Source organism: Streptomyces sp. NPDC101181, from assembly GCF_044767975.1.
GTDB lineage: Bacteria > Actinomycetota > Actinomycetes > Streptomycetales > Streptomycetaceae > Streptomyces.
Window position 1 is genome coordinate 1 of the sequence record NZ_JBIWOX010000024.1, and the last position, 57135, is coordinate 57135.

At 72.2% G+C, this 57135-nt stretch carries 45 protein-coding genes and 1 pseudogene (1 of these 46 only partly in view); 15 read left to right on the forward strand and 31 right to left on the reverse strand.

The features are described from left to right. Positions 1–588: 588 nt before the first annotated feature. Complete coding sequence (locus ACIRRU_RS27300) at positions 589–1596, reverse strand: stage II sporulation protein M (protein WP_403684840.1); 1008 nt, start codon at positions 1594–1596, stop codon at positions 589–591. 121 nt (positions 1597–1717) lie between these two features. Here ACIRRU_RS27300 and ACIRRU_RS27305 point away from each other — a divergent pair, with 121 nt between their 5' ends. Then, positions 1718–2707 (forward strand): RDD family protein, encoded by a 990-nt coding sequence (locus ACIRRU_RS27305; RefSeq protein WP_403684843.1) that lies wholly within the window; start codon positions 1718–1720, stop codon positions 2705–2707. A 36-nt stretch (positions 2708–2743) separates the two neighbouring features. Here ACIRRU_RS27305 and ACIRRU_RS27310 read toward each other — a convergent pair whose 3' ends face one another. The 8 genes from ACIRRU_RS27310 to ACIRRU_RS27345 form a co-directional block, all read right to left on the reverse strand. Next, positions 2744–3352 carry a hypothetical protein gene (locus tag ACIRRU_RS27310; RefSeq protein WP_403684846.1) on the reverse strand — a complete coding sequence of 203 codons (609 nt, stop codon included), beginning with the start codon at positions 3350–3352 and terminating at the stop codon, positions 2744–2746. 188 nt (positions 3353–3540) lie between these two features. Next, complete coding sequence (gene ahcY / locus ACIRRU_RS27315; RefSeq protein ID WP_403684849.1) at positions 3541–4998, reverse strand: adenosylhomocysteinase; 1458 nt, start codon at positions 4996–4998, stop codon at positions 3541–3543. Positions 4999–5274: 276 nt separating this feature from the next. After that, a complete protein-coding gene (locus ACIRRU_RS27320) occupies positions 5275–6399 on the reverse strand; it encodes a cation diffusion facilitator family transporter (RefSeq protein ID WP_403684853.1) in 1125 nt (374 codons plus the stop codon). A 95-nt stretch (positions 6400–6494) separates the two neighbouring features. Beyond that, entirely contained in the window at positions 6495–7676 is a 1182-nt protein-coding gene (manA, locus tag ACIRRU_RS27325) for a mannose-6-phosphate isomerase, class I (protein ID WP_403684856.1), read from the reverse strand. Between the two features lie 121 nt (positions 7677–7797). Further along, positions 7798–8934, reverse strand: a complete 1137-nt coding sequence (locus ACIRRU_RS27330) for an SIS domain-containing protein (protein WP_403684859.1) — start codon at positions 8932–8934, stop codon at positions 7798–7800. A 226-nt stretch (positions 8935–9160) separates the two neighbouring features. Then, a complete protein-coding gene (locus ACIRRU_RS27335; protein WP_403684862.1) occupies positions 9161–9343 on the reverse strand; it encodes a Trm112 family protein in 183 nt (60 codons plus the stop codon). A gap of 209 nt (positions 9344–9552) precedes the next feature. Further along, positions 9553–10920 carry a phosphomannomutase/phosphoglucomutase gene (locus ACIRRU_RS27340; protein WP_403684865.1) on the reverse strand — a complete coding sequence of 456 codons (1368 nt, stop codon included), beginning with the start codon at positions 10918–10920 and terminating at the stop codon, positions 9553–9555. Between the two features lie 69 nt (positions 10921–10989). Further along, positions 10990–11415 carry a DUF3499 domain-containing protein gene (locus ACIRRU_RS27345; RefSeq protein ID WP_363201350.1) on the reverse strand — a complete coding sequence of 142 codons (426 nt, stop codon included), beginning with the start codon at positions 11413–11415 and terminating at the stop codon, positions 10990–10992. Positions 11416–11774: 359 nt separating this feature from the next. Here ACIRRU_RS27345 and ACIRRU_RS27350 point away from each other — a divergent pair, with 359 nt between their 5' ends. Next, positions 11775–12203, forward strand: coding sequence for a metallopeptidase family protein (locus ACIRRU_RS27350; RefSeq protein ID WP_363201316.1), 429 nt, complete (start codon positions 11775–11777; stop codon positions 12201–12203). Between the two features lie 143 nt (positions 12204–12346). On the opposite strand, the gene ACIRRU_RS27355 is transcribed toward ACIRRU_RS27350, so the two are convergent. From ACIRRU_RS27355 to ACIRRU_RS27365, 3 genes are all read right to left on the reverse strand, one after another. Continuing rightward, entirely contained in the window at positions 12347–13885 is a 1539-nt protein-coding gene (locus tag ACIRRU_RS27355; RefSeq protein ID WP_403684868.1) for a DUF5719 family protein, read from the reverse strand. Then, complete coding sequence (locus ACIRRU_RS27360) at positions 13882–17754, reverse strand: glycosyltransferase (protein WP_403684871.1); 3873 nt, start codon at positions 17752–17754, stop codon at positions 13882–13884. The genes ACIRRU_RS27355 and ACIRRU_RS27360 overlap by 4 nt, the downstream gene beginning before the upstream one ends. 855 nt (positions 17755–18609) lie before the next feature. After that, the gene (locus ACIRRU_RS27365; RefSeq protein ID WP_030742398.1) at positions 18610–18873 is read right to left on the reverse strand and encodes a WhiB family transcriptional regulator; all 264 of its coding nucleotides are present in this window, start codon (positions 18871–18873) and stop codon (positions 18610–18612) included. Positions 18874–19599: 726 nt separating this feature from the next. On the opposite strand from ACIRRU_RS27365, the gene ACIRRU_RS27370 reads away from it, so the two are divergent. Genes ACIRRU_RS27370 through ACIRRU_RS27380 form a run of 3 tightly spaced genes read left to right on the forward strand, consistent with a single transcriptional unit; the run spans position 19600 to position 22410 of the window. Beyond that, a complete protein-coding gene (locus ACIRRU_RS27370) occupies positions 19600–20100 on the forward strand; it encodes a cupin domain-containing protein (protein ID WP_363201313.1) in 501 nt (166 codons plus the stop codon). 13 nt (positions 20101–20113) lie between these two features. After that, positions 20114–21070, forward strand: a complete 957-nt coding sequence (gene cofD, locus ACIRRU_RS27375) for a 2-phospho-L-lactate transferase (RefSeq protein ID WP_403684876.1) — start codon at positions 20114–20116, stop codon at positions 21068–21070. Further along, a complete protein-coding gene (locus tag ACIRRU_RS27380; protein WP_403684879.1) occupies positions 21067–22410 on the forward strand; it encodes a coenzyme F420-0:L-glutamate ligase in 1344 nt (447 codons plus the stop codon). The genes cofD and ACIRRU_RS27380 overlap by 4 nt, the downstream gene beginning before the upstream one ends. 159 nt (positions 22411–22569) lie before the next feature. Here the strand turns inward: ACIRRU_RS27380 and ACIRRU_RS27385 are convergent, their stop codons facing one another. The 3 genes from ACIRRU_RS27385 to ACIRRU_RS27395 form a co-directional block, all read right to left on the reverse strand. Continuing rightward, positions 22570–23589 (reverse strand): DNA-3-methyladenine glycosylase 2 family protein, encoded by a 1020-nt coding sequence (locus ACIRRU_RS27385; protein ID WP_403684882.1) that lies wholly within the window; start codon positions 23587–23589, stop codon positions 22570–22572. A gap of 196 nt (positions 23590–23785) precedes the next feature. Further along, positions 23786–24877 carry a sugar phosphate nucleotidyltransferase gene (locus ACIRRU_RS27390; protein WP_403684885.1) on the reverse strand — a complete coding sequence of 364 codons (1092 nt, stop codon included), beginning with the start codon at positions 24875–24877 and terminating at the stop codon, positions 23786–23788. Between the two features lie 79 nt (positions 24878–24956). Continuing rightward, positions 24957–26525, reverse strand: coding sequence for an N-acetylmuramoyl-L-alanine amidase (locus ACIRRU_RS27395; protein WP_403684887.1), 1569 nt, complete (start codon positions 26523–26525; stop codon positions 24957–24959). Positions 26526–26662: 137 nt separating this feature from the next. On the opposite strand from ACIRRU_RS27395, the gene ACIRRU_RS27400 reads away from it, so the two are divergent. From ACIRRU_RS27400 to ACIRRU_RS27415, 4 genes are all read left to right on the forward strand, one after another. Then, entirely contained in the window at positions 26663–27415 is a 753-nt protein-coding gene (locus ACIRRU_RS27400) for a TIGR03089 family protein (RefSeq protein ID WP_403684890.1), read from the forward strand. A gap of 332 nt (positions 27416–27747) precedes the next feature. Further along, positions 27748–29271 carry an LCP family protein gene (locus ACIRRU_RS27405; protein ID WP_403684893.1) on the forward strand — a complete coding sequence of 508 codons (1524 nt, stop codon included), beginning with the start codon at positions 27748–27750 and terminating at the stop codon, positions 29269–29271. A gap of 224 nt (positions 29272–29495) precedes the next feature. Next, positions 29496–31268 carry an LCP family protein gene (locus tag ACIRRU_RS27410; protein ID WP_403684896.1) on the forward strand — a complete coding sequence of 591 codons (1773 nt, stop codon included), beginning with the start codon at positions 29496–29498 and terminating at the stop codon, positions 31266–31268. A 37-nt stretch (positions 31269–31305) separates the two neighbouring features. Further along, positions 31306–32970 (forward strand): LCP family protein, encoded by a 1665-nt coding sequence (locus tag ACIRRU_RS27415; protein ID WP_403684899.1) that lies wholly within the window; start codon positions 31306–31308, stop codon positions 32968–32970. Positions 32971–33080: 110 nt separating this feature from the next. On the opposite strand, the gene ACIRRU_RS27420 is transcribed toward ACIRRU_RS27415, so the two are convergent. Continuing rightward, on the reverse strand, positions 33081–34112 hold the full coding sequence (locus ACIRRU_RS27420; RefSeq protein WP_403684903.1) for a glycosyltransferase family 2 protein: 1032 nt from the start codon (positions 34110–34112) through the stop codon (positions 33081–33083). Positions 34113–34425: 313 nt separating this feature from the next. Between ACIRRU_RS27420 and ACIRRU_RS27425 the strand changes: the two genes are divergently transcribed. Continuing rightward, positions 34426–35814: an LCP family protein gene (locus ACIRRU_RS27425; protein ID WP_403684906.1), complete on the forward strand. Its 1389-nt coding sequence runs from the start codon at positions 34426–34428 to the stop codon at positions 35812–35814. Between the two features lie 233 nt (positions 35815–36047). On the opposite strand, the gene ACIRRU_RS27430 is transcribed toward ACIRRU_RS27425, so the two are convergent. Beyond that, entirely contained in the window at positions 36048–36617 is a 570-nt protein-coding gene (locus tag ACIRRU_RS27430) for an acyl-CoA thioesterase (protein ID WP_363201300.1), read from the reverse strand. A 117-nt stretch (positions 36618–36734) separates the two neighbouring features. On the opposite strand from ACIRRU_RS27430, the gene ACIRRU_RS27435 reads away from it, so the two are divergent. Continuing rightward, positions 36735–38054 carry an LCP family protein gene (locus tag ACIRRU_RS27435; RefSeq protein WP_403684909.1) on the forward strand — a complete coding sequence of 440 codons (1320 nt, stop codon included), beginning with the start codon at positions 36735–36737 and terminating at the stop codon, positions 38052–38054. 148 nt (positions 38055–38202) lie between these two features. Here the strand turns inward: ACIRRU_RS27435 and ACIRRU_RS27440 are convergent, their stop codons facing one another. Beyond that, the gene (locus tag ACIRRU_RS27440; RefSeq protein WP_403684912.1) at positions 38203–39246 is read right to left on the reverse strand and encodes a DUF5954 family protein; all 1044 of its coding nucleotides are present in this window, start codon (positions 39244–39246) and stop codon (positions 38203–38205) included. Between the two features lie 117 nt (positions 39247–39363). Next, positions 39364–39834, reverse strand: coding sequence for a hypothetical protein (locus ACIRRU_RS27445; protein WP_403684915.1), 471 nt, complete (start codon positions 39832–39834; stop codon positions 39364–39366). 203 nt (positions 39835–40037) lie between these two features. Between ACIRRU_RS27445 and ACIRRU_RS27450 the strand changes: the two genes are divergently transcribed. Next, on the forward strand, positions 40038–40610 hold the full coding sequence (locus ACIRRU_RS27450) for a dihydrofolate reductase family protein (RefSeq protein ID WP_363201296.1): 573 nt from the start codon (positions 40038–40040) through the stop codon (positions 40608–40610). Between the two features lie 99 nt (positions 40611–40709). Here the strand turns inward: ACIRRU_RS27450 and ACIRRU_RS27455 are convergent, their stop codons facing one another. Then, complete coding sequence (locus tag ACIRRU_RS27455; protein ID WP_403685003.1) at positions 40710–41882, reverse strand: acyl-CoA dehydrogenase family protein; 1173 nt, start codon at positions 41880–41882, stop codon at positions 40710–40712. Positions 41883–42089: 207 nt separating this feature from the next. On the opposite strand from ACIRRU_RS27455, the gene ACIRRU_RS27460 reads away from it, so the two are divergent. Continuing rightward, positions 42090–43433: a UDP-glucose dehydrogenase family protein gene (locus ACIRRU_RS27460; protein WP_403684918.1), complete on the forward strand. Its 1344-nt coding sequence runs from the start codon at positions 42090–42092 to the stop codon at positions 43431–43433. Positions 43434–43613: 180 nt separating this feature from the next. Here the strand turns inward: ACIRRU_RS27460 and ACIRRU_RS27465 are convergent, their stop codons facing one another. The 3 genes from ACIRRU_RS27465 to ACIRRU_RS27475 are packed head-to-tail and all read right to left on the reverse strand — an operon-like array spanning position 43614 to position 46507. Continuing rightward, positions 43614–44807 carry a dipeptidase gene (locus tag ACIRRU_RS27465; protein WP_403684921.1) on the reverse strand — a complete coding sequence of 398 codons (1194 nt, stop codon included), beginning with the start codon at positions 44805–44807 and terminating at the stop codon, positions 43614–43616. Between the two features lie 12 nt (positions 44808–44819). Then, the gene (purE, locus tag ACIRRU_RS27470; RefSeq protein WP_363201293.1) at positions 44820–45359 is read right to left on the reverse strand and encodes a 5-(carboxyamino)imidazole ribonucleotide mutase; all 540 of its coding nucleotides are present in this window, start codon (positions 45357–45359) and stop codon (positions 44820–44822) included. Then, on the reverse strand, positions 45356–46507 hold the full coding sequence (locus tag ACIRRU_RS27475) for a 5-(carboxyamino)imidazole ribonucleotide synthase (protein WP_363201292.1): 1152 nt from the start codon (positions 46505–46507) through the stop codon (positions 45356–45358). The genes purE and ACIRRU_RS27475 overlap by 4 nt, the downstream gene beginning before the upstream one ends. 201 nt (positions 46508–46708) lie before the next feature. Here ACIRRU_RS27475 and ACIRRU_RS27480 point away from each other — a divergent pair. Beyond that, positions 46709–47203, forward strand: a pseudogene (locus ACIRRU_RS27480) (GtrA family protein); the annotation flags it as partial. Between the two features lie 226 nt (positions 47204–47429). On the opposite strand, the gene ACIRRU_RS27485 reads toward ACIRRU_RS27480, so the two are convergent. Both ACIRRU_RS27485 and ACIRRU_RS27490 read right to left on the reverse strand, forming a co-directional pair. Next, the gene (locus tag ACIRRU_RS27485; protein WP_403684925.1) at positions 47430–48695 is read right to left on the reverse strand and encodes an ATP-binding protein; all 1266 of its coding nucleotides are present in this window, start codon (positions 48693–48695) and stop codon (positions 47430–47432) included. A gap of 52 nt (positions 48696–48747) precedes the next feature. After that, positions 48748–49425 carry a response regulator transcription factor gene (locus ACIRRU_RS27490; RefSeq protein ID WP_403684928.1) on the reverse strand — a complete coding sequence of 226 codons (678 nt, stop codon included), beginning with the start codon at positions 49423–49425 and terminating at the stop codon, positions 48748–48750. Positions 49426–49937: 512 nt separating this feature from the next. Here ACIRRU_RS27490 and ACIRRU_RS27495 point away from each other — a divergent pair. Further along, positions 49938–51437, forward strand: a complete 1500-nt coding sequence (locus ACIRRU_RS27495) for a peptide MFS transporter (RefSeq protein ID WP_403684931.1) — start codon at positions 49938–49940, stop codon at positions 51435–51437. A gap of 143 nt (positions 51438–51580) precedes the next feature. Here ACIRRU_RS27495 and ACIRRU_RS27500 read toward each other — a convergent pair whose 3' ends face one another. The 6 genes from ACIRRU_RS27500 to ACIRRU_RS27525 form a co-directional block, all read right to left on the reverse strand. Continuing rightward, on the reverse strand, positions 51581–52957 hold the full coding sequence (locus ACIRRU_RS27500; protein ID WP_403684934.1) for a hypothetical protein: 1377 nt from the start codon (positions 52955–52957) through the stop codon (positions 51581–51583). 14 nt (positions 52958–52971) lie between these two features. After that, entirely contained in the window at positions 52972–54087 is a 1116-nt protein-coding gene (locus tag ACIRRU_RS27505; RefSeq protein WP_403684937.1) for a hypothetical protein, read from the reverse strand. Beyond that, complete coding sequence (locus ACIRRU_RS27510; protein WP_403684939.1) at positions 54087–55130, reverse strand: hypothetical protein; 1044 nt, start codon at positions 55128–55130, stop codon at positions 54087–54089. Before ACIRRU_RS27510 ends, ACIRRU_RS27505 begins: the two co-directional genes overlap by 1 nt. Positions 55131–55228: 98 nt before the next feature. Next, positions 55229–55954, reverse strand: a complete 726-nt coding sequence (locus ACIRRU_RS27515; RefSeq protein ID WP_403684942.1) for a peptidase — start codon at positions 55952–55954, stop codon at positions 55229–55231. Between the two features lie 249 nt (positions 55955–56203). Then, positions 56204–56695: an ATP-binding protein gene (locus ACIRRU_RS27520; protein ID WP_403684945.1), complete on the reverse strand. Its 492-nt coding sequence runs from the start codon at positions 56693–56695 to the stop codon at positions 56204–56206. A 219-nt stretch (positions 56696–56914) separates the two neighbouring features. After that, positions 56915–57135, reverse strand: partial view of an STAS domain-containing protein gene (locus ACIRRU_RS27525; protein ID WP_363201287.1) — the 3' portion only. 148 nt of this gene lie beyond the right edge of the window; the window shows 221 of its 369 coding nt (coding positions 149–369); the start codon falls outside the window, past its right edge; its stop codon occupies positions 56915–56917.

The following is a 57135-nucleotide window of genomic DNA, read 5'->3' on the forward strand; positions in this document are numbered from 1 at the left end:
CCACCAACCTGCACCAGGTGCAGGCCGGGGTATCAACATATCTGGCGTTGACTTTTGGCACGCTGTTGAGTTCTCAAGGAACGGACGCTTCCTTCGGCCCCGTATCACCGGGCCCTCCGGGCGCTTCCCTTTAGTCTTACCGTTCTTGCGTTTCCGACTCTACCAGACACTTTCCAGTGTCCGATTCCCGGCCGAAGCGGGCCATACAGTTTCGCTTTCCAGGTTCGTCGCTTTCGCGCTTTCCCTTTCCAGCGACTCCAACGTTATCAGACTTCATTCGGTCCGTTTCCGGTCCGCATTTGATTTCCGGTGACCCGTGGAATGGTCTTGCCTTTCGGCTGATCCGAACTTTATCAGAAGCTTTTGGGGGTAAATGAACGACCCAGAGGCTTGAGATGAAGCGAATCGAGTGGCCCGGCGGGATGAACGAGCATCCTCTGCACGAGCGAGATGGACCTTATGTGGTCGCTTCGAACCTGTCCAGTCCGAGGCAACCGTTTGAATCTACCTCCCCACGTCCCCCGTGTCAACGGTCTTGTGGGCGAAGAGGAGACTAGCAGCTCGACAAGGGCGATCGCACATCGGCGGTCAGGATGCGGCGGGCAGCTCGGCGCTTCGTTCGACCGCAGTCAGGTCGCCCATGTCGCCGGCTCGTGCCGCGCGACCGCCCAGGACGTAGACGTACGCGAGAAATGCCAGCTCAGCGGCGATACCTATGGTGATCCTGGCCCAGGTGGGGAGGCCGGAGGGGGTCACGAAGCCTTCGATGAGGCCCGATACGAACAGGATCAGGGCCAGGCCGATCGCCATGCCCAGGGCCGCGCGGCCCTGCTGGGCCAGGGCTGCTCTCCGGGACAGGGGGCCGGGATCGATGACCGTCCAGCCGAGGCGGAGCCCCGTACCGGCGGCGACGAAGACCGCGGTGAGTTCGAGCAGGCCGTGCGGCAGCACCAGGCCGAGGAAGACGTCCAGGCGGCCTGCGGAGGACATGAGGCCCAGGCCGACGCCGAGGTTCAGCATGTTGAGGAAGAGGATCCAGAGCACCGGAAGGCAGAGGAACGCGCCGAGGACCAGGCAAAGCGCCGCGGCCTGTGCGTTGTTCGTCCATACCTGGGCCGCGAACGATGCCGCCGGGTGGCTGGAGTAGTAGGTCTCGTACTGCCCGCCCGGCCGGGTCATCGCCCGGAGGTCTTCCGGGGCGGCTATCGCGGACTGGACCTCGGGGTGTGTGCCGACCCACCAGCCGAGAAGTGCGGCCACTGCGGTGGACAGGATCGCGGTGGGGACCCACCAGTGACGCGACCGGTAGACCGCGGCGGGGAACCCCGCGGTGAGGAATCGGGTCACATCGCGCCAGGACGCCGTGCGGCTGCCGGTCACCGCCGACCGGGCACGGGCCACGAGCTGGGTGAGGCGTGCGGTGAGTACGGGGTCGGGGGTGCTCGACTGGATCAGCGACAGGTGGGTCGCCGTGCGCTGGTAGAGGGCGACCAGCTCGTCCGCCTCCGCGCCGGTGAGGCGGCGGCCTCGGCGCAGAAGGTGTTCGAGGCGGTCCCACTCCGAGCGGTGGGCGGTGACGAAGACGTCGAGGTCCATGGGCGGTTGTTGCTCCAGGGCAGGGATGCGTACGGGTCCGTACTGCTGCGGCGCACTGTCGGTCAGCTTGGCAGACTGGGGTCCGGCTGGGCAGGAGAAGGTCGGCGGAGGGTGGGGCCCGATGAGCGAGCTGGTGACCGGTGACGCGGTCGTTCTGGGGCTGAGACCCGCGAGGCTGCCAAGTCGTGCACTGGCCGCAGCGATCGACCTGTCGGTGGTTTTCGCCGTCTTCCTTCTTTTTTCTGTTCTTCTGGGCATTGCCTCGGCCTCGCTCGACGAGGCGGCCGTCGCCGCCATCGCGGTCGCCTCGTTTCTGCTGGTCCTGATCGGCGGACCGGTAGCCGTGGAGACGCTGAGCCACGGTCGGTCGCTGGGGAAGCTGGCCTGCGGGCTGCGCGTGGTGCGGGACGACGGCGGACCGATCCGGTTCCGGCACGCGCTGGTGCGGGGGGCCATGGGACTCGTCGAGATCCTCATGACCTTCGGCGCTGTGGCCTCCATCGCCTCGCTGGTGTCGGCGCGGGGGTGTCGGCTCGGTGATGTGTTCGCCGGGACGCTGGTCGTGCGGGAGCGGGTCGCGGCGTCGGGGCGGTCCTCTGCCGTCCCGCCTCCGCCGCCCTGGCTGGTGGGCCGGTTCGGGGAGCTGGATCTGTCGGCCGTACCGGACGAACTCTGGCTCGCGATACGGCAGTACCTGACGCGGATGCAGCAACTGGACCCTGGTGTGGGCCGTTCGATCGCGGAGCGCCTGGCCGGTGAGCTGGTGTCGCGGACCGGAACGACCGTGCCGCAGGGTGTTCCCGCGGCCGCGTTTCTGGCCGCGGTGGTCCACGAGCGCCAGACGCGGGACGCGCGGCGTGTGTTCGCTCCGGGAGGGGCGCCGGGGCCCGGTCTGTCCGCGCCTGCTGCTGCGGCTGTTGCGGATGTCGGTTCACCCGTGGCTGCCCGGCGCCTGGGGAGCGCGGAGGCGACGGAGGTGACAGGGGCTGTCGGGGGCGCCGGAGTCACTTGGGCGGACGGGGGCGCCAGCGGTGCCGGCGGTCAGGGTGTGGCTCATCGGCCGGAGGGGTCCGGGGGCGCGCCTTCCTCCGGGTTCGCTCCGCCCGGCTAGGTCATGACCCGGGGCATGTGGGCGGGCGAGGGTGAGCTACTGCGACGGGGGTGTCTCCAGGTGTTCCAGCTCGATGCCGGGAGCCGCGAGGACCACGTCGCCGGCGATGTGAACCGTGTGCCGCTCCCCCGTGTCCAGGGCGGTGACCTGGTATTCGTCCACCGTCAGGGGGCCGTTGTCAGTGGCGTGCGCTTCACTGTTCACCAGTGCCCAGGACTGGTCCACGGTCCGGGGTGCGAGGACCGGGTCCGTGAAGGTGACCACGCGGACGCGGGTCGTAGGGGAATCGGAGGTGAGGCGAAGGAGCCGGGTCATGGCGATGAGGAACGCGGGGGACGCGCCGGCGAAGGCGTGGGCACGGACGTTGCCTTCGGTGGCGTGAGCGCCGGTCGGGTCGGTCCTGACCCAGGTGACGCCCTCCAGGGCCGCGCCTCGGATCTGCCAGCTGGCGGCGTGGAGTTCGAGACGGATGGGGCGGCCCAGCTCGTCCAGGGCCAGATCCAGGGAGCCCTGGTGGTCGCCCGTGGGAGAAGTGGTCTGGGAGACGTAACGCCAGCCGGAGGGGCCGGGGGCGCAGTGGAAGTGTTCGTCACCGAGGGGGGTGTGATCATGAAGGTCGTGGAGCGAATACCTGCCGCGGGGCATGGGATCCTTCGGGTTCCTCGGGCTGTGCGGGGGCGGTAACGGGAGCAGGCCCCCGGCACGGGGGTGCGGGGGCCTGCACTCGGAGCTGCTGTGGAGAGCCATGATCCGTCACGCCGCTCGGTGTTCACCCCGTTCGGGGTGCGGAAGGCCGGTCTTCCGCACCCCGGGGGTGGAGCGGTCGGGGTGGGTCAGTAGCGGTAGTGGTCGGGCTTGTACGGGCCCTCGACCTCGACGCCGATGTAGGACGCCTGCTCCGGGCGGAGCGTGGTCAGCTTGACGCCCAGCGCGTCGAGGTGGAGACGGGCGACCTTCTCGTCGAGGTGCTTGGGCAGCACGTACACGTCGGTCGGGTATTCCTGCGGCTTCGTGAACAGCTCGATCTGCGCCAGGGTCTGGTCCGCGAAGCTGTTGGACATCACGAAGGAGGGGTGGCCGGTGGCGTTGCCGAGGTTGAGCAGGCGGCCCTCGGAGAGAACGATGAGGACCTTGCCGTCGGAGAACGTCCAGGTGTGGACCTGGGGCTTGACCTCGTCCTTGACGATTCCGTCGATCTTCGCGAGACCCGCCATGTCGATCTCGTTGTCGAAGTGGCCGATGTTGCCGACGATCGCCTGGTGCTTCATCCGGGCCATGTCCTTGGCCATGATGATGTCCTTGTTGCCCGTCGTGGTGACGAAGATGTCCGCCGTCTCGACGACCTCGTCGAGCGTGGTCACCTGGTAGCCGTCCATGGCCGCCTGGAGGGCGCAGATCGGGTCGATCTCCGTGATGATCACGCGCGCGCCCTGGCCGCGCAGGGACTCGGCGCAGCCCTTGCCGACGTCGCCGTAGCCGAAGACCACAGCGGTCTTGCCGCCGATGAGGACGTCGGTGGCGCGGTTGATGCCGTCGATGAGGGAGTGGCGGCAGCCGTACTTGTTGTCGAACTTCGACTTCGTCACCGCGTCGTTCACGTTGATCGCGGGGAACAGGAGGGTGCCGTCGCGGTGCATCTCGTAGAGGCGGTGGACACCGGTGGTGGTCTCCTCGGTGACACCGCGGATCTCGGAGGCGAGCTGGGTCCACTTCTGCGGGGACTCGCCGAGGGTGCGGTTGAGGAGGGTGAGGATGTGCGCGTACTCCTCACTGTCCGCGGTCGACGGGTCCGGGGCGGCGCCCGCCTTCTCGAACTCGACGCCCTTGTGGACGAGGAGGGTAGCGTCACCACCGTCGTCGAGGATCATGTTCGGGCCGCCGGTGGGGGTGTTCGGCCAGGTCAGCGCCTGCTCCGTGCACCACCAGTACTCCTCCAGCGTCTCGCCCTTCCAGGCGAAGACCGGGATGCCGGCGGGGGCTTCCGGGGTGCCGTTCGGGCCGACCGCGATGGCCGCGGCGGCGTGGTCCTGGGTGGAGAAGATGTTGCAGGAGGCCCAGCGGACCTCCGCGCCGAGGGCGACCAGCGTCTCGATCAGCACGGCCGTCTGCACCGTCATGTGCAGCGAGCCGGTGATCCGGGCGCCCGCCAGCGGCTGGGCGGCGGCGTACTCTTCGCGGATCGACATGAGACCGGGCATCTCGTGCTCGGCGAGGGTGATCTCCTTGCGCCCGAAAGCGGCGAGGGAGAGGTCGGCGACCTTGAAGTCCTGGCTGTTGGCGACCGTCGTCATAACGGGCTGCTCCTCGTGATGGGTCGAGGGTGGGCTTGTCTGGGCTGACTCTGCGGCGGCGGGGCACACGAATGCCCGAGCGTTCGCAGTGCAGTCCGTCGGAGGCCCTCTGTCCCTCGCCCGGCCAGCTGCTGCCGACCGGTCGACCGCCATCAGCAGCGACGTCTGTTATCCGTATCCGAATCTACACCGAACGGCCCAGTGACCCCCAGCCCGTCCGGGGGGAGGGGCATGTGTGAGGGGTCACCGGGCCGATCGGGGCTGATGTCGGGTGGGTCAGTGGCCGGAATCCCGCGGATCCGGCGAGGGCGGGGTTCCGTCCTGCCCCGGGCCGGGGTTCGTGTCCGGGTTGGTGGCCGTGGACTCGTCGGGGTGCGTGGGGGTGGTCGTGCCGGGGCGCGGGGCCGGGGTCTCGCCGAGGTGTGCTTCGGTGGCTGTGCCGGGGGGCGGAGTGGCGGGCTTGCTCGGGTTGCTGCCCTCCGCCGCCGCCTCCGCGTCGAAGATGTCGGGCTCCAGGTAGATGACCCGGGCGATCGGGACGGCCTCGCGGATGCGGTTCTCGGCGGCGTTGATGGCGGTGGCCACCTCGGCCGCGGTGTCGTCGTGCTGGACCGCGACCTTGGCGGCGACCAGCAGTTCCTCGGGGCCGAGGTGGAGGGTGCGCATGTGGATGATGCGGGTGACGGTGTCGCCGTCGACCACGGCCGCCTTGATCTTCTCGACGTCCTCGATGCCCGCGGACTCGCCGAGCAGGAGGGACTTCGTCTCGGCGGCCAGGACGATCGCGATGACGATCAGCAGGATGCCGATGCACAGGGTGCCGACGCCGTCCCAGACGCCGTTGCCGGTGGCGAGGGCGAGACCGACGCCGCCGAGCGCCAGGATCAGGCCGACGAGGGCTCCGAGGTCCTCCAGGAGGACGACCGGCAGCTCGGGGGCCTTGGACCGGCGGATGAACTCGGTCCAGGAGCGGTCACCGCGCGTCTGGTTGGACTCGATGATCGCCGTACGGAAGGAGAAGATCTCGGCGATGATCGCGAAGACCAGCACCCCGACCGGCCAGTACCAGGCCTCGATCTCGTGGGGGTGCTTGATCTTCTCGTAGCCCTCGTACACCGCGAACATGCCGCCGACCGAGAAGAGGACGATGGAGACGAGGAAGGCGTAGATGTAGCGCTCGCGCCCGTAGCCGAAGGGGTGTTGGGGGGTCGCCTCGCGCTTCGCCTTCTTGCCGCCGAGCAGCAGAAGCCCCTGGTTGCCCGAGTCGGCGAGCGAGTGGACGCTCTCCGCGAGCATCGACGAGGAGCCACTGAAGAGGAACGCCACGAATTTGGCGACGGCGATCGAGAGGTTGGCGGCGAGTGCCGCCACGATCGCCTTGGTTCCGCCTGACGCGCTCATAGGTGCGTGGTGTCCCTTCGTCGGTGTACGACATCCGCCGTCACGGTGAGGCGGCACATTGTTGCAGCCGACGGGGCAGGGTGCCGGACTCTTGGTCAGGTGCCCACGGTGGCTCGGAAGAGTGTGCCCGCTCCCGACGCTTCTACCGGTTCGCCGGCCGGTACGAAGACCGACTCCCCCGGGTTCAGCGACAGTTCGCCGACCTGGACGGCTCCCCCGGTGCAGAGCAGGATCTGCGGGGTGGGAGCGGTCAGCTCGGTGGGGTCGGCACCGGCCGCGAGGGTGTAGCGGGACAGGGCGAACTCGTCGACGGGGGTCTCGTACAGTTCCTCGCCCGACGGGGCCGCCTCGGGGCGCAGCACACCGGGGTCGGTGGCCTCGAAGCGGACGATGCGCAGGAGTTCGGGTACGTCGATGTGCTTGGGCGTCAGGCCGCAGCGGAGCACGTTGTCCGAGTTGGCCATGATCTCGACGCCGAGGCCGTCGAGGTAGGCGTGCGGGACGCCCGCGCCGAGGAACAGGGCCTCCCCGGGCTGGAGTTGCACGTAATTCAGCAGCATCGCGGCAAGGACGCCGGGGTTACCGGGGAAGTGGTGGGCGATACGGGCGTACGGGGCGTACGCGCCGCCGAGGCGTTCCGCGGCGGCCGCCGCCCGCTCGACGGTCCCGGCCATCTCCGCGGGGTCCGCGCCGAGAATCGCCGTGAGCACCTCGCGGAGGGCGGCTTCCTCGGGCTGTGCGCGGAGGAGGTCCACGTACGGCTTGAGGGAGTCGACCCCCAGAGCGTCCATCGCGTCCGCCGCCTCGGCGGGCCTGCGGAAGCCGCACAGTCCGTCGAAGGGGGTGAGCGCGCAGATCAGTTCGGGCTTGTGGTTGGCGTCCTTGTACGTGCGGTGGGGGGCGTCGATCGGGATGCCCCGGGCCTCTTCGTCGGCGTAACCGTCACGGGCCTGGTCCAGGTTCGGATGGACCTGGAGGGAGAGGGGGGCGCCGGCGGCGAGGAGCTTGAGGAGGAAGGGGAGGCGGGGGCCGAACCGGGCGACCGTGGCCGCGCCGAGTTCGCCCTCCGGGTCGGCCGCGATGACCTCGGTGAGGGGCAGTTCCTTGTCACCGGGCGCGTTCGCGGTGGTGCGGCTGATCCGTGAGGGTGCTCCGGGGTGGGCTCCCATCCACATCTCGGCCTGCGGTTCGCCGGTGGGTTCTCTGCCCAGCAGGGTGGGGATGGCCGTGGTGGAACCCCAGGCGTAGGGGCGCACGGTGTTGGACAGCCGGTCCATGAAGTCGTCCTCTGGGTGGAGATGGGGAAGCAGGCGTGACAGGGGCGTGGGGTGGTTCGGGGTGCCGGTGCGGGTGGGCCGTGCGGCTCGGTGATCGTCGACGGACGAACGGGCCGGTGGGTCAGGGCCGGGGCGCCGAGGCCAGCGACAGGTAGACGGCCGCGAAGTCGGTGATCGCCAGCAGTTCCGCCAGGGTCTCCAGCTCGCTGCCCTCGTCCGGTTCCAGTTCGCTGACGGGGGTGTCGTGGCCGAGCGCCAGCTCCCGGGCCGCCGGGTAGGCGCTGAGGCCTCCGGTCGGGCGGTCCCGGAGCAGGACGACCCGGGCTCTGAGCGTCTCGCCCTCCTCGACCCGGTCGCGGAAGAAGTCGTCGGGGTCCGCGCCCGCCGCGAAGTCCCCGGTCAGCAGCGTGCCGTGCGAGGGCAGGGCCTCGGGGAGCTCGGCGGTGAGAGCGGGGCGGCCCGCCAGCTCGGACAGTACGGCGGCGAAGCGACGGCCCACCGGACCCGCCGCTTCGCCCTCCGTCCACAGCAGGGGCAGGGTGTCGGCGAGTTCGGCGGCGAGCGTCTTGGCCGGGTTGCTGTAGGTGGCGATGGCCGGACCGCAGCGTTCCGCGGTGCGGTCGAGGCGGTCGGCGACCTTCTGGAGTTCCTCGGCGGGCGCGGTCACCAGACCCACCCGGTCCAGGAGGGCCAGCAGCGGGGTGAGCAGCGCCCACAGCGTGCCGGGGCCCGCGGCCGAGGTCTCCGCGTCGTACTCGCCGTGCGGGGCCGCCGCCATCGGGACCACCAGGCCGTGGACCCCGTCGACGGCCTCGCGCAGCGGTGAGCGGTTGGGGGCCACGGCGACGACGGTGCAGCCGCGGCGGTAGGCCTGCTCGGCGAGCAGCGCGAGGCCCGGTTCGGAACCGTCGGCCGTCGCGATGAGCAGCAGGTCCACGGAACCGGCCCAGCCGGGCAGGGCCCAGCGCAGGGCGCCGGGGGCGGGGGCGACGCCCGTGGGGTGGATCCGTACGACGGGGGCGGCCGCGCCGGCCAGCGCGCCGATGAGGTCGGCGACGCCGGAGGCGGCGGTTCCGGGGCCCGCGACGAGGACGGCCCGGGGCCGTCCTTCCGGGGCCAGGCCTCCGATGCCCGCCTCGGCGGCGTGCCGGGCGGCGGTGCGTACGCGGGCGCCCGCCTCGGCCGCGCCGCGGAGCAGGTCGCGGCGGTCGGCGCGCGCGAGGGCGTCCGGGGCGTCGAGCAGGGACTCGTCGAGCATGGCGGTGGGCCTCCGATCACCGGGTGGGTGCGGTACGCGGGTGCGGGGGTGGCCAGGGGGTGCGATCCGGTGCGGTCCGGTCAGGTGCCCGGGGCGGGGGTGCGGTGCGGTGCCCGCGTTCCGGAGGTGGGGTTCGGGCTCTGTCGTGAGCCGGTGCCGGTGCCCTGCCGGGGCGTAGCCGTACCGCGCCGTGCGTCGCTTTCGGCCGTACTCGCTTCGCTCGCGGTCAGGCGGGGCGGCGCGCCTCGTCCACGAGCAGCACCGGGATGCCGTCCCGGACCGGGTAGGCCAGGCCGCAGTCCGCACTCGTGCAGACCAGCTCGGGGCTGTCGGCCGACGAACGGTCGTCGAGCGGGGAGTGACAGGCCGGGCAGGCCAGGATCTCCAGGAGGCCGGCTTCGAGCGGCATGGGGTGAGTCCCTTCGAACATGCGAGTCCCGACCCACGTGGATCAGGCGTCGTCAGCCTACCGCCGGGGTGACGGGGGCGCGGCCCGGCTGCGGGGCGGAGACCGGGGATGGAGCGGGGCGGGGCGCGTCGGGGAGCGCCCGGCTGGTGGGGCGGGTTCGTCCTCGGCGCCGGACGGACTGCGATGTCCGGGCACCGCCGCAGCCCTCGCTATCCCCGGATCAGGTTCAGCACCTCGTCGCGTACCGCCTTCATCGTCTTCTCGTCCCTCGCCTCGACGTTCAGACGCAGCAGCGGTTCCGTGTTCGACGCGCGGAGGTTGAACCACCAGTCGGCCGTCGTGACCGTCAGGCCGTCCAAGGCGTCGAAGGTGACGTCCTCGCGGGTTCCGTAGGTCTGCTTGACCTTGGCCACGCTGGCGGCCTGGTCGGCGACGGTCGAGTTGATCTCTCCGGAGCCCGCGTAGCGGTCGTACTCGGCGACCAGCTTGGACAGCGGGGCGTCCTGCCCGCCCAGTGCGGCCAGGACGTGCAGGGCGGCGAGCATGCCCGTATCGGCGTTCCAGAAGTCGCGGAAGTAGTAGTGCGCCGAGTGCTCGCCTCCGAAGATCGCGCCGTGCCGGGCCATCTCCGTCTTGATGAAGGAGTGGCCGACCCGGGTACGGACCGGGGTGCCGCCGTTCTCGCGCACCACCTCGGGGACGGACCATGAGGTGATCAGGTTGTGGATGACGGTGCCCTCGCCGCCGTTGCGGGCCAGTTCGCGGGCGGCGACCAGGGCCGTGATCGCGGACGGGGAGACGCCCTCGCCCCGTTCGTCGACCACGAAGCAGCGGTCCGCGTCGCCGTCGAAGGCGAGGCCGAGGTCGGCGCCCTCGGCGCGTACACGGGCCTGGAGGTCGACGATGTTCTTCGGTTCGAGCGGGTTGGCCTCGTGGTTGGGGAAGGTGCCGTCCAGGTCGAAGTAGAGGGGGACGACATCCAGCGGGAGGCCCGCGAGGACCGTGGGGACCGTGTGGCCCCCCATGCCGTTGCCCGCGTCCACCACGACCTTGAGGGGGCGGATCGCCGTCAGGTCGACCAGTCCGAGGAGGTGCGCGGCGTAGTCGGTGAGGGTGTCGCGTTCCGTGATCGTGCCGGGGGGCGTGGAGGCGGGAGGCAGCGGGGCGCCGTCCGACCACTGTTCGACCAGCGCGCGGATCTCCGCCAGGCCGGTGTCCTGCCCGACGGGGGCCGCACCGGCCCGGCACATCTTGATGCCGTTGTACTGGGCCGGGTTGTGCGAGGCCGTGAACATCGCCCCGGGGAGATCCAGCGCGCCCGAGGCGTAGTACAGCTGGTCCGTCGAGCAGAGCCCGATGAGCGTGACGTCCGCTCCCCGGGCCGTCGCGCCGCGCGCGAACGCGTCGGCCATGGCGGGTGACGTCGGGCGCATGTCGTGGCCGATCACGATCGCCTCGGCAGCCGTGACCTGGACGAACGCCGCTCCGAAGAGTTCGGCCAGCGACTCGTCCCACTGGTCGGGCACCAGCCCGCGCACGTCGTACGCCTTCACGAGCTGCGACAGATCAGCAACCACGGCCGGTCCTCCTGGGGTCTTCGCGGACCGCCTAAACTACCCGGCCGTAGGAGCCCTCCGGATCCGGCCTCAGGAGTCGGGGGAGCGCAGCACCCGCAGGTGGCCGCGGCGGGCCACCTCCACCGGGTCCGCGGAGCGGCCGCGGCCTCCGCCGTCCGGACCCCGGTCGTGCGGCCTGGCCGCCTCCCTGACCGCGTTGGCCAGTGCTTCGAGGTCGTCGCCGCTGGGGTGCGCGGGTGCGGAGCCGTCGGAGAGCCGCACCACTTCCCAGCCCCGTGGCGCGGTCAGCCGCTCACTGTGCTCGGCGCAGAGGTCGTAGCAGTGGGGCTCGGCGTAGGTGGCGAGCGGGCCGAGGACCGCAGTCGAGTCGGCATAGACGTACGTCAGTGTCGCGACGGCAGGGCGGCCGCACGCGGTGCGCGAACAGCGACGTACAGGGCTCACGATGTTGGACGGTACCGCACTCTTGAGCGGGCTGCGACGACTCTCCCTCAGCTCACCCCACCGTGTCGTCCTGTGACCTGGGGCACAGCCGCGTCCCGGGCGGCTCACCTGACCTGCGCCGCTGCGGGGCCGCGGTGATCGCGGGGCCGCGCGGAGGCTGTGGAAGGGGGTTGACGGCCGCTTCACGCATGTCGTCAACGATCGGATTACGGGCCTGAAAAGGGCTCAACCTTGGCCGGAAAGTTCAAGTACGGACATCGGTACGCGCTGTGCACGTCGGAGGCCGCCTCCGGCGTCGGCGTTGCCGGGACTGGCAGGTCCTGGCTCGTGCCTGCCCGGCGCCGAGCGGTCCGTCGGCCGCGGCGTCTCCACGATCAACCGGGGCCCCGGAGCGTTACGCTGCGTCGGTGATGGACAGTCCCGTACCTCCCCACCCGTTCGAGCCGCGGCCCCGGCGCCGTGACCGGCACGGCCGCGGTATGCGCGGGCCGGTCGCGCCGCCGCAGGTGCCGTTGTCGGCCAGCAGGGGGGAGACCTTCCGCGACCTGGTCCAGGACTCCGTGGAGCGGCTGGAGCGGCGCTGGCCCCAGCTGGCCGAGGTGGACTTCGTCGTCCTCGACGTGCCCGGTACGCCGGAGGAGACCGTTCCGCTCGGCGGCGCCGTACCGGCGGGCAAGGGGCGGCCCGCTCAGATCGTCGTCTACCGGCGGCCCGTGGAGATCCGGACCAAGAGCCGCGAGGAGCGGGCCCTGCTCGTGCACGAGGTCGTCGTCGAGCAGGTCGCCGAGCTGCTGGGGCTGGCACCCGAGTCGGTCGACCCCCGGTACGGGCAGGACTAGGGCCGGTCGCCGGACTGCCGCCCGCTGCCGCTACGGGCGACGGGCAGAGCTGGTCCGCGCTCGGACGGGCGAGCCCCTGCGCGCGGGGCCCGCCCACGTACCGCCCGGCACCGCCCACGGGCCGGCGCCCGTGCGGGACCTCCTCAGTCGTCCAGGACCGACAGGTCCTGCCGGGCCGACGGGACCGCCACCGCGCCCCGGTCGTCGGGGAGGGTCTGCACGGTGAACATCTGGACGCCGCCGCCCGTCCGGACCAGCGAGCGCGACGCGTGGACCGGGCCGCCCGACGTCGTCTCGACCGTCAGCGCGTAGGTGCCCTTGAGCCCCTGAGGGGCCTTCGGGGTGACGGCGAGGGTCGTGCCCGCCTTGACGGTGTACGTCTCGACGGACGGTTCGCCGCCTCCGCTGCCCGCCGACGCGGTGACCTTCACCTTGGCCTCGGCGCCCGGAGCGGTCAGGGAGAGCGTCGAGCCCTTGGTCTGGTTGTCCGTCACGCTCGCCCGAGCGCCGACCGGCCCGGTGGCGGGGATGTAGGCGACTTCCTGCTTGTCACCGGTGCCCCGGACCACGCGCAGCGCCGCCACGATCGGTGTCGCCCGGTCCTTCTCCACGGGGACGAGGCGCAGGGAGCCCGGTTCGCCGCGGGTGACGTCCTTGAGGTCGGCGGCCGCGGTCATGCCGGACTTGATGTGGAGGGTGGCGTTCCCGGCCGGGGAGAACGCCGTGTTCTTGCCCAGGAGCTGGACCTTGACGTCCGCGTCGTCCTCACCGGGTGCGAAAGCGATCAGCTGTACGGCGGTGGCGTCGGCGGGGATGCCGGGCATCACGAGCGTGCCGGACGGGTCCTGGGAGGCGGTGATCCAGTCGCTGCCCGCGGTGTCGTCGGCGCTCAGGACGACCGCGCCGACACGTCCGGAGCGGGTGGTGACATGCGCGGTCAGCCGGTCGACGGCCTCGTCGGTGAGGGTGGACATCAGGAGCGCGACGCTGGAGCGGCCGGGCACGGTGATGCCGTCGCCCACCTCGGACTTCACCACGCCCTCGGGGCCGAACAGCTCGATGTCGGCGACGGCGGCGGTGTCGTCGGGGTTGGTGAGGTGCACGTACTCCTGACGGGACTTCGCGGTGCTCGTGCCCGGGAACCAGAAGTCCGTGTCGGGGGCGGTGCAGCTGACCCCGAGCAGGCCCCGGGCCCCGCCCGCGCTGACCTCGGTGGTCTGCTGGGCGGACCAGCCGGGGGCCAGCCGCCCGGTCGCCGTACCGACGAGGGCGGGGGCGGCGGAGCCGTCCGCCTCGGCCACGACCGGCGTTCCGGGCTCCTTCACCGCGAGGAGCGGCTTCTCGGCCTTCTGCCTCGCCTTCGCCGCCGCTTCCTCGGCCTTCTTCGCCTTCTTGGGGTCGGTCATGTCCTCGTCGTCGGGGACCGGGAGCGCGGGCTTCAGTTCGGCGGCGGCCTCGCCGTCGCCGCCCTCGCCCGCCGGGGTGAACGCGGTGTAGCGCGTCTTCGCGAGGTCGGAGCCGCTGGGCGCCGGGCACACCAGGCTGGAGCGCTCGACCGGGAGCAGCGCGGCGGCCTTCGCCTCCGGGGCCGCCGGGCCATCGGGCGCGGTGACCGTGGCGAAGCCGGTGATGGCGGCCAGGGCGACGGCACCGGCGATCAGGGACAGGTGGGTGGACTTCACTCGGACTCGCCTCGCGATGCGTTGCCGGACGATGCGTTACCGGACTGCCACGGGGCGCGGCCCGGGACCGGGGGGTCGGCGTGGTCGCCGTTCTCGGCGGGTTGCCGGGCGGGGTCGGCGTACGGCTGCTGCTGGTGCGGCAGCTCGCCGGTGTACTGGCCGTATTCGTCGTACGCCCCGTACTGGCCGGGGTACGTGCCGCCGCCCTGGTCGGAATAGGTGCCGCTCTGGTCGGTGTACTGCTGGGTGTACGGGTCCTGCGCGCCGTAGCCGTAGGGGTAGCCGCTCTGGTCGCCGTAGCCCTGGTAGCCCGCGTTCTGGGGCTGCTGGGGCTCGTACTGCTGTTGATGCTGGGGCTGCTCGGCGTACGGGTCGGGCTGGTACGTCGCGTAGTAGTCGGCGTCCTGGGCCTGTTGCTGCCCGTCCCACTCCCCGTACCCCTGCTGGTGCGGGATCGCCGGGGTCTGCGCGGTGGCGCCCGCGGCGTACGGGTCGGGTGTGCCGTCATCCGTCCGGAAGCCGTCCGCGGTCTCGGCGGCCTCCGCACCCGCGCCGGTCTCCGGAACGGCACCGGGCTCCGGGGCGGCCGCCGCCTCGGCCTGGGCCGCGGCGCGCAGCCTGCGGGCGCGGCGGCCCTCGCCGTCGGCCGGCTCGGCGGCGGTGGCCAGGTCCTCGTCCGGCAGGTCGTCGTCGATCTCACGGCGGCGGCCCGGCAGGGCCATCACCACCAGGACGACGGCGAGCGCGGCCTGCGCCCAGATCCAGGCGGTGTGCGTGACCGGGGCCTCGTGGGTGAGGTCCAGGCGGCCGCCCTTCGCGGCGAGTTCGAAGCCCTGGGCCCAGCCGTCGACGGTCTTGCGGGTCAGCGGCTCGCCGTCCAGCGTGGCCTGCCAGCCCGGGTCGGCGGCGTCGGCGATCCGCAGGACGCGCCCCGCCTCGCCGGAGGGGATCGTCGTATGGGCCTCGACCGGTCCGGAGCCGACAGGGACGCTCTCGCCCTCGCCGGAGGCCGGGGTGATCATGACGCGGGCGACCTGGCGGTCCACCCGCCACAGGGCGCTGCCGTCCAGCTGGCTGAGGCGGCTGAGGCCGGGGGTCGCGTCGAGGACCCGGCTCATCTGGCGCGGCGCCCCGTCCCGTACGAGGACGTAACGGATGGCGAAGCCGCTGAGCTGGCCGCCCTGGTCGGCGCCGGAGCCCGCGACGAGGTTCGCGACGACCTTGTCGAGGCTGCTGTTCGAGCCGCCCGCCTCGGTGAGTTCGCCGTCCCCGAGCCGGGCGCCCGAGCCGCGGACCAGGCTGTAGGCGACGGAGTCGGGTGAGGCGCCGCCGAGGACGAGGGTGCGCGGCTGGTCGCGGGTGCCGCTCTCCTCGGCCACGAACGCGGGCACCTGGACGGGGTCCCGCCGCTCCAGCGGGCCGTCGGCGCCGCCGATCATCCAGCCGGCCGCGGCCACGACCGGGGCGAGCCCGGCGGCCAGGGCGATCAGCGCGGCGAGGGGCTGCCGCCAGCCGAAGCTCTGCTCGGCGACCCGGATGCGGGCGCCGTCCGCGCCCACCAGGGCGGCGGCGATCAGCGCGGTGCCGTAGACGAGGGTCGCGGGCCCGGCCCAGGCCGATCCGTTGGCGAGGGCCGCGACGGCGAAGCCGACGAGCGCGACCGCCCAGGCGGCGCGGACGGCGAGCTGCCGTTCGTCGCGCAGCAGCGCGGCGAGGGCGGCCAGCACGATGCCGAGGAACAGCACGCTTCCGGCCGTGCCCGGTCCGCCGGGGCTGATGCCGAGCAGGTCCAGGGCCGAGGCCGACCCCGTACCGATGTCCAGGCCCGCTTCGTCCAGGAAGGCGGACGGGCTGGTCAGCAGGGTGAGCGACCAGGGGGCCAGGACCAGCACCGGGGTGCCGACGGCGGCGACGAAGCGGAGGCCGTACGCCGTGATGTCGCCGCGCCGCAGCACCAGCACGCCGAGGCCGAGGACCACGGCGACGGGCCAGACGACGGGGGTGAACGCCATGGTGACGGTGAGCAGCAGGGTGTACGCCCAGGTGGCGCGCCAGCTGCCGCGCTCCCCCGCCGCGCTGTCCGCGCGCAGCCCGTGGGCGGCGACGCCCGCGCGGGCGATCAGCGGGAGCAGGACGAGGAGGACGGCGGTGCCCAGGCGGCCGGTGGCCAGGGCGCCGGTCGCGGCGGGCAGGAAGGCGTACGCGACGCTCGCCCAGGCCCGCAGCAGCCGGGAGGGCAGCAGCGGCCGGGAGGCGAAGTAGGCGGTGGCCCCGGCCAGCGGGATCGAACAGACCAGCAGCACGCTCACGGCGAGGCCGGTCGAGCCGAGGAACAGGGCCGACAGGGCGGCCAGCAGGGCGAGGTAGGGCGGGGAGGTCTGGGTGCCGCCGGTCCCGACGGTGTGCCAGGCGTCCGCGTACCGGCTCCACAGCTCGCCGGCCTCGGCGGGGACGGGCAGCAGCGCGCCTCCGGCCAGGGCGCCACCGCCGAGCAGGTTGCGGCAGGCCACGAGGGAGGCGATCAGGAGGAGGGCGAAGAGGATCGGTCCCGGCTTGCGGCCGATGCGCTTGAGCCGCGCGAACTGGTCGACTTCGAGGAAGTCGGCGTCGTCACCGCCGGGGCCGGACTCGACGGCCCCGTGCCGCGAACCGCCCGCGTCGGCCTCGGTGCGCCGGCTGACGCTGCCCGCGACCTGGTCGACGGTGGCCCGGACGGTGGCGCCGGGCGGCGGGAACAGGGCGCGCAGTTCGGCCGCGTCGACCGCGCCCTTCCCCCGGTCGCGGCGGGCGGCGAGGATGCGGCCGGGGCGCAGCAGCGTGCCCAGCAGGCCGGTGACCTCGTCGAGCGCCTGGCCCGGCACCTTGCCGACGAGGTAGGCGAGGGCCCGCAGCAGGGTGCCGACGACGAGCCGGAGCAGCACCCAGGGCAGGGCCTTGCCACGGGCGTTGACGAGCATCGTGTAGACCGCGCCCGCCTTGTCGACGCGGTGCGGGCTGGCGACGGAGCGGCCCGCGCAGTCGATGGGGCGGCGCTCGCGGGCGGAGGCCTCGGCGTGCCGCAGGACGGCGTCCGGGGCGACGAGGACCCGGTGCCCGGCGAGGTGGGCGCGCCAGCACAGGTCGACGTCGTCGCGCATCAGGGGGAGCCTGCGGTCGAAGCCGCCCAGCTCCTCGTAGACGTCGCGCCGGATGAGCATCCCGGCGGAGGAGACGGACAGGACGGTACGGACCTGGTCGTGCTGGCCCTGGTCCTGCTCCCGGCGGTCCAGGCCGGTCCAGCGGCGGCCGCTGTTGGCGATGGAGACGCCGACTTCGAGGAGCTGCCTGCGGTCGTACCAGCCGCGCAGCTTGGGCCCGACGATCGTGGCGTGCCGGTCGCCGTCGACGACGCGCAGCATCGCGGCGAGCGCGTCGGGCTCGGGGGCGCAGTCGTCGTGCAGCAGCCAGAGCCACTGGACCGGTTCGCCGTGCGGCAGCTCGGGCAGGTCGTAGTTCTCGTCGACCCAGGTCCGGGTGACCGGGTCCCAGCCGCTGGGGCGCTTGAGGTAGGGGAGGTCGTCGGGGGTCAGGATCCCGGCCGTGCGGGCCGCCTCGTCGACGGCGGTGCCGAAGCTGGTCCGGCGGGCGAGGTGCAGGACGCGTTCGCCGCCGAGCGCCTCGGTGACCAGCCGGGCGGAGTCGTCGGCGCTGCCGGTGTCGGCGGCGATGACGTTCTGTACGGGGCGTTCCTGCCCGAGCAGCCCGGCCAGCACGTCGGGCAGCCAGCGCGCGCCGTCGTGGGAGACGAGCACGGCGGTGACGACGTGCCGGGGGAACTCTGGGGCGGCGGCGGCCGCGTTCGGCGCCGCCGAGTGGCTGTGCACGGACATCGGGGTACGGGCCCTCCGGCCGGGTCCGGGGGCGTCCCCGGGGGCTGCATCGGTGTACACGCGCGCCCCGGCGGGGCGTTGGCGCGTCTCGGACGGGGCCCCACACTAACGGTACGGATACCTGGCGGGGTCCCCCGAGCGGGTGAACGGCCGACTCCGCTACGGGCGGGAGCCGGAACGGGACCGGAGGCGAAACCGCAGGCCGACCGGGCGCGGACCCGGCTGCGGGGGCGCGGGCGAGGCGCGGGTGGGGTGACGGCGGGAGCCGGGGCGGGAGGGAAGCGGGGCGGGACGGGAGCGGGGGCGGACATGCCGACGGCCCGCCGACCGGGCCCCGGTGCGGGGACGGGCGGCGGGCCGTCGCGGTAGCGGAAGCCGGGCGGTACCGGGAACCACAGGATCCTGACGGTGCCGTGGGTCACGGGGCGCGGCTGTCTCAGCCGTATCGGGTGCCACGGATGCGTACGAGAACCACGGCGTCGTCGAAGTGGGTGGGGTATCGGGCGCCACCGGATCGGGCCGTGCCGGTCTCGGGAGCCATGGCGCCGGGTGGTGACGGTCTTGGACCCCACGGGGTCGTGGGCGGTGACCGGGCCCGCGCCGCGAAGCAGTGACCAGGCCTCGACATCGTCACGGCGCCGGAGCCCCACGGGTGCCGATGTCGTGCGGACCGGCGGCGGACTGCCGACCGCGACCTGCCCGCGCCCGGCGGGCGACGGGAGGGGCTGCCCCGGAACGGGGTGGCCGGTGGAGGGCCCGGTGAAAGCGATCACCTGGGCGCTCCGGGAGGGGCGGGGGATTACGGGAGTTCGGGCGTGCGGGGAAAGTCGGTGATGTGCGCGGCCGTCCCGGCCGCTAGATGGCGGCTTTCTTCAGCCGCCGTCGCTCGCGCTCGGAGAGGCCGCCCCAGATACCGAAGCGCTCGTCATTGGCGAGGGCGTACTCCAGGCATTCCGAGCGCACCTCGCAGGCCAGGCAGACCTTTTTGGCCTCGCGGGTGGATCCCCCCTTTTCGGGAAAGAAGGACTCCGGATCGGTCTGGGCGCAAAGTGCGCGCTCCTGCCAGCCGAGTTCCTCTTCCGCGTCCTCGACCAGCAGTTGCTGGAACAGCTCGGTCATGTGCGCCCCTCGTCTGTCTCTTGCGTCCCGTGATGCAGCCTTTTGCGACTGAACGACACGAGTGAAATTACAAGTGTGTAGCTCCAGGCCAGTCAAGCGAAGATCTGGTATTGACCCTGGGATTCACTCTGCGGAACCAAACGTATACAGAAAGTGTTCAAATCCCCAAAAAACTGACATATGCCACCGTCTCCACGATCCTCGCATCTCTCATGATCAAGACGAGCGGGGGGTGTGCGCCGGGTGCGATTCGATCACTGAAGCGACCAAGATCACATTCAGGTCACGGAGCGTCAGTCACGTTTGAAAGCCGGATGGTGCGCCATGTGTCCCCAGTTCCGAGCGCATAAACCTTTCTCTGTGCTCGACAACCAGAAGGGGTGAAAGAAGGCACCCAAATCGGGCATTGGGTTGACAGCGGGCAGGTCGGGCCGGTCTTCTTGTCACCATGTCAGCGACCGCAGCCTCGCGCCCGACCCATGTCCGTGGGTTCCGCAGCGCTGTGCAGGCTCGCTGTTGCTGTTCCAGCTGTCACAGCTGTTGATGCCGTAACGGCCGTCGATGCCGTAGCGCTCCAGCTCTGATCCAGCGGCTCCCGGGCTCCTCCGACCGGCTCCTCGACGCATCTGCGTCGGCTCCGGTCGAGCCCCCGCCCCTCGCTCGCCCCGCTTCACCGCGAGCACCCGCACCCGCTCCTCTCCCCCATGCCGAGGAACCACCGCATCCATGAACAGCGACAGCGACCTCCAGATCGCCGGCGACATCCTCGAGGTCCAGCACCTCCTGCGGCCCGCCCGCGAGCACCCCGCCACCGTCTCCGAGTTCGTCGGCCTCGCCCGCGCCGTCGCGGCCGACCGCGCGCGGTGGGCCGGACTCGTCCGGTACGACTCCGCCTCCCGCTGGTACCACCGCCTGCACACCGGCCCCGGTTACGAGGTGTGGCTGCTGAGCTGGGTCCCCGGGCAGGGCAGCGGGCGCCACGACCACGGCCTCTCCGCAGGCGTACTGACCGTCCTGGAAGGCGAGTTGACCGAGCGCACCGAGCGCGGCACCCGGACGCTCGGTGCGGGGGCGCAGCGCGCCTTCGCCCCGGGTTACGTCCATGAAGTGGTCAACGACTCGCTCGAACCGGCCGTGAGCCTGCACGTCTACTACCCGGGTCTGACCGAGATGCCGATGCACGCCTCGCAAAGCGCCCCGACGGGCGTGGATGTCGTACCCGCCTGACAAACTGCTGTACATGCGCATTGTTGTTCTGGCCGGTGGTATCGGCGGTGCCCGCTTTCTGCGCGGCCTCAAGCAGGCCGCGCCCGACGCGGACATCACGGTGATCGGCAACACGGGTGACGACATCCATCTGTTCGGGCTGAAGGTCTGCCCCGACCTCGACACCGTGATGTACACGCTCGGCGGTGGCATCGACGAGGAGCAGGGCTGGGGGCGGGCCGAGGAGACCTTCCGGGTGAAGGAGGAGCTCGCGGCGTACGGGGTGGGCCCCGGGTGGTTCGGGCTCGGCGACCGTGACGTCGCGACCCACATCGTCCGTACGCAGATGCTCGGCGCGGGCTATCCCCTCAGTGCCGTCACCGAGGCCCTCTGCGCCCGGTGGCAGCCCGGCGTGCGGCTGCTGCCGATGTCCGACGACCGGATCGAGACGCATGTCGCCGTCGAGACGGACGGCGAGAGCAAGGCGATCCACTTCCAGGAGTACTGGGTGAAGCTGCGCGCCTCCGTCCCGGCGCGGGCCGTCGTGCCGGTCGGGGCGGAGCAGGCCAAGCCCGCGCCGGGCGTGCTGGAGGCCATCGGCGCGGCCGACGTCATCGTCTTCCCGCCGTCCAACCCGGTGGTGTCGATCGGCACGATTCTCGCGGTGCCGGGGATCCGTGAGGCCATCGCCGAGGCCGGGGTGCCGGTCGTGGGCCTCTCCCCCATCGTCGGGGACGCCCCCGTGCGCGGTATGGCGGACAAGGTGCTCGCCGCGGTGGGCGTCGAGTCGACGGCCACGGCCGTGGCCCAGCACTACGGTTCGGGGCTGCTGGACGGGTGGCTGGTGGACACGGTGGACGCCGGGGCGGTGGAGGAGATCGAGGCGGCCGGGATCCGCTGCCGGGCGGTGCCGCTGATGATGACGGACGACGACGCGACCGCCGAGATGGCCCGGCAGGCGCTGGCGCTGGCCGAGGAGGTGCGGGCGTGAGCGGTGGCGGCGAGGGGCCGGGGGCCGGTAGCCGGTCGTCCACGCCCGCCTTCCGGGTCTGGGCCCTGGGCGGGGTTCCCGAGGTCCGGGCCGGGGACGATCTCGCCAAGCTGATCGCCGGGGCCGGACCGGACCTGGCCGACGGGGACGTCCTCCTCGTCACCTCCAAGATCGTGTCCAAGGCGGAGGGCCGGATCGTCGAGGCCGCGGACCGCGAGGCCGCCATCGACGCCGAGACCGTGCGGGTCGTCGCCCGGCGCGGGACGCTGCGGATCGTGGAGAACCGCCAGGGGCTGGTCATGGCCGCCGCGGGCGTCGACGCCTCCAACACCCCGGCCGGGACCGTGCTCCTGCTGCCCGAGGACCCCGACGCCTCCGCCCGGGGCATCCGGGACGGGCTGCGGGACATCCTCGGCGTGCGGGTCGGCGTCGTCGTCACGGACACCTCCGGCCGGCCCTGGCGCAACGGGCTCACCGACGTCGCGATCGGTGCGGCGGGCGTGCGGGTCCTGGACGACCTGCGCGGTGGGACGGACGCGTACGGCAATCCGCTCAGCGCCACCGTCGTGGCCACCGCGGACGAGCTGGCCGCGGCCGGGGACCTGGTCAAGGGCAAGGCGGCGGGGCTGCCGGTCGCCGTGGTCCGGGGGCTGGCGCACGTGGTGTCCGAGGCGGACGGGGAGCCGGGTGCGCGGGCGCTGGTGCGGAGCGCGGCCGATGACATGTTCCGGCTCGGTACGTCCGAGGCCGTGCGGGAAGCGGTGACCCTGCGGCGTACGGTGCGCGAGTTCAGCGACGAGCCGGTGGACCCGGGGGCGGTGCGCCGGGCGGTGGCCGCCGCGGTGACCGCTCCGGCCCCGCACCACACGACGCCCTGGCGGTTCGTGCTGCTGGAGTCCGCCGCGTCGCGGACCCGGCTGCTCGACGCCATGCGGGACGCCTGGGTGGCGGACCTGCGGCGGGACGGGAAGAGCGAGGAGTCCATCGCGAAGCGGGTCCGGCGCGGTGACGTGCTGCGCAACGCGCCGTATCTCGCCGTGCCGTGCATGGTGATGGACGGCTCCCACACCTACGGGGACGAGCGGCGGGACACGGCGGAGCGCGAGATGTTCGTGGTGGCCGCCGGAGCCGGGGTGCAGAACTTCCTGGTGGCGCTGGCGGGTGAGCGGCTGGGCTCGGCGTGGGTGTCCTCGACGATGTTCTGCCGGTCCGTGGTGCGGGAGGTGCTGGAGCTGCCGGAGTCCTGGGATCCGCTGGGGGCGGTGGCGGTGGGCCATGCGGCGGGGGCGCCCCGGGAGCGGGCCGTCCGGGACGCGGAGGCGTTCGTCACGGTGCGGTGAGGGCCCCGGGGTGGTGACGAGGCTCCGGGTCCGGTGGCACGGGGGTTTCGCGTCCGGGCGGCGCGGCTTCGCGTCCGGGCGGCGCGGCTTCGCGTCCGGGCGGCGCGGCTTCGCGTCCGGGCGGCGCGGCGGGCGCGGGCGGGCGCGCGCCGACCGGCCCTACAAGTGCACGATGTCGCCCGGTCGCATCCTTGGCGCCCTGCGCTCCGGGATGCGGCCCGAGAGCAGGATCAGGCGGGTCGCCCGGTGGCGTTGGCCCGCGTACGGGGCCAGCAGCTCCAGCATCTCCGCGTCGTCCGCGGCGCGGTGGTCCGCCAGAGCGTGGCCCACGATCCCCGGGAGGTGGAGGTCGCCCACGGTGACCGCGTCCGGCTCCCCGTTCGACCGCTGGAGGGTCTCGGCCGCCGTCCAGGGGCCGATGCCGGGAATGAGGCACAGCCGGGCCTGCGCCTCGGCCAGCGGCATGCGCGACGCCTCCTCCAGGCGGCGCGCCACCCGGACCGCCCGCAGGATCGTGGACGAGCGCTTGGCGTCGACGTTCGCCCTGTGCCATTCCCAGGACGGGATCATCGCCCAGGTGCGGGCGTCCGGCACGACGTACAGGCCCAGGGAGGCCGTCGGGCCGGGGGCCGGGGTTCCGTAGCGGCGTAGCAGCAGGCGCCAGGCGCGGTGGGCCTCGTCCGTCGTGACCTTCTGTTCCAGGACCGAGGGGATCAGCGACTCCATCACCAGCCCCGTCCGCAGCAGCCGCAGCCCCGGGCGGCGGTGCCGGGTCAGGGCCAGCAGCCGGTGGCGCGGGACGAACGCGTCCGGGTCGTCCTCGGCGCCCAGCAGCGCGGGCAGCCCGTCCAGCAGCCACCGCGCACCCGGGCCCCAGGCCGCCGCCGCGATCCGCTCGCCACGCGCCGCCACCCGCAGGGTCCCCGGGCCCTCGGGTGTGCGGGCGGCGCGCCAGAAGACGCCGTCGGGGGTCACCCGGAACGTGGGGTCGGCCGGGCCCCGGCGCAGCGGGCTCAGCACCAGGCGCAGGTCCAGCGGGCCGGGCGGGGTCCACTCCCGGGTCAGCGGCTCCCCGTCGTCCGCGGGCACGGCCCGCCCGGACGGTGCCGCCTGCCGGGACACGGTGGTCCGGGGCAACGCCGCCGGGCGCGCGGTGCGGGGGGCGAATCGTCCTGCCACGGGGCTCTCGGCGTCCTCGGTGTCTCGGCTGCTCGGTGTCTCGGCTGCTCGGGTCCTCGTACGGGATGGCTTCGCGTACGGGGACGGTCCCCTGCGGGGACCGGTCCTCCGAGGGTACGGGCCGGGCGGGAGCTCTCTTGCGGCGCGGGTCCCGGCGTGCGCGGGCCGGTGGTGCTGGCCCGGGAGCGGGGGCTCTCTACTGGTCCGAGGAGAAGCGGATCGCGGCGTCCGGGAGGACCGCCCCGCACCAGATCCTGACCCCGTCCCGCAGTTCGTTGTCCGCGCCGACCCGCGCCCCGTCGCCGATCACCGCGCCCGTCAGCACCGTACGGCTGCCGACCCGCGCGCCCGCTCCGATCAGGGAGTCCGTGACGACCGTGCCCGGTTCCACGATCGCCCCGTCCAGGACCGTCGAGCTGTCTATCCTCGCGCCCGCGCCGACGACCGCGCCGGCGCCGACCACCGTGCCGCCGGTGAGCTTGGCGTCGGGGGCCACCCGGGCCGTCGGCAGGACCAGCCGGTCGCCGCAGCGGCCCGGGACGGCCGGGGACGGGGCGCGGCCCAGGACCAGGTCGGCGGAGCCGCGGACGAAGGCCTGGGGGGTGCCCAGGTCCAGCCAGTACGTGGAGTCGACCATGCCCTGGAGGTGGGCGCCGGAGGCGAGCAGGCCGGGGAAGGTCTCGCGCTCGACGGAGACCGGCCGGCCCTCGGGGATGGTGTCGATGACCGAGCGCCGGAAGATGTACGCCCCGGCGTTGATCTGGTCGGTGACGATCTCCTCCGGCGTCTGCGGCTTCTCCAGGAAGGCGGTGACCCGGCCCGTCAGGTCGGTCGGTACCAGGCCGAAGGCGCGGGGGTCGTCGACCCGGGTCAGGTGGAGGGAGACATCCGCCCCGGAGACGGTGTGCGAGCTGACCAGGGCCCGGATGTCGAGCCCGGTCAGGATGTCTCCGTTGAAGATCAGGACCGGTTCGTCCGGTCCCGAGGACAGCTTCGGCGCGACGTTGCGGATGGCCCCGCCGGTGCCGAGCGGCTCCTGCTCGGTGACGTACTCGATGTGCAGACCGAGCGAGGAGCCGTCGCCGAAGTACGGCTCGAAGACCTCGGCCAGGTAGGACGTGGCGAGCACGATGTGCTCCACCCCGGCCGCCCTGGCGCGGGCCAGCTGGTGGGTCAGGAAGGGGACTCCCGCCGCCGGGATCATCGGCTTCGGGGTGTGCACCGTGAGCGGACGCAGCCGGGTGCCTTTGCCACCGACCAGGAGAATCGCTTCTTTTGCCTCTGTCACAGCACCGTCTCTGCTTCCTGCTGGGGCGCGGCCTCGTATGTGACTGGTCAGTTAAGCAGACCGGTCGGCCGCGCTCCGGTCAGCGGCCCTGCAAGGAGGCGGAGCTGCTCCTGGCCTTGCCGAGCTTCTTGTAGAGCCGCGCTCCGGGACATTCGGTGACGAACCCGTCCCGGTGGCCCGAGATCACGTTCATCTTGACCTTGGCGCCCGCCTTGTACTTGTTGCTGCCGCCGGAGACGAGCGTCACCTTCCCCTTGGGGTTGGCGCCGAAGAGTCCCAGCTTCCAGGCGGTGAGCTTGGACACGGCGGTGACGGCGGCGGCGGGCGGGTTGGTGGAGCCGAAGCTGCCGAGGACCGCGATGCCCATGGTGTTGGAATTGAAGCCCAGGGTGTGCGCTCCCAGCACCGCCTTCGTGACGCCGCCCGCCCGGCCCTCGTAGATGTTTCCGCACTTGTCGACGGCGAAGTTGTAGCCGAAGTCGCGCCAGCCGCTGCTCTGGACGTGGTAGCGGTAGATGCTGCGGAGCACCGAGGGGGCCTGCTTGCAGGTGTAGTTGTTGCCGGTCGCGCTGTGGTGGACGAAGGCGGCCTTCACGGTCTTGGTGTACGCGAAGTTCTTCTCGCGGAGCTTCTCGTCGGCCCCCCAGCCCTTGCGCGTGACGATGCCCGGACGGGGGCCGATGTACGGTTTCGCCCCGGCGGCAGCGTTCGCGGTCTGTGCGGTCTCCGCCTTGGTCAGGGCGGGGATCATGGTCGCGCCGAGCGGTGCGAGTTCCGCGTTCACGGCCGAGGAGGCGGCGGACTCGGCGGTGAGCGCCTCGGGCACGGCCGCCACCGTCGGCGCGGTGTCCGCGAACCGTGCCTGGGTGGCGCCCCGGCCGGCCGGGGCGCCGCGCGCGGGTTCGGGGGCCGGGTCCTCGCCGGGGTCGACGAGTTCGAGGCGCATGCCCTCGGGGAGCGGGGCCGACGCGTCCCCGCTCCGGTGGTCGTGGGCCTCCGGGCGTACGCGGACCTCCACGCCGTCCGAGTCGCCGACCCAGAGCGGTGCCGTGGCCCCGCGGACGGAGCCGGACTCGCGCTCGGCACTGCCGAGGTCGGCGGCGTGCTCGGCGTTGTGGGTCTCGATGTCCTGCCAGCCGGACCAGTCCGAGCTCCCGGTGGCCCGGGTGCGGACCTGGACCGTGCCGTGCAGTTCGGTTTCGGCGTCGTCCCAGACCACGCCCACCAGGGAGAAGGGGCGGGCGTCGCGCTGGGCAAGGCCCTGGGCCGCCCGCGCGCCCGCGACCCGGTCCGAGGAGGCGGCGAGGGGTTCCAGGGGCAGGGACTGCGTCGAACCCGCCGGCTCGGCCGCCTCCGACGCCGCCCGGGGCTGCCCGGTGCGCAGGAAGGTGTTGCGGGGACCGGCGGCGGCTCCGGAGCCGGTGGCGCTGTCGGCGCCGGTGGCCGCGAGCGCACCGGTCGCGGTGCCGGGACGGGCCTCTCCGGCGGGCTCGGCCGCGAGCCGTGCCGACGACGGCGGAGCGGTGCCCGGGGACTCGGGGGACACGGAGGGAGGACGGGCAGGGGCGGAGGCGGCGGGTACGGCGAGCGGCAGGCTGAGGGCCGCCGCGCAGGTGACGCCGACTGAGGTGACGAGAAGTGCACGCATACGTACGATCCTGGGCATATCCCTCCAGGTCCGGCTACCCGGGCAGCGGCCGGTAAGTGACGCCCCGTCTGCCGAACCGGTGTACGTGACACCCGTTCAGCCCGCCCCGGGCGAGGGGCCCGCGTACCCTTGCCGGGATGAACGCCAGCGACCGCACCCCCGCCGACCTGCTGCGATCCGCCCTCGCCGCGGACCCCGCCCGCCCCCTGGTCACCTTCTACGACGACGCCACCGGAGAACGCGTCGAACTGTCGGTGGCCACCTTCGCCAATTGGGTGGCCAAGACCGCCAATCTGCTCCAGGGCGACCTGGCCGCGGAGCCCGGCGACCGGCTCGCCCTCCTGCTTCCCGCGCACTGGCAGTCCGCCGTCTGGCTGCTCGCCTGCTCCTCGGTCGGCGTCGTCGCCGACGTCGGGGGCGACCCGGCCGCCGCGGACCTCGTCGTGACCGGACCCGACACCCTGGACCGGGCGCGGGCCTGCCGGGGCGAGCGGGTCGCGCTCGCGCTGCGCCCGCTGGGGGGCCGGTTCCCGCAGCCGCCCGCCGGGTTCTCGGACTACGCGGTGGAGGTGCCGAGCCAGGGCGACCGCTTCGCGCCCTTCGCTCCGGTGGACGCCGACGCGCCCGCGCTCGCCGTGGGCGGGGTGGAGCTGACGGGTACGCAGCTCGTCGACCGGGCCCGTGCGGACGCCGGAGCCCTCGGGCTCGTACCGGGGTCCCGGCTGCTCACCGGGCGTACGTACGACACCTGGGACGGGCTGAGCGCCGGGCTCTTCGCCCCGCTGGCCGCCGGGGGGTCCGTGGTGCTCTGCCGCCATCTCGGCCGGCTCGACGCGGACGGGCTCGCCCAGCGGATCGAGAGCGAGCGGGTCACCGGCACCGCGGACTGAACGAGGGCGGCACGGAGCGAGCGCGGAGCGGCCTTCCCTCGCACCAGAACCCCCGTGACGCACGGTCCGTCGGCGGTTGCGAGTACGCCGGCGGCACCCCGTCCACCCGGCCGCGCGGCGCACCCGCCGGCCGGGTTCCTCAACGGCGCGGTATGACAAGCGCCCTGAGGTGCACTCGTCCGGCCCACAGCGGGCCGAGTCCCCCGGTATCGATCACCGGTGCGGGTAGATGATCTGCGGTACAGACCACTCCCTGGCAGTGCACAACCAAGCGTGAGGTTCAGCCGTCTACTCCTGCGACCGGCGGCCCATCGCGCCGCCGACCGTGAAGGATGGACGCAGACGTGACCGACAGTGCTGGCCCCCCGGCCGATCCGGACCGCCCGGCCGACCCGGACCGTCCGGCCGGGGACACGCCACCGGACAGGTCGCAGGAGGAGTCCGGCCCCGCGGCCGGTGCCCCCGGATCCCCGGAGGCCGCGAAGCCCGGACCGGAGGGCGGGTCCACAGCGGACGCGAAGCCCGGACCGGACGGCGAGCCCGCAGCGGAGGACGGGTCCGCGGCGGACGGCGAGTCCGCGCCGGGCGTGAGACCGGGACCGGACGGTGAGTCCGCGCCGGACGCGAAGCCCGCGGCCGACGCGAAAGAACCCCAGACCTGGGCCGACAACCCCAAAGCGGGCATCGTGGCCGCCCGCCGGAGCCACTGGCTGCGCTGGACCGCCCTCGGCGCCTCGTTCCTCGTGCTCGTCGCCGCAGGGGTCGGCTGGTGGATGTACCAGAAGCTCGACGGGAACATCACCCCCGACACGGGCGCCGCCGCCGAGCTGAAGGCGTACGAGAAGGAACGGCCGACCCCGGTCGTGATGGACGCCATAAACATCCTGCTCATCGGGTCCGACAGCCGTTCCGGGGACAACCGGAAGTACGGGCGGGACGACGGCGGCAGCCAGCGCTCGGACACCACGATCCTGCTGCACCTCGCGGCGGACCGGAAGAGCGCGACCGCGGTGTCCCTGCCGCGCGACCTGATGGCGGAGATCCCCAGCTGCCGCACCGGTAAGGACAAGGACGGCAAGGACAAGGAGACCCGGGAGCAGTTCGCCCAGTTCAACTCGGCGTTCGAGCTCGGCGGCACCGCCTGCACCATCCGTACCGTGGAACGGATGACCGGCATCCGCGTTGACCATCACATGGTCGTCGACTTCAACGGTTTCAAAGACATGGTCGACGCCGTGGACGGGGTCGAGATCTGCCTCAAGGAGCCGATCAACGACAAGGACGCCCACCTGGAGCTCCCGGCCGGGCGGCAGACGCTGAACGGCGAGGAGGCCCTCGGCTACGTACGGGCGCGCAAGACCCTCGGCAACGGCAGCGACACCGAACGGATGGAGCGCCAGCAGAAGTTCCTCGGCGCTCTCGTCAACAAGATGCAGAGCAACGGGGTCCTCCTGAACCCGACGCGGCTCTACCCGGTGCTGGACGCGGCGACCAAGTCGCTGACGACGGACCCCGGGCTGGCCTCGCTACGCGACCTGTACGACCTGGTGCGGAGCATGCGGGACGTACCGACCGACAAGGTGCAGTTCCTGACGGTGCCCCGGCAGCCGTACCGCAACAACCCCAACCGTGACGAACTGGTCGAACCGGACGCGGGCGAGCTGTTCAAGCAGCTCCGCGAGGACAAGCCCGTGGCGGTGGTCCCGGCCGACGAACTCAAGGACTCCGGGACCGACTCGGAGGGCGACCAGGGACGGACGGCGAGCGGGAGCCCGGACCCCTCCGGGTCGGGGAGTCCGACGCCGGAGCCCACCTACTCGGGGTCGAGCGCGGCCGACAACCTGTGTGAGCGGTAAAGCAATTCTCAAGTCAGCGAACAAAATAGACGCGTAATGGGAAGAATGCCCGGTTGTAAGGGGCGTGGAATGTGTCACGCACGTCGCTCCACCAGGAAAGTGCCGGATAGTGTGACGCGATCCGGTGCTTCCGGCCGTCAGGTCGTGCACTGCTGGAGCGAAGGAACGAGCGCCCTGCCGGGGGAGGGCGCCTCGCGTGGCACCGACGGAGGATCTGGGCAACCGTGGACGCGCATAGCCGTGGGCGGGCGGACGATATCGACCCCGCCGACCAGTGGGTACTCAACCCGCAGACCGGCCATTACGAACTGCGACTGGATCACTCCGCTGGGGAACCGGCCGGGGTCTCCCGCGCGGCCGCGGCCGAGGGGGCGGGCCACCGCGGTGACACCCGGACCGCCGCTCCCCGGGAGGGTTCCGGACGCCGGGCGGCCCGGGAGGGGCGTCAGGACGGCCCCCGCCGCGAGGTGCCGGGCCAGCGCAGCCGCCGCGGCTCCCAGGGCAACGGACGCGGTACGGAACCGCCCGCGACCGGCCGCCGCAAGCCCAAGCCGAAGCCCTCGCGCAAGAAGAAGGCGATGCTGTGGACGGGCGGGGTCATGGCGTTCGTCGTGGTGGGCGCCTCGGTCGGCGCGTACCTGCTGTACGAGCGGCTCAACGGCAACATCGACACCATCGACGTCGGGGACCAGGGCAGCAAGAACGTCCTCACCGACGGCCCGATGAACATCCTGATCATCGGCACCGACAAGCGCACCGGCAAGGGCAACGAGGGCTACGGCGACAAGGGCAGCGAGGGCCACGCCGACACCAACATCCTGTTCCACGTCTCCGAGGACCGCACCAACGCGACGGCGATGAGCATCCCGCGCGACCTGAAGACGGACATCCCGGAGTGCGAGTCGAAGCAGCCGGACGGATCGACGAAGACCATCCCGGGTACCCCCGACGTCCGCTTCAACATCAGCCTCGGCCAGGAGGGGCGCGACCCGGGCTGCACGATGAAGACGGTCGAGTCCATCACCGGCATCGCCCCCGACCACTTCATGATGGTCGACTTCAACGCGGTGAAGGAGCTCACGACCGCGGTCGGCGGGGTCAACGTCTGCATGGCCAAGCCGGTCGACGACCCGAAGTCCCATCTGAAGCTGCCGCAGGGCGAGTCGAAGGTGCAGGGCGAGATGGCCCTGGCCCTGCTGCGGACCCGGCACAGCTTCGGCAACGAGAGCGACCTCGACCGGATCAAGGTGCAGCAGCAGTTCCTCGCCTCGATGATCCGCGAGATGAAGTCGAGCGACACGCTCACCAACCCGAAGAAGCTCTTCACGCTCGCGGACGCGGCGACCAACGCGCTGACGGTCGACACCGGCATCGGCAGCGCGAAGAAGCTGATGACCCTGGCCCAGGAGATCGGCAAGGTCGACACGAAGAACATCACCTTCGTCACGATGCCGGTGATCGACAACCCGGCCGAGACCGTCAAGGCAACCGTGGTCCCGCAGCCCGAGAAGGCGGACCAGCTGTTCGCGATGATGCGCTCCGACACCTCGCTGACCGAGGTGAAGCAGAAGGAGAAGGCCGCCAAGAGCAAGCAGGCGGCCCTGCTCAAGGGGCCCAAGGCGGACCCCGCCGAGGTCCGCGTGGACGTCCTCAACGGCGGCGAGATCCCCGGTGCGGCGGGCTCGACCGTCACCTGGCTCCAGAACGAGCAGGGGGTGCTGAAGTCCACCAACAAGGCCAACGCACCCGAGAAGACCAAGGAGACCACCCTGGAGTACGCGCCCAACCAGGCCGACCAGGCGCGGGCGCTCGCCGAGATGATGGGCCTGCCCGCCACGGCCATGAAGCAGGGCACCGCCGACGCCGAGGGGCTGGAGGCGATGGTGCTCACGCTGGGGGCGGACTTCAAGGGCGCGGGGCAGCTCATCACCGGACCGGCGAAGGCGCCGGAGGGCATCCAGAAGGCAAACGCCGACCAGGCGGAATGCGCCAAGTGACACCGGGTCACCGCGCCACAGCAGGGGGCTGAGCAGCATGGGGGGTCCGGTGGGACGGAGCAGCACGCGCGGTGAGCGGACGCGATCACGCGTCCGGCGGGACGACCTGCCGGACGACCGGCCGGGGTGGGCCGAGGACCCCGGGCGCCGGTCCGGTGCGCGCAACGGCCCGCCGGTGAAAGGCGACGGGGGCCGGGGCAGCGCCCGCCGGGCCCCCAGGAGCGGGAAGCGGCGGGTGCTGCGCTGGAGCGCCACCGTGCTCGCCCTGCTCATACTCGGCACCGGCGGCGCCGGTTACCTCTACTACGAGTACCTCAACGGCAACATCAGGAAAGAGGATCTGACCCTCGGCGACAAGCGGATGGCCGACCACAAGGCCAACGCCGCCGGGCAGACCCCGCTGAACATCCTGCTCATCGGCTCCGACGCCCGGGACTCCGAGGCCAACCAGAAGCTGGGCGGCGCGAAGGAGACGTTCGGGGCCCCGCCGCTCGCCGACGTACAGATGCTGCTGCACCTCTCCGCCGACCGCAGCAACCTCTCCGTCATCAGCATGCCGCGCGACACCATGCTGAAGATGCCCAAGTGCACCGCGCCCGACGGCGAGATCTTCCCGGCCAGCCGACGGGACGTGCAGACCAACGAGAGCCTGGGGCGCGGCGGTCCGGGGTGCACGGTGGCCACCTGGTACGAGCTGACCGGGATCCGCATCGACCACTTCATGATGATCGACTTCGCGGGTGTGGTGTCGATGGCCGACGCGATCGGCGGCGTCCCGGTCTGCGTCGACGCCAACATCCACTCGCGCGGCGCGGACGGCAAGGGCTCCGGGCTGAAGCTGGAGAAGGGCACCACCTCCGTCAAGGGCGAACAGGCCCTCCAGTGGCTGCGCACCCGGTACGGCTTCGAGGACAACACCGACCTCGGGCGGGCCAAGGCCCAGCACCAGTACATGAACTCCATGGTCCGCGAGCTGCGCAAGGGCACCAAGCTGACCGACCCGGCGAAGCTGATGAACCTCGCCGAGGCGGCCACCGCAGCGCTGACCGTCGACAAGGGGCTGGACACGGTCAAGAAGCTGTACGACCTGGCCGAGGAGTTCAAGAAGGTCCCGACGAAGCGCATCACGATGTCGACCATGCCGAACGTGTACGGCACCGGAGTCAACAACGGCCGGGTGTACCCGAAGGCGGGCGACGCGGAGCAGCTGTTCCGGATGGTGCGGGACGATGTGCCGCTGGACGGCAAGCCCTCCAAGCGGAAGGCCGTGGAGCCGAAGGACCCGTCCGCGCCGGTCGGCGAGATCGCCGTCACCGTACGGAACGCGACCGGCACCGGCACCCAGGGACCGGCCTCCGGGCGGGCGGGCCACGTGGCGGACCAGCTGAAGGAGGCGGGGTTCGGGAAGACCGGCGTCGACCCGGACAACGTGACCGGGGCGGCGCGGACCGGCATCCTGTACCCGAGCGCGGACCTGGAGGGCGACGCGCAGGCGGTCGCCAAGGCGCTCGGGATTCCGCTGTCGCAGGTGAAGAAGTCCACCGACGTCTCGGGCATCTCGCTCGCGGTGGGCGCCGACTGGCGCGAGGACGGCGCCTACCCGGTGTCCCCGGGCAAGGAGAAGACCCCGGAGTCGGCGGGGGCCCTGAACGGCGAGGAAGAGGGCGCCTGCATGAAGGTCAACCCGGCCTACACCTGGTGACGTTCCGCGGTACGCACGAGAGGGCCCCGCCGGTGAACCGGTGGGGCCCCTCTCGTACCGGTCCCTGCTCCGGGAAGCGGTTCGCGTACGCAGCCGGAGCGGGGGACGGGTCAGACGGTCGTCCCGCTGCTCTCCGCGAGCGAGGGGCGGCGGCTCGCGATGACCCTCTTCGCCAGGGAGCGGGGGCTGGTGAGGAAGCCGAAGCCCCAGCACATGTGCATGGTCGCCAGCGCGACCGGGATCCGCGCGCGGGCCTTCAGCGGCAGCCCCCTGCCCGCGGGCACCGACCCGGCGACGATCGCGGCCACGTAGCCGCCGGGCACGACGAGGGCCCACGGGGTGAGCGCCACCCCGAGGACCAGCCCGGCCGCGATGGCGACGACGGCGGCCGGCGGGGCCAGGTAGCGCAGGTTGATCGAGCCGGAGTGGTAGCGGGCGACGACGTGGCGCCAGCGGCCGTAGTCCTTGTACTGCTTGGCGAGCGCCTTCACCGAGGGGCGCGGGCGGTACTGGACCTTCAGCTCGGGCGAGAACCAGATGAGCCCGCCCGCCTCGCGGATGCGGAAGTTCAGCTCCCAGTCCTGGGCGCGGATGAACTCGACGTTGTAGCCGTCGGCCCTCTCCAGCGCCTCGCGGCGGAAGACGCCCAGGTAGACCGTCTCGGCCGGGCCCGCCTGGCCGCCGGTGTGGAAGGCGGCGTTGCCGACGCCGATCTTCGAGGTCATCGCGGCGGCGACGGCCTCCTCCCAGGCGTTCTCGCCCTCGGCGTGCATGATGCCGCCGACGTTCTGCGCACCGGTCTCCTCCAGGAGGCGGACGGCGGTGGCGATGTAGTTCGGCGAGAGCATGCCGTGGCCGTCGACCCGGACGACGACCGGGTGCCGGGAGGCCTTGATCGCCGCGTTGAGGGCGGCGGGGGTGCGGCCGGTGGGGTTGGGGACCGTGTGCACCCGGGGGTCCTCGGCGACCAGTTCGGCGGCGATCTCGTCCGTGCGGTCGGTGGAGGGGCCGAGCGCGATCACGACCTCCATCTCGCCGGGGTACTCCTGCTCCAGGATGTGCCGGACCGAGTTCCTGAGATGACGTTCCTCGTCGAGCACCGGCATGATCACGGAGACGGCGGGGTACTGCGCGGCAGACATGTGGTCCTCGGGGTCCTCGGTGGGCGCCGGGGGGTGTGTCGTACCCCAGGAGGCGACTCGGTTTTCGGCCGCCACGTTACCGCGTATGGGGGACACCGGTGCGCGCCGCCGGGTCGCGGACCGGAACGGAGATCGTATGGGCCTACCGTCGGACGGTCCCCCCTGCACCGCGGAGGTGTCTCCCCCCGTGCCCCCCACGCCGCAACGACCGCAGCGTCCACCGCACCCCCGCACCACGCCCCCCAGACGCCGTCCTCCCCAGGGCGCGCGGCCGGTCCGCTCCCGCAAGCAGGACGAGCGGCCGCGCTGGGGTATGCGCGTGGCCACCGGTCTGTCCGTGCTGGTGCTGGGCGCGGGGGGCATCGGTCACGCCGTGGTGAGCAACCTGGAGACCGGGATCGGCCGGGTCGACCCCTTCAAGGACATGAAGAACCGGCCCCAGGACGGCACCGGCACGAATCTGCTGCTGGTGGGCACCGACGGCCGGGACACCATCACCCGGCAGGAGCGGCAGAAGTACAAGCTGGGCGGTGCGCCCTGCCACTGCACCGACACGATCATGCTGGTGCACCTGTCGGCCGACAAACAGCGGGCCAGCGTCGTCAGTCTCCCCCGCGACAGCTACGCCGAGATGCCCGCGCACACCGACCGCACCACCGGCAAGCACCACGAGGGCCACCCGGTGAAGCTGAACGCCGCGTACGCGGAGGGCGGGCCGACGCTGACCGTGCGGACCGTCGAGAACATGACGGGCGTCAAGATCGACCACTATCTGGAGGTCGACTTCACCAGCTTCATGAAGACGGTGGACGCGGTCGGCGGGGTGAAGATCTGCACCGCCCGGCCGATGAAGGACTCCTACACCGGACTGGACCTGCCCGCCGGCACCCATCAGCTGGACGGCGGTCAGGCCCTCCAGTACGTGCGCTCCCGCCACATCGACGTCGCCGCCGACCTCGGCCGGATGGAGCGCCAGCAGAAGTTCATGGCGGCGCTGATCAAGCAGGCCACGAGCAGCGGGGTGCTGCTGAACCCGGTGAAGTTCCAGCAGGTGTCCGCCTCGGTGCTGGGCTCGGTCCGGGCCGACAAGGGTTTCGGTACGGAGCAGATGCTGGCACTCGGCCAGGCGATGAAGGACTTCAGCCCGGCCTCGTCCGAGTTCACCTCGGTACCGGTCGGCAATCCCAGCTTCCCGGTCAAGGGCATCGGGTCGACGGTGCGGTGGGACGCGGCGAAGTCGAAGAAGCTGTTCCAGGCGCTGAACGAGGACCGCCCGCTGGCCCCGGCGAAGGCGGAAGCGAAGCCGGCGGCGGGTTCGGAGCGGCAGCCCGCGAAGCTGGTCGACGTGGCGCCGAAGGAGATCCGGGTCCAGGTCTACAACGGGACCCCGAAGGACGGCCTGGGGCAGACCGTCGACACGGGGCTGCGCGCCACCGGCTTCGCGACCACGGGCGGCCCGCTCAACGGGGAGCTGCGGGAGGTGAAGCGGACGCTGGTGGAGTACGACCCGCGCTGGGACCGCTCGGCGAAGTCCCTGGCCACCGCCCTGCCCGGGAGCGAGCTGAAGCCGGTGAAGGGCCAGGGCGGCGTGATGAAGGTGACGGTGGGCTCGGACTTCACGAAGGTCCAGCCGGTGAAGCCGGAGACCCGGCAGTCGGGCGAGTTCTCCACGGTCACGGGGGACGAGGCGGTGTGCCCGTAGGCGGCGCGGACGCGGGAGCGTGGGCGTGGGCGGCGCGGACACCGAAGCGTGGGCGTGGGCGGCGCGGACACGGGAGCGTGCGCGTAGGCGGCGCGGACACCGAAGCGTGGGCGTGGGCGGCGCGGACACGGGAGCGTGCGCGTAGGCGGCGCCGACACCGCGGCATGTGCGTAGGCGCGGGCGGTGCCGTCCGGACGGGCGCCGGTGGGCGCCCGTTCCGCTGACGGACGGTCTCAGTCGTCGATGCCCTCGGCCGCGCGCCTCTCGCGCAGCTCCTTGATCGCGCGGCGGCGGGCGAGGCGGTGGGTGCGCCGGATCTGCGCCTCCTGGTAGCGCCGCTTGTCGCGCCCGGTCTCGGGGATCACCTGCGGTACGGGGCGCGGCTTGCCGTCCCCGTCGACGGCGGCGAAGACGAGGTAGGCGCTGCCGACCTGCTGGGCGGGGGTCGACTCGTTCCAGCGCTCGGCCATCACCCGCACGCCGACCTCCATCGAGGAGCGGCCGGTCCAGTTGACCTGGGCCTTCACATGGACGAGGTCACCGACGCGGACGGGCTCCAGGAAGACCATCTCGTCCATCGAGGCGGTCACGGCGGGACCACCGGAGTGCCGCCCGGCCACGGCGCCCGCGGCGTCGTCGACCAGTTTCATGATCACACCACCGTGCACCGTACCGAGGAGGTTGGTGTCACTGCCGGTCATGATGTGGCTGAGGGTGGTCCGGGAAGCCGCGGTCGGCTTGCCCGGAATCCCACCTTCCGAGCGGCTGGCCTGATCTGCGCTGCTGGTGGCCTGATCTGTCATACGGTCCACTTTATGCGCGGGCCCCGATCCCGCAGAATGCATCAGGTTCGCAACAGCCCCGGTGCAATTTCCCTTACACCCTGTAGGAGCCCTGGGCAGGGACGGCACACTGGTCGAATGAACGATTGGCCCGATCGACGGACCGGCGACCGCAGCGAGCGCTACGGCCGGGGCAGCTCCAGCCCGCAGCCCGAGGGCGCGCGGTCGATGCCGCACATCCAGCGACGCCCGGCTCCGCCGCAGCGGCCTCAGGTGCCGCCGCAGCCCCAGGGGTACGACGACCGCCACCAGGGTGGCCCCGGTTACGACGACGGGTACGGCAACAACCCGGGCGCCGGATACGACAGCGGGTACAACACCGGTCAGGTCTACGGCGGAGGCTCCGGCCGCGGTGACGGCGTCGGCCGCGGTGGCGGGCGTGGCGGCGGTGACGCCGGTTACGTCCAGGGCCGCTCGGCTCCGAACTGGGGCCGCAGGATCAAGCTGGGCGCGCTGACGCTGGTGGTCGCCCTGCTCGTCATCTCCGTGTCGACGTACTTCTGGGCCGACTCCAAGCTGAAGCGCGAGGTCGACCTCGCGCAGGTGATCGAGCGGCCGGGGTCGGGCGACGGCACGAACTACCTGATCGTCGGCTCCGACAGCCGTGAGGGCATGTCGGCCGAGGAGAAGAAGCGGCTGCGCACCGGTTCCGCCGAGGGCAAGCGCACCGACTCGATGATGATCCTGCACGACGGGTCCAACGGCCCGACGCTGATCTCGCTGCCGCGCGACTCCAACGTGGAGATCCCGTCCTTCAAGGGCTCGGAGTCCGGGAAGATGTTCCCGGGCACCGGCCGGCAGGTGAAGCTGAACGCCGCGTACGCCGAGGACGGACCCGAACTGCTGGTGCGTACGGTCGAGTTCAACACCGGCCTGCGCATCGACCACTACGTCGAGATCGGCTTCGGCGGCTTCGCGAAGATCGTGGACGCGATCGGCGGGGTCGAGATGGACATCCCGGAGGCGTTCAAGGACAAGAAGTCGGGGGCCGACTTCCAGGCCGGCAAGCAGACGCTGAACGGCGAGCAGTCCCTCGCCTTCGTCCGGACCCGTTACGCGTTCGCGGGCAGCGACCTGGACCGCACGAAGAACCAGCAGAAGTTCCTCGCGGCGCTGGCGAGCCAGACGGCGACCCCGTCCACGATCCTCAACCCGTTCACGCTGTACCCGACGATGGGCGCGGGTCTGGACACGCTGATCGTGGACAAGGACATGTCGCTGTGGGCGCTGAGCAACATGTTCTTCGCGATGAAGGGCGTCACGGGCGGCGACGGCACGTCGATGAACATGCCGATCTCGGGCAGCGTCGGCGGGAACCTGGTCTGGGACAAGGCGAAGGTGAAGCAGCTCGTGGAGCAGCTGAACAACGACCAGAAGGTCACGGTCAAGGGCAACTGAGGCGACCCGCAGGGCTGTTGTCCCGCACCAGCCGCTGTCACCGCTGTTGTCCCGCACCAGCCGCTGTCGAGCACAGCTGACGTGAGGCGCCCGGCCGCTGCCGGGCGCCTCACGTCTGCCGCCGCCACCGTCCCCGCGCTCGCGCCCGCTAGTCGTAGGTGATGTTGCCGTGCTCGTCCATCAGGGGATGGATCTGCGAGGGGCCGTAGTCGTCCACGTCGGACGGGCGCGGCTTCTCCGGCCCGTCCGGCCCGATCCGCATCACGCGCTCGACCCGCACGACGTCGTAACGGCGTCCCCGCAGCAGGAGTTCGTTGGGCCTGCGGCGCGCGGCGAACTTCTTCGCGGCCCGTGCGCGCAGTTCCGCCTCCTTCTCGTCCACCTTCATCCAGTCGGGCAGCTCCGTGATCCCCGGCAGGTCCTCCAGTCGGGGCACGGGCCGGGTGAGGTGGTGGACCAGGGCGCGGCGGGCGCCCTGCGGCGTCGCGTACTGCCCGGTCACCATCGTCCAGGACGACTCCTTCCGCTCCACCACCCGGAACACCGCCGGGAGCAGCACGACCCCCGGGTGGCTGGTCAGGGCCCGCTGCGAGTCGGCGCGTACGTTCTCGGGGAAGCGGTCGGCGGTGTAGGACAGGCTCGCCAGCCCGGCCCGGTCGATCCCCTCGGCCAGCCCGACGGCGGCCGCGTGGTCGAGGACGAAGCCCTCGGCGGCACAGGGGTCCTCCGTGGCCAGGTCCCAGCTGTCCTCGTCCGGGTCGGTGGCCCGGGGCGGCTCCAGCCGGCCGTCGCCGATCCGGGCGAACTCGTCGGCACGGACGACCCGGTAGCGCACGCCGTCCGCCGTCACCTCGTTGACCGGCCTGGTCTCCAGCTGGGCCACGGCCGCCAGCAGCGACCGCCGGACGGCCGGGTCCTCGGTCTCGTCCCTCGCCATGAACCACAGGTGCGAGTTCAGCTCGTCCCGGGCCAGCTGCGGGAACCCGGTGTCGAGTTCGCCCACCATCCGCCAGCGCGGCCGGTCCCCGCGCCGCTGCTCGGCCAGCCCGAACAGCGGCCCCCGGACCACGATGTTCGGATACTTGCGGACCGAGGCGAACGCGTCGGCCTCCCTGACCTCGGAGACCGGGTCGTCGCGGCGGGTGACGTTGATCGTGAGGTGGTCCGGCGACTTCCCCGAGTAAGCGTTCATATACTCAGTGTGCCGAAGGGGGCTGCCGGTGTCAGGGCTTCCGGCACAAAGGACGCACGGGGGCGGCTCTCCCCCACCGCGTGGCCACCGTCCCGCCTCTTCCGGGGCCCATCGGGGTCAGGGCGTGGCGGTCTGCGGTTCGAGTCCGGCGAAGTCCTCGTGCAGGGCGTCGAGATGACGGCCCGTCGGCTCACCGTCCGGGGCCAGCTCCGCGAGCCGCCAGCCCGGCAGCTGCCGCTCGGTCGCGGCGGGCAGCGACCCGTCCGCCGGGTCGGCCAGGGCGTGCAGCACGCCGAACGCGGTCTCCCGGGCCACCTCGCGGGCCAGTTCGCCGAGGTCCTCGGGTGTGAGTCCCGCCGCGAGGGCGCGGTCGACGGCCCCGGCGGCGACGCCGTCGGTGCGGTAGGCGGCCACCCACCGGGGCGCCTCCGCGGCCCAGGCGTCGACGTCCTGCCACACCGCGCGCAGGAGGCGGTAGCGGGCGAGCTGCGGCAGCCCCTCCTCGACCTCGGATTCGGCCCAGTCCGACGCGTCGTCGTCCGCTCCCAGGGCGCGGAAGAGAGCGGTGAGCCTGTCGAGTTCGCTCATGGGGTGGGAGGGTACCGTCCGGGTCCGGGCGGTACGGGACGGACGGGTGCGCCGGGAGCGATGAGTTCCGGCGAGGCGGGCGGTCAGTACATCCGTGGAGGCCGGCGCCCGCAGGACCGGACGCCCGCGCCCGACCCCGTACGAGACGGTCGTACGGGGCCCGCCCACGGACACCCCGTGCACGAGCCCTTTGGAGCCCCCCGATGCGCACTCTGATCAGCACCGCCTTCGTCTCGCTGGACGGCGTCATGGAGGCCCCGGGCGGCGAGCCCGGCTACCGGAACTCGGGGTGGACCTTCAAGGACATGGAGTTCCTTCCGGAGGCGTACGAGATCAAGGGCCGGGAGCAGGAGGAGGCCGCCGCCCTGCTGCTGGGCCGGGTCAGCTACGAGGCGTTCAGCCCGGTGTGGCCGGGGATGGAGGATTTCGCCGGGTACAGGGAGATGCCGAAGTACGTGGTCTCCTCGACCCTCACCGAGGACGCGCTGGTGTCCGGCTGGGGCGACACCACGATCCTGCGCTCCCTCGACGAGGTGGCCGCCCTGAAGCGGACCGAGGGCGGCCCCGTCATCGTCCACGGCAGCGCCGCCCTGAACCGGAGCCTCGCCGACGCCGACCTCGTGGACCGCTACCACCTGCTCGTCTTCCCGCTGCTGCTCGGCGCGGGCAAGCGCCTGTTCAGCGACACGGACAAGGACCGCCAGAAGCTGAAGCTGGTCGAGCACGAGGCGTACGCGAACGGCATCCAGAAGAACGTCTTCGAGGTGGTCCGCTGACGGGACGATCCGGTCAGCCGCCGCGCGCCCCGACGGCCACGCGCACGGCCCCCGGCAGGATCGCCGGGGGCCGTGCGCGTGGCGCTGTGCACCGGGGCGTTACGGCAGGTTCCGGGCCATGACGATCCGCTGGACCTGGTTCGTGCCCTCGTAGATCTGGGTGATCTTCGCGTCGCGCATCATGCGCTCCACCGGGTAGTCCCGGGTGTAGCCGTAGCCGCCGAGGAGCTGGACGGCGTCCGTGGTGACCTCCATGGCGACGTCCGAGGCGAAGCACTTGGCGGCCGCGCCCTGGAAGGTGAGGTCGCCCTCTCCCCCGCCGGCGGCGACGCGCTCGGACTTGGCCGCGGCCGCGTACGTCAGCTGGCGGGCGGCCTCGATCTTCATCGCCATGTCCGCGAGCATGAACTGGATGCCCTGGAAGTCCGCGATCGGCTTGCCGAACTGCTTGCGCTCCTGGACGTAGCCCTTGGCGTAGTCCAGTGCGCCCTGGGCGATGCCGAGGGCCTGGGCCGCGATGGTGATGCGGGTGTGGTCCAGGGTCTTCATCGCGGTGGCGAAGCCGGTGCCCTCCGCGCCGATCACGCGGTCGGCGGGGATGCGGACGTTGTCGAGGTAGACCTCGCGGGTCGGGGAGCCCTTGATGCCGAGCTTCTTCTCCGGGGCGCCGAAGGAGACGCCCTCGTCGGACTTCTCGACGACGAAGGCGGAGATGCCCTTGGAGCGCTTGTCCGGGTCGGTGACGGCCATGACCGTGTAGTACTCGGAGACGCCCGCGTTGGTGATCCAGCGCTTCACGCCGTCGAGCACCCAGAAGTCGCCGTCGCGGACGGCCTTCGTCTTCATGCCGGCCGCGTCCGAGCCGGCGTCCGGCTCGGAGAGGGCGTACGAGAACATCGCGTCGCCCTTGGCGAGCGGGCCGAGGTACTTGGCCTTCAGCTCCTCGGAGCCGGAGAGGATCACCGGGAGCGAGCCGAGCTTGTTGACGGCCGGGATCAGGGACGAGGAGGCACAGGCGCGGGCCACCTCCTCGATCACGATCACCGTGGCGAGCGCGTCGGCCCCGGCCCCGCCGTACGCCTCGGGGACGTGGACGGCGTGCAGGTCCGAGGCGACCAGGGCGTCCAGCGCCTCCTGCGGGAAACGGCTCTCCTCGTCCACCGCGGCGGCGAAGGGGGCGATCTTCGTCTCGGCGAGCGCGCGGATGGTCTCGCGGAGCATGTCGTGCTCCTCGGCCGGACGGTACAGGTCGAAATCGGTCGAACCCGCCAAGACGCTCACTCCCCAAATGCTAACTACCGTTAAGTAACGCGATTTTAGTGCGCCGACCGCCCGGCGGCATACGCGGCCGACACGTGAGCTTGCCGACAGGGGCGGGACGCACGGGATCCACCCGGCGGAGGGGAGCTGCGAATTCCGCGGCATGCCCGCCCGACTATGCTCGGTTCGCACCTTCGTCCGTATCTCCAGGAGCACCCCATGGCCCTCAGGATCACCGTGATCGGCACCGGCTACCTCGGCGCCACCCATGCCGCGGCCATGGCCGAGCTGGGCTTCGAGGTCCTCGGGCTCGACGTCGTGCCGGAGAAGATCGAGCTGCTGTCGTCCGGCCGGGTGCCGATGTACGAGCCGGGGCTGGAGGAGATGCTCCAGCGGCATGTCGCGGGCATCGAGGGCTCCACCGGGCGGCTGCGCTTCACCACCTCCTGGGAGGAGGTGGCGGAGTTCGGCGACGTCCACTTCGTCTGCGTGAACACCCCGCAGAAGCACGGCGAGTACGCGTGCGACATGAGCTACGTGGACAGCGCCTTCGAGGCGCTCGCCCCGCGCCTGACCCGCCCCGCCCTGGTCGTCGGCAAGTCGACCGTCCCCGTCGGCTCAGCCGCCCGCCTCGCGGACCGGCTGGTGGAGCTGGCCCCGGTGGGCGAGGGCGCCGAGCTGGCCTGGAATCCGGAGTTCCTGCGCGAGGGCTTCGCCGTGAAGGACACCCTGCACCCCGACCGGATCGTCGTCGGCGTCACGAGCGAGCACGCCGAGAAACTGCTCCGCGAGGTGTACGCCGTACCGGTCGCGGAGGGCTCCCCCTTCGTCGTCACCGACTTCCCCACCGCCGAGCTGGTGAAGACCTCCGCCAACTCCTTCCTGGCCACCAAGATCTCCTTCATCAACGCCATGGCCGAGGTCTGCGAGGCCGCCGACGGGGACGTCGTGAAGCTCGCGGAGGCCATCGGGCACGACGAACGGATCGGGAAGAAGTTCCTGCGGGCCGGGATCGGGTTCGGCGGCGGCTGTCTGCCCAAGGACATCCGCGCCTTCATGGCCCGCGCCGGTGAGCTGGGCGCGGACCAGGCCCTGACCTTCCTCCGCGAGGTCGACTCCATCAACATGCGCCGCCGCGGCCACATGGTCGAGCTGGCCCGGGAGGCCGTGGGCGGCGGCTCGTTCCTCGGCAAGCGGGTGGCGGTGCTGGGCGCCGCGTTCAAGCCCGACTCCGACGACGTACGCGACTCCCCCGCGCTCAACGTCGCCGGTCAGATCCACCTCCAGGGCGGCCAGGTGACCGTCTTCGACCCCAAGGGGATGGACAACGCCCGGCGGCTCTTCCCCACCCTCGGTTACGCGGACTCCGCCCTGGAGGCCGTGCGCGGCGCGGACGTGGTGCTGCACCTGACCGAGTGGCGCGAGTTCCGGGAGCTGGACCCGGCGGAGCTCGGCGCGGTGGCGGCCCGCCGGATCATCCTGGACGGGCGCAACGCCCTGGACAGCGCGGTGTGGCGCGAGGCCGGGTGGACCTACCGGGCCATGGGGCGTCCCAAGGCCTGAGGCCGCGCGGTCCGTCCGAGACCGCGCGGTCCGTGCGCCGCCGGATGGACCCGCGCTTCTCCGGCCCTCCGGTGTGCGGGTGGCCCTCCGCGGCCTGGCCACCGGCGTCGAGCCGGACGTGCTGCGCACCCGGACGCCCGTGGCCCCCGTGGAGACGGGCGGGCGTTCAGGGGTGGGCCGTCAGCCGAGCCGACCGTCCAGCTGCTCGATCGTCGCGTGGGATCGGCCGCGCGTGCTCTGCTCCTCGCGGGCCACGGCCTCCGCGTCGCGCAGCGCCCGTACGGCGTTCTGCCAGGTCAGCTTGGCCAGGTCGCCCTCGGACCAGCCGCGCCGCAGCAGCTCCGCGATCAGGTTCGGGTAGCCGGAGACGTCCTCCAGGCCGCGCGGGGTGAACGCCGTGCCGTCGTAGTCGCCACCGATGCCGATGTGGTCGATGCCCGCGACCGCCCGCATGTGGTCCAGGTGGTCCGCGATGGTGGCGACCGTGGCCTCGGGGCGCGGGTGGGCCGCCTCGAAGTCCTCGTGGATGCGCATCGCCTGCGGGGTGGTGTCCAGGTGGTGCAGGCCGTGCTCACGCATGTTGCGGTCGGCGGCCAGGGTCCAGGCGACCGCCTCGGGCAGCACGAACTTCGGGACGAAGGTCGCCATCGCGACGCCCCCGTTGGCCGGGAGGGAGGCCAGTACGTCGTCGGGGATGTTGCGCGGGTGGTCGCAGACGGCACGGGCCGAGGAGTGCGAGAAGATCACCGGCGCGGTGCTGGTGGCGATCGCGTCGCGCATCACCCCGTCGGCGACGTGGCTGAGGTCGACGAGCATCCCGACGCGGTTCATCTCGCGCACGACCTCGTGGCCGAAGGCGGAGAGCCCGCCGAGGCGGCGCACGTCGGTGGCGCTGTCGGCCCAGTCGATGTTGTCGTTGTGGGTGAGCGTCATGTAGCGCACGCCCAGCTCGTACAGGGCGCGCAGGGTGCCCAGCGAGTTGTTGATGGAGTGGCCGCCCTCGGCACCCATCAGCGAGGCGATGCGGCCCTCGGCGCGGGCCTTCTCCAGATCGTCGGCGGTGAGCGCCCGGCGCAGATGCGCGGGGTAGCGGGCGATCAGCTCGGCGACGATGTCGATCTGCTCCAGCGTGGCGCTGACCGCCGCGTCGCCGGTCAGGTCGGTGCGGACGTACACCGACCAGAACTGGCCGCCGACCCCGCCCGCCCGCAGCCGGGCCAGGTCGGTGTGGAGCAGGCCGCGCTGGTCGGCGGCGATGTCCCGGGCGTCCAGGTCGTAGCCGACCTGCTCGCGCAGGGCCCAGGGCAGGTCGTTGTGGCCGTCCACCACGGGGTGGGCGGCGAGCAGCTCACGGGCACGGGCGAGGTGGTCCATGGAGGCTGCCCCCTACTTTCCGAAGCCGAAGGAGTCGGAGCCCTGCACCTTGGAGCGCAGCCGCTTGCCCTTCTCCGTGGCCTGGTCGTTCAGCTCCCGCTGGAACTCCCGCATCCGCTCCTGGAGCGCCGGGTCCTGCGTGGCGAGGATGCGGGCGGCGAGCAGGCCGGCGTTGCGCGCTCCGCCGACGGAGACCGTGGCGACGGGGACCCCCGCCGGCATCTGGACGATGGAGAGCAGGCTGTCCATGCCGTCGAGGTACTTCAGCGGCACGGGGACACCGATGACCGGCAGCGGGGTGACCGAGGCCAGCATCCCGGGCAGGTGGGCCGCCCCGCCCGCGCCCGCGATGACCGCCTTCAGACCGCGGCCCGCGGCCTCCTCGCCGTACGCGATCATCTCGCGCGGCATGCGGTGGGCGGAGACGACGTCGACCTCGTAGGGGATCTCGAACTCGTCGAGCGCCTTGGCCGCGGCCTCCATGACCGGCCAGTCGGAGTCCGAGCCCATGACGATGCCGATCACAGGCGCCGGTGCGGAGGGGGAAGTCATTCGGTGATCGTTCCTCGCAGGTAGTCGGCCGCGTGCCGGGCGCGCTCCCGCACGTCCGCCAGATCGTCGCCGTAGGTGTTGACGTGGCCGACCTTGCGGCCGGGCTTCACGTCCTTTCCGTACATGTGGATCTTGAGCTGCGGGTCGCGGGCCATGCAGTGCAGGTACGCCTGGTACATGTCGGGGTAGTCGCCGCCCAGGACGTTGCACATGACCGTCCAGGGGGCGCGCGGGCGCGGGTCGCCGAGGGGCAGGTCGAGGACCGCCCGTACGTGGTTGGCGAACTGCGAGGTGATCGCGCCGTCCTGCGTCCAGTGGCCGGAGTTGTGCGGGCGCATCGCCAGCTCGTTGACGAGGATGGCGGGCCGCCCGTCGGGTCCCCGGGTCTCGAACAGCTCCACCGCGAGGTGGCCCACGACGTCCAGCTCGGCGGCGATGCGCAGCGCGAGCTGCTGCGCCTCGCCCGCCAGCGCCTCGTCCAGCTCCGGAGCCGGGGCGATCACCGTGTCGCAGACCCCGTCGACCTGGACGGACTCGACCACCGGGTAGGCGACGGCCTGTCCGTGCGGCGACCGGACGATGTTGGCCGCCAGCTCCCGTACGAAGTCGACCTTCTCCTCGGCGAGGACCGGGACCCCGGCGCGGAACGGGTCGGCGGCGTCCTCCTCGGAGCGGACCACCCACACGCCCTTGCCGTCGTAGCCGCCGCGCACGGTCTTGAGGACGACGGGGAAGCCCCCGGTCTCCTCGGCGAACGCGGCCGCGTCGGCCGGGTCGCGCACGATGCGGTTACGGGGGCAGGGGGCGCCGATCTCCGCGAGCCTGGCGCGCATCACCCCCTTGTCCTGGGCGTGCACCAGGGCGTCGGGGCCGGGGCGCACGGGGATGCCGTCCGCCTCCAGGGCCCGCAGGTGCTCGGTCGGCACGTGCTCGTGATCGAAGGTGATCACGTCACAGCCCTGCGCGAAGGCGCGCAGCGTGTCCAGGTCGCGATAGTCGCCGATGACGACCTCGCTCACCACCTGGGCCGCCGAGTCCTGGGGAGTGTCACTGAGCAGCTTGAATTTCAGGCCGAGGGGGATGCCCGCCTCGTGGGTCATGCGGGCGAGCTGACCGCCGCCGACCATGCCGACTACCGGGAACGTCACGCCTCCAGGGTATCGGGCGCGCCGGAGCGCCCCCGACGCCGTCCGGGCGGGGGACGCGGCGGCCGCCCTCCGGGGGCTCGCCCATGCCCCCCGGAGGGGGGCTACCAGCCATCGGACGGCATCGGGCGGGAGGGCTGGTTAGCATGACGGGGTTGACGTAACCCAGTCGACACCACCGAACGGACGGACTGAGCGATCACCATGAGCGAACGGGGCGCACTGCGGACCCGGCTTGATCTGCTGAGCCGGGAGGTCGCCAAGTTCGGCGCGGTCGGTGCGATCGGGCTGCTGGTCAACATCGCGGTCTTCAACCTGCTCCGGCACACCACGGACCTCCAGGTCGTCCGGGCGAGCGTACTGGCGACCTTCGTCGCCATCCTCTGCAACTACGTGGGCTTCCGCTACTGGACCTACCGGGACCGCGACAAGACCGGCCGGACCCGTGAGCTGACCCTTTTCCTGCTGTTCAGCGCGGCGGGCGCGGTGATCGAGAACGGCGTGCTGTACCTCGCGACGTACGGCTTCGGCTGGAACACCCCGGTGCAGAGCAACTTCTTCAAGATCCTCGGCATCGGGATCGCGACGCTGTTCCGCTTCTGGTCCTACCGGACCTGGGTCTTCAAGGCCCTGCCCGCCGAGGAGGCCCCGGCGAGCCCGGACCGGTTTCTGGAACAGCGGCGCCCGACGGAGACGGTGACCACGACCGCCGGGACGGAGACCGTGACCGGGACGGACACCGTGACCGGAACGGAGACCGCGACGGGGACGAGGACGGAGCCGGAGACGGCCGAGCCGGACCCGGTACGGAACTGAGGCCCGGAGGGACGGGTCCCGGCGCCTGAGCCCGGCGCCCGCCGGTATGCGGGCGGAACAGGGTCTCTCGCGTTCGCGGGCGGAACCGGATCTTGCGCTGGTTCGTTGTTCAGCGCACCGGGCGCTCGGGGGCCTCGCGCTCCGGTGGGACCCGGCTGAGGAAGAGCGCGAAGACCGCGGGGTGCTGCTGGACCAGTTCCAGCCGCCCGCCGTCCGCCTCCGCGAGGTCCCGGGCGACGGCGAGGCCGATCCCGGTGGAGTTGCGGCCGCTGATGGCCCGCTCGAAGATCCGCGCCCCCAGTGCGGCGGGCACCCCGGGGCCCTCGTCGGTGACCTCGACGACGGTCTGGTTGCCGGTGACGCGGGTCCGCAGGGCGACGGTCCCGCCGCCGTGCATGAGCGAGTTCTCGATCAGCGCCGCGAGGACCTGGGCGACCGCGCCGGGGGTCCCGACGGCCCGCAGCCCGTGCTTGCCCGAGCAGACCAGGGCGCGGCCCGTGGAGCGGTAGGCGGGTCGCCACTCCTCGATCTGCTGCTTGATGACCTCGTCGAGGTCGAAGACGACGGCGGAGCCGGTGCGCGGGTCGCGGGAGTTCGTCAGCAGCCGCTCCACGACGTCGGTGAGGCGCTCCACCTGGGTGAGGGCGATGTTCGCCTCCTCCTTGACCGTCTCCGGGTCGTCGGTGACGGAGATCTCCTCGATCCGCATGGAGAGCGCGGTGAGCGGCGTCCGGAGCTGGTGCGAGGCGTCGGCGGCGAGCCGCCGCTCGGCGGTCAGCATCCGGGCGATCCGCTCGGCGGAGGCGTCCAGGACGTCGGCGACCCGGTCCAGCTCGGGCACCCCGTAGCGCTTGTGCCGCGGCCGGGGGTCGCCGGAGCCCAGGCGTTCGGCGGTCTCGGCGAGGTCGGTGAGCGGGGAGGCGAGCCGGTTGGCCTGGCGTACGGCGAGGAGCACGGCGGAGACGATCGCCAGCAGCGCCACCGCGCCGATGATCAGCAGCGTGCGGCCCACCTCGCGGGTGACGGACGAGCGGGACTCCTCGACGGTGACCCGCTCGCCCTGCTCACCGGTCTCGACGGCGCGCAGGACGCCCCCGTCGGGGCGTTCCCCGACGGCGATGGGGTCCCGGCCGGGGATCTCGATCAGGGCGAAGCGGGTGGGGTCGATCTGCTCGGAGAGCACCCCGGAGTTGATCACCTCGTCGCCGAGGAGCCGGCTGTCCACCACGCTGATCAGCCGCAACGCCTCGGACTCGACGCTCTCCTGGGCGCTGGCGCTGATCGTGCGCGCCTCGACGATGACCAGGGAGACGCCGAAGACGGAGATGACGACGAGCACCACGGCGAGCGTGGAGTTGATCAGCCGACGGCGCATGTCCGCCGGGTCCGTCGTCCGGTGTCAGCGAGGTGCATGAGGGATTCGTAACTCAGCTCTTCTCGAACCGGAAGCCGACGCCCCGGACCGTCGCGATGTAGCGCGGATTGGCCGCGTCGTCGCCGAGCTTCTTGCGCAGCCAGGAGATGTGCATGTCCAGGGTCTTGGTGGAGGACCACCAGGTGGTGTCCCAGACCTCGCGCATCAGCTGGTCGCGGGTGACGACCCGGCCCGCGTCCCGGACCAGGACCCGCAGCAGGTCGAACTCCTTGGCCGTGAGCTGGAGTTCCTCCTCGCCCATCCAGGCCCGGTGGGACTCGACGTCGATCCTGACGCCGTGGGTGGCGGGCTGCGCGGCGGGCTCGGCGGCCCCGCGGCGCAGCAGGGCGCGGACCCGGGCGAGCAGCTCGGCGAGCCGGAAGGGCTTGGTGACGTAGTCGTCGGCGCCGGCGTCCAGCCCGACCACCGTGTCGACCTCGTCGGCGCGGGCCGTCAGCACCAGGATCGGGATGGTGTGGCCGTCGGCGCGGAGCCGGCGGGCGACTTCGAGTCCGTCCATCCCGGGCAGCCCCAGGTCGAGGACGACCAGGTCGACGCCGCCCTGGAGCCCGGCGTCGAGCGCCGAGGGGCCGTCCTGACGGACCTCGACCTCGTAACCCTCCCGACGCAGAGCGCGAGCCAGTGGCTCCGAGATGGATGCGTCGTCCTCGGCGAGCAGTACACGGGTCATGGGGTGATGGTAGTCCGGACGGGGGGCGGGGAGTGAGGCCCTCGACGCCGCCCGCCGGTCAGCGCGGGACGCCTGCGGGTCAGCGCCACCGAGCGGGTAGAGACCTTTGAATGTGCGAGCCTGGTTCCACTAAGACCTGTGATCCATCTCTCAAGTCCTTTCATATCCGGCTGTGTCGTGTCGTATGGTGTTCCGACGCCTGTTGCACTACTCAAGGACCTTTAGGCAGCCATGAGCGCCAAGGGTCTCTTTTGTGTGCGGGGCCGGTCACGGCCGGCCCGCTCCGAGTGAATGACCTGTGAGCCGGGCCCGGAACGCGGAGACGCGCGCCGGGCGTGGATCCCGGTGCGGTTCCTCCCCGCTCCGCCGCCGACGCTCCACCGGGAGCCCGGCCACGCGGAGCACTCCCCCTCGGGCGTCGGGGACGGGGTGCGACCGCGCCGGTGCCGGCTGCCCCCCACCGGGCGCGTACCGCTCATGAGGCGGCGCGTCCCGACCAGCAAGGATCGACCATGGCGTCCAGCCTGACGAAGGACTCGGCCAGTTCCGGCGAGGGAACCTTCTTCGGCCACCCCCGCGGTATGGCCACCCTGTTCATGACGGAGATGTGGGAACGCTTCTCCTGGTACGGGATGCGCGCCATCCTCACCCTGTACTTGGTGGCCGCCGTGCTCGACGGCCCCCTGGAGGGCCGGGAGGCGCTCGCCGCCTCCATCTACGGCGTGTACAACGCCGTCGTCTACATGGCGGCGATGCCCGGCGGCTGGGTCGCCGACCGTCTCTGGGGCGCCCGCAAGGCCGTTCTGGTCGGCGGGATCATCATCGCGCTGGGCCACTTCACCCTGGCGCTGCCGAGCGACATCGCGTTCTTCATCGGTCTGGCGCTGATCGCGGCCGGTACGGGCCTGCTGAAGCCGAACATCTCGGCGATGGTCGGCGGCCTCTACGAGGGCCAGCCCAGCGCCCGCCGCGACGCCGGTTTCACGCTCTTCTACATGGCGATCAACATCGGTGGCCTCGCCGCCCCGCTGCTGGTCGGCTACCTCGGCGAGAACGTCAACTGGCACCTCGGCTTCGGTGTCGCCGGTGTCGGTATGACCTTCGCGGTGATCCAGTACGCGCTGGGCTCCAAGCACCTCGGCGACGTCGGCAAGCTGCCCGCGAAGCCCATCTCCCCCGAGGAGCGGCGCAAGACGCTGCGCAAGGTCGCCCTGTGGGCCGGTATCGCGGTCGCCGCGCTGCTGATCGACCTGGCGCTGGGCACGTACGACATCGAGCACATCGTCAACGTCCTGGCCGTGCTGGGCGTCGTCGTCCCGATCATCTACTTCATCACGATCTTCCGGGACCCGGCGCTGGCGGCGGAGGACCGCCCGAAGATCAAGGCGTACGTGTGGTTCTTCATCACCGCCGTGCTCTTCTGGATGATCTACGACCAGTCCGGCTCGCTGCTGACGATCTTCGCGGACAACAAGACGGACCGCTTCATCGGCGGCTGGGAGTTCCCGGCCTCCTGGCTCCAGTCGGTCAACCCGGCCATGGTCATCATCCTGGCCCCGATCTTCGCCGGACTCTGGGTCAAGCTGGCCACGCGCAACCGTGAGCCCAGCACCCCGATGAAGTTCGCGCTGGCGATGCTCCTCATCGGCGGCTCCTTCGGCATCATGGGCCTGGCCGGTGCGGCCGCGGCCAACAGCGACACGGGCAAGGTCACCGTCTTCTGGCTGCTCGCCGTCTACCTCGCGCAGACCATGGGCGAGATGTGCCTCTCCCCGGTCGGCCTGTCGCTGTCCACGAAGCTGGCGCCGAAGATGTTCGTGGGGCAGATCATGGGCCTGTGGTTCCTGGCCACGTCCACGGGCAACGCCCTGAACGGCTGGACCACGAAGCTCAACGCGCCGCTCGGGGACGCCGCCTACTACACGTTGCAGGCGCTCGTGGCGGTCGCCGCGGGCATCGCCTTCATGGTGGCGGGCCGCAAGATCCGCGCCCTGATGGGCGACGTGAAGTAACTCCCGCCGGGAACGTACGCCAGCGGGTCCGCACGAGAGGTCGTCGTGCGGACCCGCAGTCGTGTTGTACGGACGTGCTGCGGCCCCGTCGTGTTGTACGGACGTGCTGGGGGCCCTGTCGTGTCGTGCCGCGGGGCCGGGTGTCAGCGCGTGCCGCGCAGCCTGCGCCACGGGGTGAACGTGAACACGGCACCGCCCAGCAGGATCGCCGTACCGGCGACCAGTCCGAGCGCGCGCAGGGCTCCGTCGTCCTCGGCGCCGGTGGCGGCCAGGCCGCCGCCCGAGTCCGTACCGCCGCCGGAGGCAGCTCCTCCGCCCCCGGAGCCCGAACCGCCGGAGCCCGAACCGCCCGCCGCGCCGCCCGGCTGGGCGGAGGTGTCCAGCTCCAGCGAGACCGCCACGTCACCGGGCGGAGTGCAGGTCGTCGTCGTCCCCGCGGCCATCACCGTGAGGACGCCGGGGCTGAGCGTGGACTTCCCGCTCGCGCCGGGCTTGTACGTACCGGTGAGGTCGGGGATCTCGATCGGGGCGCCGGTCTTGATGACCTCCTTGTTCAGCGGTCCCTCGACCTTGACAGTGCCCCGGTCCGCGCCGCCGAGCCTGATGTCCATGGACGGCTTGACCTGGCCCGCCGGGATGTCGATCGGGCTGTCCATCACGGACTTGCTGAACGTGACGGTGAGGTCGTAGTCGCCGCCGTTCTTCCTGGCACTGATCCGGACCGGGGACGTGGCGTTCTTGTCCCCGATCGGCGTCTTGCACGCGTAGGCGACGGACACCTCCTTGCCGGGGAAGTCGGTCTCCCCGCCGCCTCCGCCGGTGCTCCCGCCGTCCGAACCGCCGGAGTCCCCACCACCGGAGTCCCCGCCACCCGAGTCTCCGCCGCCGGTCGTCGTACCCCCGGTGCCGGTGCCGCCGGTGGTCGTGCCGCCCGTGGTCGAACCGCCGGTGTCGGTGCCGCCGGTGGTCGTGCCGCCCGTGGTGGAGCCTCCGCCCTCCGAGACCTCGATCGTGACGGCCGGCCGGACCTCCTCCTTCGGGGCGCACTTGGTGTCCGTGGAGATCGGCTGGGACACGTTGATGTCGTACGCGCCCGGGGTGAGCGTGATCTCCCCGGCCTTCTCCAGCTTGAGCGTGCCCTTCATGTCGGGCAGGACCATGGGGCTGTTCCTGGGGATCGGCGGGTTCTGCCGCGGCCCCTCCAGCTTCAGCTCACCGCTCGCCGCGCCGCCGACGGTGACGGTCCCGGTCGGCTTGACCGTGTCCGCCCCCAGGTCGAGGACGTCCGGGTTCTTGGACGCGGCGTCGACCGTCTTCCAGACGACCTCGATCTCGTCGCCGACCTTCGCCTCCGCCGGCGCGCTCAGCTCCACCTTGGTGGTGCCCTGCACGGCGGGCAGCCCCGAGATCGGCGGCGGGACGCACTCCGTCGCGTAGCTGACCTCGGCGGCCTGGGCCGGGCTCGCGGCCAGCAGGATGCCCGCGCCGCCGAGCATCAGCGCGACTCCGGCCGCGCTCATCCTCCGTTGCGTACTCACGCTTGTCCCTTCGTCGTGGGTGGGGGTGGGTTCTCTGACGGTGCGGAGTCCGGGGTGAACCACGGCAGCGTGGCCGCGTTCGGGCTGGTGCCGGTGCCAGTGCTCGTGCTCGTGCCGGTGGGCGTGTCCGGGCCGGTCCCCGCCGAGGCTCGCGTCCGCGTACGGTGCGCGTGGCGGGCCATGCCGGCGGCGCGGGGGCGGACCGTGTCCACGACGGCCATGCCGATACGGAAGACGGCGGCCGGGACGACCAGGCACAGGAGCACCCAGAAGAGCGTGACGCCCCAGGGCCGGGCCACCCCCCACGGCTGTTCGGCCAGCAGCCTGTCCCCGTGGCGCAGGGACACCTGGTAGTCGCCGTGCGCGCCCGCGGAGAGTTCGACGGGCAGCGAGATCCGCGCCCTGCCGCCGGGGGCGACCGTGCCACGCCACGGGCGTTCCTCCCACTGCGGGGCGTAGACACCGTGCGCGGTGCCGATCTCGAAGACGGGGTCCTTCACGGGGCCGGTGCCGAGATTGCCGACGGTGAAGACCAGGCGACGGGTTGGCGGCGCGCCGAACCAGGTGAGCAGCGAGCTGTCGCCCTCCAGCCGGGCGGTGGCCAGCACGGCGAGCTTCCCGTCCGCCGACTCCGGCGGCAGCTCCGCCGTCGGATGACCCGCCACCGTGAACACCGCGTCGGCCAGGGCCTGTTCGCCGGTCACCGTGGCGACGTGCACCACACAGGGGCACGGCTTGGGCGGCTCGGCCACCGGCAGCTTCTTGCTGAACGCGCCCTTGTCGTCGGTGGTGACGGCCCGGCCGTCGGCGTTGGCGCAGGAGTTGGTCGAGCCGATCACGCCCCGCTCCGGTGTGGACTGACCGCAGATCAGCAGCATCAGCAGCGCGTCCGGCCGCCAGCCGGTGCCTCTGACGGTGATCTCGCCTCCCGTACCCGCCTCCTTCTTGGACAGACTGACGCCGGGGTCGTCGCCCTCGGCCGCCCGCGCGCCCGGGGATGCCAGGACGAACGGGACGAGCAGCGCGGGCAGGAGCGCGAGGAGAACGCAACGGGCGAGCCGCGCGGCGGTGCGCCGAAGGTCCGGGAGGGGTACGGGTCCGGGCTGCCGCATCACGCTTCCGCCCCCGCCTTCGCCAGGGACGTCGCCCCCGCGGGGGCGTGCGGCGGGTCGCGGCGGGTCCGGCCGCGCCGACAGGCGGCAGTGACGAGCCGGGCCAGGAGCGCGAGGACCAGCAGCCCGCCGCCGACGACCAGGGCCACCGGGACGTACGGAGCCGAGGCCCCGCCCTCGTCCTGGGCGCCCCCGGCCGCGGTGACACGCAACCGTACGGTGACCGCGTCCACAGCGGGGGCGTCCGCCCAGGGCTCGGTCAGCTCGACCCGGCGGCCGGGGGTGAGTTCCAGCGGCAGGGGTCTCTCCGCGCGGGTCAGGAGCGTGCCGAACACCCCCTCGGCGCGGACCGCCAACCGTGGCCTCAGCAGCGTGTTGCCCCGGTTGACGAGGGCGTAGCGGATGGTCCGGCCGGACACCTCGACGTCCTCCACGGTGAGCGCCGCCAGGGTGGGGCCGCCGATCCGCACCCGTACCGGTACGCGCTCGCCGCCACCGTCGCCCGCCCCTGCTCCCTCTCCCTCTCCCTCTCCCGCGACGACCGCCCCGGACGCGTCCCCGGGCACCGCGCCGGACGGCACCGCGAGTGCGAAGGGCACATCGGCGCGGGTCCGGGCCGGGACGGTGACGGTGTCCGCGGCGAACCGCAGCCAGGCCCCCGCCCGGCCCTCGCCCCGCAGCCGTACGATCAGCGGGGTCCGGGCGGGATTGGTCACCGACAGCCGGTCCTGGAGCACCGTTCCGGCGGTGCCCTCCAGGTAGACGTACGGCCGGGCGTCCCGGCCGTCGCTCCCGCCCCCCGCGGGCCGCACCGTCCAGCCCGCCGTCCCGGCACCGTCGTCGGCCGCCGCCGGAGTCGCTCCGAGCACGACCGCGGAGGCGGCGAGCGCCGCCAGGAGGACGAGCAGCGCCCGGCGGGCGTACGCGTACGGCGCGGGAACCGGCACCGGGTGGGCGACCGGGTCCGGGCGCGGGTCCGGCACCGGGCGGACGGGCGGGGGCAGCAGCGCCCGAGGTGTCGGCAACGGTAACGACAGCGGCATGGACAAGGCTCCCTTGCTTCCTGCGGGGGCTCGTGGAGTCGGCGGCCGGGGCGCGGGCTCAGCCCGCGGACCCAGCCCCGTGCGCCGCATCCGTGGGCTCAGCCCGTGGGGTGCTGGCCTCGGCGGGTCAGCCAGAGCACTCCGGCCGCCCCGGTCAGCAGCACGGTGCCGCCGAGTGTGCCGAGCGCCGCCGCCGAGTCGAGGGGGCCGGTGCGGGGCAGCTCACCGCCGCCCGACGAACCCCCGGTGGAGCCGCCACCCGAGGTCCCGCCGGTGGAGCCGGTCGATCCGCCGGTGGAGCCGCCCGACGATCCGCCCGCGCCCTGGACGTCGAGTTCGAGGGAGGGGCCGGGGCTGTTCTTGGGCGTACACGTGGTGGTGGTACCGAGTGCCTTGATGGTGAGCACCCCTGCGGTGAAGGTGACCTTGCCGCTCTTCTTCGGGGTGTACGTCCCCGACAAATCGCTGATCCTGATGGGGGTGTTGGCCGGGATGGCCTCGTCGTTCGCCGGACCGGACACCTTGACCTCGCCCGTCTCCGCGCCGCCCAGCTCGATGACGGCGCTGGGGTTCATGGCCCCCTTGCCCAGTTCGACGGGGCTGGAGGAGACACCCTTCTGGAAGGACATGGTGAGTGCGTAGCCGCTGCCGCTCCTGACGCCCTTGATATCGATGGGCGAGACAGCGCCCTTGGGCCCGATGGGCGTCACGCACTGGTAGTTGACGTCCACGACCTCGGCGTGTGCGGCGGACGCGCCCAGCACCACCGCCGAGCCCGCCAGCGCGACCGCCAGCGCGAGAGTTGTCCGCTTCCGGTTCGACACCTCGTGTTCCCCTCCTGCCGGAGGTCGCCGCGCACCACCGCCCGTATGGACGCACATTGCTGACGACACATCAGATTGGGCGCTCAAGGTACGCCCGGGGCCTGATGGAGGGAAGACAAAGAGCGCGCCGATCAGGCGCGCTCTTCGTGGTGCATCACGGGACATGTGCCCGGTCCGGCGTACGCCCGGGGACGGGGCGGCGCGGCGACGCTCGGCCACCGCGGCTGCACGGAGGCAAGCGGCCGGTGCCTACGCGGGGGCGGCGAGCTCCGCCCAGACGGTCTTGCCCGGCGCGTCCGGCGTCCGCTGGACGCCCCAGTCCAGGCAGAGACGCTGCACGATGAACATGCCGTGCCCACCGGGCCGCCCGGCGCGGTGCGGTGTCCGGGGAGCGGGCTGGCCAGCCCCCCGGTCGACGACCTCGACGCGCAGCACCTTGGACGTCTGCCCGATCCGCAGCTCCTCGGGGCCCTCGGCATGCAGGCAGGCGTTGGTCACCAGCTCGGAGACGACCAGCAGGACGTCCTCCGCCGCGGCCCGGCGGTCCGCGCTGGACGCGGGGAGCCAGCCCCAGTCGTGCAGGGCCTGCCGGGCGAAGTCACGAGCCGTCGGGACGATCCCGCTGACCTGCCCGAGGGGGAGCGTGCGCCACTGCCGGTCGGCCGGGACGGGCGAGGGTGCGCCCGCTTCGTCCGGCTCGCGGCCGAGGTCGCCCGGCGGATGCTGCCGGGTGGTGCTCATCAGCGCTTCACCTCACCGATTCGCCATGTCGCCATGTCGCCGTTGTACAGATAATGATCAGTTACCGAGTGTGCCGGGCCCGGGGGGCGCCGACGGGGTGTCTCCTGCCCTGCCGTTTCGCAACAACACCCACTTGGGGCACACGATCGCGTGACACGGACGACATCTCCGGCATCGGAGCCGCGAAGAGGCCGGGCAGGACCACCTGCACGCGCCGGGTCAGGCATCCAGGGCGTCGGCGAGCGTGGCGTGGACGGTGAAGACCGCTTCCGCGCCCGTGATCTCGAACACCCTCGCCACCACGGGCTGCATTCCGGAGAGATGGACCTCTCCCCCGGCTGCCTCCGCCTTGAGGCGGGCGCCGAGCAGCACGTTCAGCCCGGTGGAGTCGCAGAACTCCAGCCGTGAGCAGTCGACCACGAGGCGTGACCGCCCCTGTT

Excerpts from the sequence above, each read along its gene's own strand:
- ACIRRU_RS27300 (WP_403684840.1), bottom strand. The coding sequence starts at position 1,596 with ATGGACCTCGACGTCTTCGTCACCGCCCACCGCTCGGAGTGGGACCGC.
- ACIRRU_RS27305 (WP_403684843.1), top strand. The coding sequence starts at position 1,718 with ATGAGCGAGCTGGTGACCGGTGACGCGGTCGTTCTGGGGCTGAGACCC.
- ACIRRU_RS27310 (WP_403684846.1), bottom strand. The coding sequence starts at position 3,352 with ATGCCCCGCGGCAGGTATTCGCTCCACGACCTTCATGATCACACCCCC.
- ahcY (WP_403684849.1), bottom strand. The coding sequence starts at position 4,998 with ATGACGACGGTCGCCAACAGCCAGGACTTCAAGGTCGCCGACCTCTCC.
- ACIRRU_RS27320 (WP_403684853.1), bottom strand. The coding sequence starts at position 6,399 with ATGAGCGCGTCAGGCGGAACCAAGGCGATCGTGGCGGCACTCGCCGCC.
- manA (WP_403684856.1), bottom strand. The coding sequence starts at position 7,676 with ATGGACCGGCTGTCCAACACCGTGCGCCCCTACGCCTGGGGTTCCACC.
- ACIRRU_RS27330 (WP_403684859.1), bottom strand. The coding sequence starts at position 8,934 with ATGCTCGACGAGTCCCTGCTCGACGCCCCGGACGCCCTCGCGCGCGCC.
- ACIRRU_RS27335 (WP_403684862.1), bottom strand. The coding sequence starts at position 9,343 with ATGCCGCTCGAAGCCGGCCTCCTGGAGATCCTGGCCTGCCCGGCCTGT.
- ACIRRU_RS27350 (WP_363201316.1), top strand. The coding sequence starts at position 11,775 with ATGGACAGTCCCGTACCTCCCCACCCGTTCGAGCCGCGGCCCCGGCGC.
- ACIRRU_RS27360 (WP_403684871.1), bottom strand. The coding sequence starts at position 17,754 with ATGTCCGTGCACAGCCACTCGGCGGCGCCGAACGCGGCCGCCGCCGCC.
- ACIRRU_RS27365 (WP_030742398.1), bottom strand. The coding sequence starts at position 18,873 with ATGACCGAGCTGTTCCAGCAACTGCTGGTCGAGGACGCGGAAGAGGAA.
- ACIRRU_RS27370 (WP_363201313.1), top strand. The coding sequence starts at position 19,600 with ATGAACAGCGACAGCGACCTCCAGATCGCCGGCGACATCCTCGAGGTC.
- cofD (WP_403684876.1), top strand. The coding sequence starts at position 20,114 with ATGCGCATTGTTGTTCTGGCCGGTGGTATCGGCGGTGCCCGCTTTCTG.
- ACIRRU_RS27395 (WP_403684887.1), bottom strand. The coding sequence starts at position 26,525 with ATGCGTGCACTTCTCGTCACCTCAGTCGGCGTCACCTGCGCGGCGGCC.
- ACIRRU_RS27400 (WP_403684890.1), top strand. The coding sequence starts at position 26,663 with ATGAACGCCAGCGACCGCACCCCCGCCGACCTGCTGCGATCCGCCCTC.
- ACIRRU_RS27405 (WP_403684893.1), top strand. The coding sequence starts at position 27,748 with ATGGACGCAGACGTGACCGACAGTGCTGGCCCCCCGGCCGATCCGGAC.
- ACIRRU_RS27415 (WP_403684899.1), top strand. The coding sequence starts at position 31,306 with ATGGGGGGTCCGGTGGGACGGAGCAGCACGCGCGGTGAGCGGACGCGA.
- ACIRRU_RS27420 (WP_403684903.1), bottom strand. The coding sequence starts at position 34,112 with ATGTCTGCCGCGCAGTACCCCGCCGTCTCCGTGATCATGCCGGTGCTC.
- ACIRRU_RS27425 (WP_403684906.1), top strand. The coding sequence starts at position 34,426 with ATGCGCGTGGCCACCGGTCTGTCCGTGCTGGTGCTGGGCGCGGGGGGC.
- ACIRRU_RS27430 (WP_363201300.1), bottom strand. The coding sequence starts at position 36,617 with ATGACAGATCAGGCCACCAGCAGCGCAGATCAGGCCAGCCGCTCGGAA.
- ACIRRU_RS27435 (WP_403684909.1), top strand. The coding sequence starts at position 36,735 with ATGAACGATTGGCCCGATCGACGGACCGGCGACCGCAGCGAGCGCTAC.
- ACIRRU_RS27440 (WP_403684912.1), bottom strand. The coding sequence starts at position 39,246 with ATGAACGCTTACTCGGGGAAGTCGCCGGACCACCTCACGATCAACGTC.
- ACIRRU_RS27445 (WP_403684915.1), bottom strand. The coding sequence starts at position 39,834 with ATGAGCGAACTCGACAGGCTCACCGCTCTCTTCCGCGCCCTGGGAGCG.
- ACIRRU_RS27450 (WP_363201296.1), top strand. The coding sequence starts at position 40,038 with ATGCGCACTCTGATCAGCACCGCCTTCGTCTCGCTGGACGGCGTCATG.
- ACIRRU_RS27460 (WP_403684918.1), top strand. The coding sequence starts at position 42,090 with ATGGCCCTCAGGATCACCGTGATCGGCACCGGCTACCTCGGCGCCACC.
- ACIRRU_RS27465 (WP_403684921.1), bottom strand. The coding sequence starts at position 44,807 with ATGGACCACCTCGCCCGTGCCCGTGAGCTGCTCGCCGCCCACCCCGTG.
- purE (WP_363201293.1), bottom strand. The coding sequence starts at position 45,359 with ATGACTTCCCCCTCCGCACCGGCGCCTGTGATCGGCATCGTCATGGGC.
- ACIRRU_RS27485 (WP_403684925.1), bottom strand. The coding sequence starts at position 48,695 with ATGCGCCGTCGGCTGATCAACTCCACGCTCGCCGTGGTGCTCGTCGTC.
- ACIRRU_RS27490 (WP_403684928.1), bottom strand. The coding sequence starts at position 49,425 with ATGACCCGTGTACTGCTCGCCGAGGACGACGCATCCATCTCGGAGCCA.
- ACIRRU_RS27495 (WP_403684931.1), top strand. The coding sequence starts at position 49,938 with ATGGCGTCCAGCCTGACGAAGGACTCGGCCAGTTCCGGCGAGGGAACC.
- ACIRRU_RS27500 (WP_403684934.1), bottom strand. The coding sequence starts at position 52,957 with ATGAGCGCGGCCGGAGTCGCGCTGATGCTCGGCGGCGCGGGCATCCTG.
- ACIRRU_RS27505 (WP_403684937.1), bottom strand. The coding sequence starts at position 54,087 with ATGCGGCAGCCCGGACCCGTACCCCTCCCGGACCTTCGGCGCACCGCC.
- ACIRRU_RS27510 (WP_403684939.1), bottom strand. The coding sequence starts at position 55,130 with ATGCCGCTGTCGTTACCGTTGCCGACACCTCGGGCGCTGCTGCCCCCG.
- ACIRRU_RS27520 (WP_403684945.1), bottom strand. The coding sequence starts at position 56,695 with ATGAGCACCACCCGGCAGCATCCGCCGGGCGACCTCGGCCGCGAGCCG.